This window comes from Chloroflexus sp. (assembly GCF_034431535.1).
In the GTDB taxonomy this organism is placed as follows: Bacteria; Chloroflexota; Chloroflexia; order Chloroflexales; family Chloroflexaceae; genus Chloroflexus.
Genome location: NZ_DAOUDC010000017.1, coordinates 115,344 through 173,014, shown reverse-complemented (window position 1 = coordinate 173,014; position 57,671 = coordinate 115,344). Strand labels below are relative to the sequence as shown.

Below are 57,671 nucleotides of genomic sequence, written 5' to 3'. Positions count from 1 at the left end.
ACGCGGCGCCGAGCAGCCACCGCTCTTCAAAGGTGTCGCGTGGAGAGTGCTGGGCACAGATTGGGTCGTTCGAGCAGAACATGCCGGTGCGCAAAGCGTAATCGAGGTGCTCTTCGAGCGAACGGGCTTGTTGCACGAGCCCTCCTAACGTGCCGCTGGCGTCGGGACTGCCGGTGTAGAGAAGGATGCCGTAGCGTTGCCCAGCAACATCGGCGTAGATCCGTTCGCGGATGGCGCTCATCGGGTAGCCGCAACGCAGCGCGAGCGATTGGATGAGCAGGTGCGAGAGGGTGTGCAGCAAGATGTACGGGCCGCCGGGGAAGGGACGTTTGCTGTGGCGGTGTACTTGCCATTGGGCATGGCCGCTGGCGAGCTCGTGCAGGCGGCTCTGCACGGCGGGCCGTTCGAGCCAGTGCGCCACGGCGGCGCTGGCGAGTTGGACGAAGATGCCTTCGCCGCGGTTTTCGACTGCCGGAAACCACTTTGGCTCGCGCGCCAACTGCGCCCGCTCGACCTCTTGCTCGTATTCGCCGTTGATGTCGGGCATGATGGCCTCGAAGCGGGTGAAACCGATCAGAGCCAGCACTTCGCGCAAGCGGTGCAATTGGTAGACGGCGGCGATGTTGTCGCTGAGTTTGCTCTTGCGCCAGACCCGATCGGGCAAGCGACGAACATGAAAGTCTTCGTTGAGCGGTACGTCGTCGCCGTAGCCTTCCGGCGCGGCGAGGATGGCATCAAGTTCCACCAGCTTGGGTGGTTTTTCCGGCGATCCGGCACCGCTCTTTTTGCGTTGGATGGCGGCGAAGATGTCTTCGTCGGTGAATGCCGCCAGCTTTTGGGCGACATCTGTCTTGCGTTTAAGGAGGCGTAAATCACCGATTTCTTCCACGATGTAGAGTTCGCCCCACAATTCTGCGACCACCGCATCAATCCCTTGCTCAGGTTCGGGGATCGAGAGTACGGCCAGCACTTGCGGGAAGTAGGCGTTCGAGGCAGTGCGGATGAGGAGGCGCAGCGGTTCGCCGCACTCTTCGTTGCTGTCGAGGCCGAGCCATGGCCGCCTTCCGCTGCACCAACCGAGCGGGTGCGCTGAGCGGTTCCTCGCTTCAATCATCGAACGCTCGGCGCCGCATTCGCAGCGCACTTTGAGATCGCTGAGATCGCCGCTCGTGCCGTGTTCGTCGAGCCAGAGTTGTTGCCGACAGTCGGTTTTGCCGCGATGGACGAACGTCCGCCAGTCGATGTCATCGACATGGCCTCGACTGCACGCGGCAATGAAGCGGGTGGCGACGACCGGCAGCTTGTTGTACCGGTTGCGCTCAAGCGCCTTGCGGGGCACGAGTCGCCGTGAGCGAATGCGGCTACTGCTTTGGTCATTTTCTTGGACGACGAACCATTCCGGGAAGCGGTAAACGCCAACGCCGAGCGGTTTGCCTCCCGGTGTGTCATCGGCTGCCGGCGGTGCGTAGAGACGCGGGTTGCTGATGCTGGTGATGTGTTGGATGATACGCGCGAGGCGCGGTTCGCTGATCTCTTCGAGTGCGCTCGTTGGCGGCCATACGTCAAGGCCGCCGATGATGGCAGCGTGGCGCGGCAGGTCGAAAAGCGCCCCCGGCCCGTAGGTCGTAAGTAGTTGTCCGCGCCGTAATTGTCCGTGTGCTTTGGTTGTCATAGGCGTTGTGGTTGGTTTGTGATATTGGTTGAACTGTTCCCCCACCCCGTGCCCTACCCACCGCTAGGGGCCCCTATCCCTCAACCGGTTGGTTGTTGAGGTCGCGCAGGTAGAGGTTTACCTCCGGTTCGACATCGCGTAACGATCGCCCGATCCGGAACTTGCGCTGCTCGTCGAAGTCGAAGTCTTTGGCGAGCGGATCGCGCAAGAACGGTTTGGCATTGCGGTTGTCTTCAAACGGTTGGTATTGCACTGAGATACCTTGGCTAGCGTACCCTTCAACGATCCGTTCCCATGCATCGAGCAGGTCACCGATCCGTTGCTGTACCGAGAGCAGCCGCTCGTTGAGATCGTCGTGGTCAAGGTCTTGCTGGCGTAAGCGGGCATGAAAGATCTCGATTAGGGGTTGTTCGAGGAGCTGGCGTACCTGTTTGATCTGCGCGACGCCGCTCGGCGGGGTAAGCCGCGGTTCGAGGTGGCGGGCCAACGCGACCAGCGCCCCGGCGAAGCCGCGGTCGAGGGCGCGGGCGGCGAAGGGAGTGACGCTGCCGGCTTCGACCGCGCGGTAGAAGGTTTCATGGTAGTGGCGGAACCGTTCGTAGTGCGAGCGGTCGCGGGGCCGGTGGATGTTGAGTAGGGTGACGACCAGCCCCGGTCGCTTGTCGTCACGCCCGACCCGGCTGGTGGCCTGAATGTATTCGGCGGTGAGCATCGGTTGGCCGATGACGACCATTAACCCAAGCCGCGGAATGTCGAGGCCGACTGAGATCATGTTGGTGGCGAGGGCGCAGTCGATGCGTCCGTCAGGTTGGGCGAAGGAGAGGCTAAGTTTACGGCGCGCTTCAGCGACTTGGGCCGTGCTGACCCGTGAGGTGAGTTCGAGCACTTCGCTGAAGCGTTCGCGGTTGGCGAAGAGACCGCGCGTTTCGCCAACCCGCTTGCGCTCGCCATAGCCTTTGATGGTGCTCTGCACCTCCTCTTCCAAAATGCGCCGCGCGCCGCCGAGTTCGCGCAGATTGTTGAAGTAGCCGAGCACGGTCATATACGGGTCAGCGGGGTTGGTCGGGTTGCGATCGCCGCCTGCGTCGAGATAGGCCCGTTGCGCCGCTCCCATCAGTGCCAGCCACGCTTTGCGCATCATCACTTTGGGGCTGCGCCCCTGCGCGGCGATGCCGATGTATTGGCGGGCCGGTGTGACACTGGCTGCGACGGTACGGGCAAAGAACGAGTCGCGCCGGTCGGGGCCGGGAGGCGGGAAGACGGCGGTTAGCGGGCGGCCAAACAGAGCTTGGATCTGGTCTTGGGCCCGCCGAACAGTAGCGGTGGAGACGATGATCTTGGGCCCGACCGGTTTGCCGTTGACTTCACGGGTGCAGAGCGCGTCAATGGCGGTTTCGTAGAGGCCGGCCAGCGTGCCGAGCGGGCCGGAGATCAGGTGCAGTTCGTCTTGGATGATCAGGTCGGGCGGCGCGAGCGGTTGGCTGAGCTGTTGGCCCCGCCCTAGCTCAGCCGGGCCATAGAAGCCGTCGTTATCGTAACGATTGACGCCGCCGAGCAAGACGCCGCTTAGCCCGATCCATGGCAGCGCAGCGAATTTATCGACGGTGGCGACGAGAAAGGCCGGCAAGCGCCGGTAGATCATCTCATCGACGGCGACGATGGGCAGCGCGTTGTCGCCGCTGAAGTCGCAGTCAAAGTTTGGGCAGACGACGCGCAGCGCGCTCGGATTGTCGGCGTTGGGCACGAGGGTGAACGAGGACGGCGTGAAGCTCATGCCGCACCATGGGCAGCTCTCAAGCGGGATGGGCGGCGAATTCCCGCGTGGATCGCTCTTGTACCGAGTGAGCAGCGACCGCGCCGTGTCGTCGCGTTTGTCGCCTTTTTTGCCGAGATGGTTTGGAGTCGCTCCTTTCCCCACCCACAGCCCGATCTCGAAGGGCCACGGGCCGTACCGTTTCGGCGCTTGTTGCCGTTCGAGTTCGAGGGCGCAGATCATGCCGGTAGCGCGCGAGAGCTGGTCGAGGGTGAGTAGGCGCAGGGTGTAGCGCATAATGACGCCGACGCCGGCCCCGGCGCTGCCGCCGTCGCCGCAGTGGCGGAGGCGGCGGAGCACTAGCGTGAAGGCGGCGAGACCGAGATAGGCTTCAGTTTTGCCGCCGCCGGTGGGGAAGAAGAGCAGATCAACCACGCCGCGGTCGGGATCGGTGGGATCGGCAATCCCCGGCAGATTGAGCAAGATGAAGGCAAGCTGGAAGGGCCGCCAGCGCGGGGGGTCGATTTTGTTGCGCTGGCGGAGGGCACGGGCAATGGCGCGATTGGCGACACAAAAGGCATCGAGCGCCAGCCTCGATTGGGCCAAGAGGTCGATGCCGCGTGCGATTCGTTTGGCGGCGTTGCGGGCATGCCGCACTAAAGCGCGCGCCGTCTCGCCACGCTTGCCAGCAAGGGAGGCGCTGCGCTGTTCTTGTTCATCCAGCCATTCGTGGTACGCCGTCACCAACGGGCGGAGGGCCTGCTCGGCAGCCGCGCCGTCAGCCAGCGCGCCGAGCGCGTCCATGCCTAGTTCCACATTCGGTACCGGCGCCGTCACCGTCTTCTCGACGGCGGCTTGCGGCAGCCACGCCGTGCGCACGACGGTGCATGCGCCATCAACCAATGCCCAATCAGCCGCCACCGCGTGTCCAACGGCGTATTCCGGCACATTGGCGTAGTGCAGATCGGCTACTAGCTCATCCCACTCGGCAGCACGCAGACCGCTCAGATTGGGGCGCGGCACAAACGGGCGCGCGCTGCGCACTTCGATCTCGGCCTGAAACGCATACATCGCGTCGAACGGGTCATAGTCAGCGGGACGGTTGTTGATCAGGTAGATCGTCACCGAGCGCGCGCCGGGGGGCAGGGGTTGTTCCGGCCCCGGCAAGACGATCGGGTGTTCAACCACCTGATACTGCAAGCCGCCCGAGTTGGGCACCATACGCGCTGGCGTTCGCCCTCCCTCCAGCTTGACCGTGACCGTCTCGGCGCGCGGCTCACGCTGCCACACCTGCTTCCCTGCCGCTTCCGGCGCGGTGACCAACCGGTAATCTCCCCAGCGGAAGGTGACGGCCAGCTCGCGGGTGGCGGCGTCAACCAGAAAGGTGAGGCCGATGGACGAAGGAAAGTTGCCTTTCCGCGCCGCCGGACGTTCATCGTTGGCTTCCGGCTCGACTCCGCTCGCGGCGGCAGCCACGGCGAAATCGTCGCCTTCGTCGGGATCGGCGGCGCGTTCGGCGGGGGTGCCCGACGGGATGAGGAAGCCGGTGAGATACCACGTGGATGGCCGGATATCGGCGGGCAATTGTTCGCGTTCGAGCGGGTGGTCCGCCGGCGGCCCGACGAGGTCGAGCTGTAAGGCTGTGATGAGCCGTTCGCGTACTTCGAGTGAGGTGAGCGTGTTTGTCATAACCACCTGCATGATGTTGGTTAGGGAATAGCCACGAAAAGACACAAGAGCCTCAAAAATTATTTGTCCATGGTTTATCTCGGCGTCCAGATATACTTTTTAATCTCAAACTTTGCCGCACCAACATTGATCAACAACCCATGCTCGATCCGAGTTGACTTCAAATACCCAAAAATAGATCGGCAAAATATTCGCCTAAAATTGTACCATCCTCGTCAAACGCCGCGATTGGATATTGTGACGTAACATCTAAGCCTAATGTCGTCAAGCGATGCACCAAGGCATTCACCTTTTCCAGATGGCCGGGGCTGTGGTATCGGTGAATAGCATACGCTGTTTCGCGCACGATGTCACAAAGTTGGTTGATGGTCTGCGCTGTCACGGTACTTCTCCTGTGATAAACGTAACGATTTTAGGAATAACCACGAAGAGACACAAAATTTTTTGTGTCTTTTTGCGGTTATTCTTCCTCCATCCCCCACTGCGGTGGGAATAGCCACGAAGCGACGCAAAAATTTTTCGTGTCTTTTGTGTCTCTTTACGGCTATCCCCCCTTCGCCCGCTGCGCATTGCGTTCCAGCAGGCGGGCAAGGATTTCATCGCGCACGGGGTCGGGCCAGCGGTAGCGGTACGGATTCTTGCGCCGGCTCCACGTCGCTTCGTCAATCTCGTAATCGAGCACGAATTCGCACGCCAGCGGCAGCAGATCGTCCCACCCATACGCCCGCAGCACCGCCGCATCCATCGCCGCGTGCAGCTCGCGCAACCGCACAATCGCCGGGTCATCTTCGTCGGGGTCGTGGAAGCGGTTGTAGAGCGCGGTCAAGCCCTCGTTGCGCTGCACCATCAGCCCCGCCCGATACTCGTAGTACGCCTTACCCGCCGCCTCCAGCGCCGCGTCTTTCTCCCACCCCGCCGGGAATGGGTAGGTCTCGAAGCAGTCGGAGGGGGTATAGCGTAACCAATCTTTGAGCGACGAGGCGAAGAACCGCGCCCACACCTCGTGCGGGCGGGCTTGCAGCGCGCAGAATGCCGCGTATGTCTCGAAGGGGAAGATGATGAGTGAGTCGGCATAGACCATCCGCGCCGGTAGAAAGGTCACAGCCAAGTGCTGGCTCACCCGCGAGAGTGCTAACACCCGCCTGAGCGGGGCGATGGCGGCGTTGAGTTCAGGTCGTGGATTAAAAAATTTCCACCATTCGAGCACCATTCGCGGATACTTCCGCGCATCTTTGGTGATCCGCTCCGGCTTGACCTTGCGCTCGACGATCGCCATCAGCTCCGGCCAGCACGCGCGGCACGCGGCCTCGGTGCGTTCGCCGAAGTTGATCACGTAGCGGTGGTGAGCATGGGTCGGACTGCTGTTCAGCTCTTCGCCGCCGATGTAGGGAAAAATCACCTCCCGGCAGGCTAGGTTGGCCGCGATCAGCCGCTCCATCTCGGCCAGCGGCGTCGCCACCCCCTTGGTGTCGGTGTCGTCGAAGGTGAACCCCATCCCCAAGATGATGCTGCCTTGGAAGCTCTTGCCCGCGTTCTCAGCCAGCCGGGCCGGGTCGTCGTGGCCGCCGCGGTGGAACAGGAAGGCCGTGATCTGCGCCGCCTCCCGCCTGTCGAGGTACTTCACGCCGTGGTACCGGCCCTTGACCAGATGCACCACGCTCACAATCACTGCCGCCTGCCCCGGCCACGGCACCCGCCGCCGCGCCGCGTAGATCTCGCCACCGTGAGTGCAGATCCAGCGCAACCCCGTCGCGCGGGTATCGCCTTGGGCGATAGTATTGGTGGCGATCAGCCCCAGCGCCCCACCCGCGCGCAGCAGGTCGAACGCCCGCCGGAAGAAGTGTGCTGCTAGGTCGGCACCTCCACTTGCACCAGCGTGGAGCTCTATTAGCCACTTCGAGTAGGTTTCGCCATAGGCTTCGCTCAGGTTTCGGCCTCCCAAAAACGGCGGGTTGCCCACGATCACGTCAAACCCGCCCCTGTCGCGCTGAAACACCTCCGGGAACTCGATCTCCCAGTGGAACGGAACGAGCGCCAGCTCGCCGTGCCGCCGCACCACCAGTTCGTGGCGCAGCGCCGCCAACCGCTCCTCGTCGAACACCGCCAGCGCGTACTCCTTCCGCCGCGCTTCGCGCTCTTTCGAGGTGCTGCCGGCAAAAAACGCCAGCGCAACTAGATCGCCGTACTCCCGCACCTGCGCCAGCTCGGCCTGCGCCTCGCGCCAGAGCGCGTGCAACGCCGCGTCGCTCAGCCGCCCGTCCGCCTGCCGGATCTGCGCCCGCAGCGCCGCCACCTTCGCCAGCCGCTGCCGGATCGCTTCCGTCTCCAGCGCCGCCTGCCGGCCTCCGGCCTGCCAGTGAAAGGCCTCGATCTGCGCCTGCCCCAGCCCCACCAGCGAATCGCCGTGGCGCAGCGCGTGATCGAGGAACGTGAACGGCTGCGTCTTCGCCAGCGTCGCCAGCCACAGCGACACCTTCGCCAAATCCACCGCTACCGGGTTCTTGTCCACCCCGTACAGGCAGCGCTGCGCCACCAGCCGCCGGGCCACGATCACCTCGTCTTCGTCCGCCGCCAGCGGCGGTCGCCCGCCATACACCCGCCACGCCGCCACCAGCGCCTCGCCCAACTGCCGGCAGGCCTCGACCAAAAACGCCCCCGACCCCATCGCCGGGTCGCACACCGCCAGCCCCAAAATCTGCTCCGGACGCGGCGGCGCGCCGTCCGCGCCGCGCAACCGCGCCAGCGCCGGCGCCAGCGTCGCGCGCATGATCGGCTCGCTCAGCGCCCGCGGCGTGTAGTGCGACCCCGACCGCCGCCGCTCGGCGCTCGGCTGCAACACCAGCGCCCCCGCCGGCGCAATGTCCGGTGTCGCCCGCTCGTCCACCACCGGGCGCAAGGCCGCGGGCAAATCGGCAAGGCTCCGCGCCGCCTTCACCCCCTCCAGCACCCCCTTCGGCAGCTCGCGCCCGGTCTGTTCGCGCAGCCAGTTGGCCCGCTCGCCCGGCGGACAGGTCAGCAGCGCGGCAAGGTCGAGCGGGGTGGGCGCGCCCCCCCGCTGCTCGGCCTTGATCGCCAACGTCGGCCCGGTCGCCACCGCCAGCCGGAAGCCCATCATCGTCTCGTACACCGCCCCAATCTGCTCGACATCGAGCGCCCGGTACGACAGCCGCTCGCCGTCTAAGATCAGCAGCTTCTCTAGCACCTGATAGATCGCCCCGTCGGGAATGCGCGGAACGACGATCCGCTGCCCCTGCTGGCGGACGCTGCCCAGCGGCCGGCCTTCGAGGAACGGGAAGCGGTCGGGGTCGAACAGCACCCCGGCCCGCCGCGGCAACCCCAGCTCCGGCGCGCCGTCGTGCAGCAGCCGGAACAGCGCCAGCAGCCGCGCCCACGCCCCGTAGCGGTGGTGCATCGTATCGGGGTACAGCGCGGCATCGGCCCGCAATTGCTCGTACAAGCTCGCCAGCGCGTAGTATTGCTCCCAGACCGCATCGGCGGGCAACAAGCCGCGCTCCTCGGCGTAGAGCAGGAAAATCAGGCGCAGCATCACCGTCAGCAAGCCGTGGTAGACCGCGTCGGGGTCGTCGCGCAGCACGTCGCGCAGCAGATCGCCATTGCGCTCGGCGTTGGCCGCCTGCAGCCCGCGCAACAGGGCATAGAGCGCGGCCAGCACCTGCTCGGCCAGCCGCTCGCTGACCGTATTCTGGTACTTGCGGCTCTCGGCCAGCAGCGCGGCGAGGCGTTGGGTGCGGGGCAAACTGAGCAGGCGCTGCTCGCTGAGCAACAGGCGCAGCGCCGCCACCAGCGGGCGTCCGGCGGTGAGGCGCAGATCGGCGACGCGGACATCGAACCAGCCGGAGCTCTCGCCGCGCGGGGCGGAGAGCAGGCGAATGGCATGGCCGTTGCAGAGCACCCCGGCGAGGACGCCGGTCTCGCGCAGCAAGCGTTCGAGCCGGCTGTGAGGCGACCACGCCAGCCGGCCCGCGCCGCGCCACGGGCGGTCGAGGTCAACGTCTGGCGGCACCAGCAGCACGAGCAGTTGCCACGGCGGCGCGCCGGGAGCGGGGTCGCGCTCGCGCACCGCTAGATCGGGGGTGAGCGTCTCGCCGTAATCGGGCAACGACACGGTCAGCTCCGGCGGGATGGGGGCGCCGTCCACGCCGGCATAGCCGCGCGACGACAGGCTCCAGCCGAGCACAGTGCGGGCAAACTGGCGGAAATCGGCGATGATCGAGCGGCCCGCCGCCGTATCCTCGCTGAGGCAGGAGAGCAGCAGGCGCTGGCCCTCGCTGTCGGAGCGGGGCAGAATGGCGCCGGCGCTGACCAGGGCCGGTGCCGAGACGACCAAGCCGGTGGGTTGGACAAAGCCCAACCATTCGAGATGGGCAAGGATGGCAGGATCGGTGGTTGGCATAGGTGATAGGTATGACTACAAGCCGCAAAGCGAGCAAAGGCACAAAGGATGTTTAACGCAAAGGCGCAGAGAACGCAAAGGGCGCGAAGGGTTTTTGGTTCTTACACTCAAAGCGTGCGCGCGCTGTATCCCATCAGGCATCACCACCTCGCCCACTTCCACCCCCCAACAAAACCCGCTGCGATCTTTGCGGAGCCGGATAGCCGTCCGACTCTCCTAGTTGGTTTCCGGCCACAAATAGACGAACCCCACTGGCTCAACCCGCTGCGCGCGCACCTCATAAAACTCGCGCACCCGCTGCGGCTCACTGATGATATCGCGCTCGAACGCCGCGAGCCGCTCGGCCCACACCCGCTGGTCGAGCTGCAACTGGCGTCGCTCTTCAGGGTTGAAGCCCAACGTCAACTGCTGCAACGCCGCGCGGCTCTGCTCAAACTGCTCGCGCACCCGGCGAGCCTGCTGCTCGATCGCCGTGCGCAGATCAGCCGCTTCGCGCTCGCCGCGCTGGCGCAACAGCGCAATCGCCTTCTCGGCAGCCTCAACGGCGCGGCGGTTCAGGTGCGGGGCCAAATCGGCCACGTCACTCGCCGCCGACTGCGCCAACCGCTGCTGCACCACCGCGCTCACTTCGGTATGGCGTTCCCGGCGGAGTGCCTCTTCCAACAACCCCAGCGCGCGCTCTTCGCCGTCGCGACCGTAAGGAGCCAGCGGGCCGGTGCGCTGAGTTGGCTCGATCCAGCGCGCCGCCACCGCGATAATCTCCTCGTGCAGCCGCTCAGCGCTCTGGCCAAACAACGCCAACCGGCCCAGCATCACCACCCGCGGTGCCGCATCGCTCACCCGCAACACGCAAGCCCGCGCCAGATGCTCGGTAAAGCCTTGAGCGCGAAACCGGGCCAGCAGCCGTTGCGCGATCCGGTGTTCGAGGTGCAAATGCACAAACTCATCGCTCAGCACGCCGGTATCGGCAAAGACAATCGGGCGGATCGGCGCCGCGCGCCGCCAATCACTCAGGCTCTGGTTGGCCGCGCGCGGCGCGCGCAAACTGTCGAGGATCGCGTTCCACGTTGGATCGGACGCCAGCCGCTCGTTGTGCGCCGGCACACGCCACACCTCCCGGCCACTCTCATCCACATCGCGTTGCAACGGCGGCGCGCCGATCATCTCCAGCGCGCTGTTCAACGCCTGCCGGAACGCCTCGGCATTGAAGTTCGTCCACCGCTGCGAGCGCTCCAGCAAGCTGCGGCAGCGCTCAATCTGCTCTTGCAAATCGCGTTCGCGCTCACGGGCCTGCTCCAGCTCCTCGGCGATGCTCTGGCGGCGGATCGCATCGAGATCGGTTTGTTCCAACTCGCGCACCAGCGCATCCACGTCGCGATGGCGAATCCCTTGGCGCAGCCGCCGCTCGATATCGTCATCAATCACCTTCGACAGACTGCCCAACTCGCGCTTGATCGTCTCGGTCTTGCGCACCAACACTTCCAGCACCCGATCCTCGGCCCGTTGCGGCAAGACAAAATAGTGGCACCGCACCACCGGCTCCGGTTGCAGCTTGCGGTCAATCCGGCCATTGCGCTGCTCGATCCGGCCGGGGTTCCACGGCAGATCGAAATGGAACAGATCGGCGCAATGGGCCTGAAAGTTCAAGCCTTCGCGCGCGGCGTCAGTCGCCAGCAAGATGCGCAGCGGATCGTGGGCCGGATCGGTGTTAAACCGGCGCTGAATCTCTTGGCGGCGAGTGCTGCTGGTCAAGCCATCAATCACCTCGATTCGCTCCTCGGCCCGGTCGGAGCCGGCAATCGCGCGCGACAACATCTCAAGCAGATAGCGCTTGGTGCCTTCGCGGTTTTCGGTGAAAATGATCACCCGCCGGTTGTTCCAGCGCGGCGGCGGGCCAGTCACCGGCTGGCCAAACGGCGGCAGATCGGGGCAGAGATTGGCCCGGATCCAATCGATCAGATAGCGCGTCTTGGCATCGAGCCGGTAGCGATGGGCCTCAGCGATCCGCTGCATCTCATCGAGCAGCTCCTGCTCGCGCCGGCGCAACTCGGCGACCTGCGCCGCCGGCGACAGCGCCGCTTCCGTCGCCGCCGTCACCGCCTCAATCGCCTGATCCTCAGCTTCCTGCAACTCAGCATCGCTCCACGCGCTCCGCTCATCGTCAGCGTCAGGCGCAACCGCCAGCAACTCCGCCTCTTCAGCCACCGCATCAAGCGCCGCTTGCCGCTCCCACTGCCGTTCGATCGTGACCCGATGCACCTTCAGACTGCGGGCAAACGCCTCGATCGACGACAGCAAGCGCTGTTGTAACCCCACCGTCAACAACGCAGCAGCGGTTTGGGCCTTGCGCGACGCCGTCGCAAACCGCTGCTCGCGCAGAGAGCGGTACTCATCGAGCAAGCGCGACAGCACCAACTCCGGCGCATCGTCCGGCAAGCCGCTCAGCTCGATCCGGATCACCTCGCGGCGCGGGAAGCCGCCCTGCACAGCGCGAATATCCTCTTTCAAACGACGCACCATCACCTGATCCAGCGCCTTCTTGCCGCGCACCTTCACGCCGCGAGTGAAGCGAATCGGATCGAGCAACTCGAGCAAGGTCGCAAAACTATTCGAGTGGCCGTTGTGCGGCGTTGCCGAGAGAAACAGCCGGTGCTCGAAGCGCCATGCCAGATCGCGCACAGCGCGGGTAAAGTCGGACTCAATCCCGTAGCGGTTGCCGGAAGCGGGAGCGGCGTGGTGCGCCTCATCGAGCACCAGCAAACTACCGGGCAAGAACGGGCCGAGCCACTCGCGCAGCGGGTCGGTGTAGGCCGGATCGATCAGCAAGCGGTGCGAAACCAAAAACCGGCTATGAGTGCGCCACGGGTTCACGCCAAAGCCGCGCTCGCGGCGCATACGGGCCACATACGCCCGATCGAGCAACACAAACGTCAAGCCAAACCGTTCTTCCAGTTCAGCCTGCCACTGCTCAAGCACCGACGGCGGCGCCGCGACCACAATCGTGCGCACCTTCTTGCGCAACAACAACTCGCGCATAATCAAACCGGCCTCAATCGTCTTGCCCAAGCCGGTATCATCGGCGATAAACAGATTCGCCCGCGGCAAGCGTAGCGCCTTGCGCAGCGGCTCCATCTGATACGCATCGATCCGGATGCCGGCGCGAAACGGGGCCTGAAAGAGATCGGGGTCGGTCGCGGTCACGCAATGCCAGCGCAGCGTATTGAGATAGGCGGCAAAGCGGGCCGGCGGGTCAAACCCGCGCGCCGCCAAATCACTCCACAGTGCATCTTGAACAATCTGGCGGTCAAGTTCATACTCCCACCACACCTCCAACGACTGGCCCTGCGCATCATCATCGGCGCAAGCCAACCGCACCCGGATCGACTGGCCGGGATCCGGCGGCGGAATCACCTCCTCAACCAGCCATAGGCGCGAACGCACCATCACCAACTGACCAACTTCGGGGGTCTGCCACGGCAGATCAAGCAGAGTCACACAAGCACTCCTCAGGTATCACCATGCCACGCGAACTGCTGGTATTGTACCAGAGGAATGTGACAAGTACGGTCACAGAGTCGCAGATTTCTCACATGGCATTGCGAGGGCGCGCAATGCGCGCAGCAAGCTCCCGCTGAGGTGCAAACCAATGGTGTGGAGGTATCCATCCCGCTGAAGCGGGAGATTGCTGCGCCGCCTCCGGCGGCTCGCAATGACAACCGGGGAGCGTGAATGTCATTGCGAGGGCGCGCCACACCCGCAGCAATCCCCTCCGTCAGCGAATGATATGTCTGCGTGACCGCCCCTCCCCCGCTGGGGGAGGGGTTGGGTGTTGGGGCATCATCACCGCGCGGCTCGCAATGACAATCGAGGAGCGGCGCTTTCCAAAAAACCTTTGCGCCCTCTGCGTCCTTCGCGCCCCTGCGTTAAGAGTCTCTGCGCCTTGGCTTGCTTTTTTGTACCGCCGAAGACACAGCGGGGGAAGAGCCTCGAAAAGACGCAAAAGGCACAAACAATAAAAAACCGCTGCGCTCTCTACGCCCTTCGCGCCTTTGCGTTTGAATCTCTGCACCTTTGCTCGCTTTGCGCCTCTTCATTCCAACAATAAACCCTCGCCGGTATGATCGGCGAGAGTGACAAACTGGAGCGGGCGACCGGACTCGAACCGGCGACATTCTGCTTGGAAGGCAGATGCTCTACCAACTGAGCTACGCCCGCACCGCCTTTACTGTAGCATATTCCTCATTCACCTGCAAGTAGCCGCACACTGCCAGGCCTGACACGCCCGGCAGTGCATAGCCTACAACGTCTCACCCACGCTAAGCTGCTCGAAGGTGGTTTCTTTCCACGCCAACCGGCCCTCTTCCTTATCCAACACCAACAAAATAGCGGTGATCAGATAAGGCGGCATACTGGCGTTAAAGTACGACCCCGCGCTAATGTTGACCAGCAAAAACAACGCCAGCGCCGCGCTTGGCCGCACTCCTTTGCCGGTCAACATACTGATCGCCACAATCACCTGCCCGATGGTCAAGATCCACGCAATCGGGCGATACAGCGGAATGGCGAAATGGCGCAAGTACGCTGCGCTAAAGCTGTTTTGGTCGATCTCCGACAGACGCTGCTCGAAATGCTGGCACATCACTGGCGTGGTAAGCCAACCCCGCGTAATCTTATGGTACGCGCCATAGGCAAACGTCGCGCCAAACGCATAGCGCAACAGCACAAGCCCAACTCGCGCCGCTTTCCACAACATGCTCGACCGATCCATCGGATGCCTCCTACGCATAGCAGTTGGTACAGAGATGCAAACGCTCTTCATGTGACCAGTAGATCGCGAAGCAGGCCGTATTCTGCTGGTATGTATGTACTGCCCGATCCTTCACGGCTCTACTCCCAACTCCCTGTTTCCTATCTTCCTCAAGTATAGCACTTTTTTGCAAAAATTGTATTTATATGTCATAGCAAAAAGCTAAATGTTTGATGAGAAAACGGTATTTCAGGCCGCCGATCCGGTATCATGTTCGATGGTATTACGCACAGATTCTGTACTACGAAGGATATACGATAATGAACATCCGGCAATTGGCGGTAGTGGCAGGGGCCGTGGTCGTGATTGCGCTGGGCCTGCTCGTCTTTTACGTCTTCCGCCCGCCCGAAGCGGCGAGCGGCCCGCTTGAGGCGGTGCCATTGGCGTTGCCGACGGCAGCGACGGCTGCCCAACCAACGGCTGCGACGGCAGCGACGGCTGCCCAACCAACGGCTGCGCCAACCTCACCAACCACAGCAACTGAACCGGCGTTGCAACTCTTTGTGATTGACCAGAGTCGCTCGGAAGCCCGTTTCTTGATCGATGAGGTGTTGCGCGGCCAACCTGTAACGGTCGTTGGCCGCGCCAATCAGGTGGCTGGTCAGATTGCGCTCGACCCGAATGTGCCATCGGCGGCCCAAGTCGGTGTGATCCAGATCAATGCCCGCACCTTCGCCACCGACAACGAGTTTCGCAATCGCGCCATCAAAAACGCCATCTTGCGCACCAACCAATTCGAGCTGATTACCTTCACCCCGCGCGTGATCACTGGTTTGCCAGAAAAGGTTACGATTGGCGTGCCCTTTGAGGTTATGATCGAAGGCGACCTCACCATTACCGATGTCACCCGCCCGGTGACGTTTACCGTCACGGTGACGCCGGTGAGTCCGACCGAGATCAGCGGGATAGCGAAGACTACCGTGCTCTACCGCGACTTTAACTTGATTATTCCCGACTCGCCATCGGTTGACACGGTGGCTGATGAGGTGCGGCTTGAACTCGAGTTTGTGGCGACCCTCGCGGGCTAATTGACGGAGGATCGGGCAATAGCTATAATGGCGCGAGTTTTGGCAGCGTAAGGTCAGGAGATAGCAATGAGCGTGCAGAGCACCCGTGGCCGCCGAGTCAAGGCAGCCAAACAGAACAGTTTACTCTATTTGTACATCGCGGTTGGCGTGGTGGCGGTCTTGGCCCTCACTGCGCTGATCGTCTTCCTCACCCGTAATCAGGGCGAAGTCAAAACGCCGACTGCGCCGGTCGGGCGCACGGCTGAAGGGTTCTATTACAAGGGCAACCCCGACGCACCGGTGAAGGTGATTGCGTTTGAAGACTACCAGTGCCCCGGCTGCGCGTTCTTTACCCGCAGCCTTGAGCCGATCCTCGAACGCGATTACATCAATACCGGTAAGGTGCAATTCATCTACCATGAACTGCCGCTGACCAACATTCACCCGAATGCGCTGCCGGCTGCCGAAGCCGCCCGCTGCGCCGGCGATCAAGGCAAGTTCTGGGAGATGCACAGCCAAATCTTCGCCAACCAGAGCATTTGGGCTCAACTCAGTTCACCGCTGAATACCTTTAGCGGCTACGCCGGCATCGTGGGCATCGACCGCGCCAAGTTCGATGCGTGTATACAGGCCGGCACCCATCGCGAAGCGATCTTGGCCGCAGCGCAATCGGCTGCCGAGCTCGGCGTGCAGGCCACGCCATCGTTTAGTGTTAATGGCCAGCTTGTCGATTCGAGCCGACTGTTTACCGCGATTGACGCTGCGCTGCGCGCCACTGGCCGCTGATGGGTCGCTACTCAGCGTTTGGCCGCGACGCGAAGGCGTTGTTCTTGGCTATTCCCTTCGCGACGGCGGCCTTGACGCGCCGCCGTCGCCGGCCTATAATGGGCCGGCTTTTCGACATGAGTGAGGAGCAGGGCAACCGTGCAAAACCGTAATCTTTCAGCGCTGATATTGATTATTGTCGTGACTGGGCTGGCGCTGGCCGTTAATTTTGCCCCCAACAACAATTTCTTGGGCCGCGATGTAAGCGTGCGCCTTGGCCTTGACTTGCAAGGCGGTATTCAAGTCTTGTTGCGCTCGGCTGATCCTGATGCCAACCCCGAACAGATTGCCACCGCCGCCGGGGTGATCGAGCAGCGCGTCAATGCCCTTGGCGTTGGCGAGACGGTGGTGCAGCGGGCCGGCAATGATCGCATCATCGTCGAGTTGCCCGGCATCGCTAACCCCGAACAGGCGATTGAGACGTTGCGCGGCACTGGCCGGCTTGAGTTTATCGATTCGCAGGGCCAATATTTGGCTGATGGCGCGATTGTGCGCACCTCAAACAGCCCCAACCCGCCGCAACTGCTCGAAAGCGGCACTGTCACCGATGTGAATAGCCTCGGCCCGATTTATCAGAGCATCACCGACGGCGCCGATCTCGATACTAGCGCCGTGCAGCCGACCTTCTCACAGGGAGGTACGCTCGGCAGCCGTCCGGCAGTCGCGTTCGCCTTCCGCGGCGAGTCGGCCCGTAGCTTGGCCTCGTTTACCGCCGCCAACGTTGGCCGCCCGATGTGTATCGTGCTTGACAATGTGGTGGTGAGCTGCCCGGTGATCAGTGCCGCGCTTACCGATGGCTCCGGGGTGATTGAGGTAACGACCGAGGCTGAACGCAATCAGATCTTTAATAAGCTGAAGTATGGCGCGTTGCCGGTGCCGTTGGTGATTGAGACCAGCCGTACCGTGACTGCGACCCTCGGCCAAGAGAGCGTATCTGCGAGTATTATCGCCGGTATTATCGGTTTGTCGGTGGTCGCGATCTTTATGATCCTCTTCTACCGCGGCCCCGGTCTGATCGCGACCATCGCACTCTTGATTTATACGGCCATCAGCTTCGCCATTTACCGCTTGATCCCGGTGACGCTGACTCTGCCGGGTATTGCCGGCTTTATCCTTTCAATCGGGTTGGCAGTCGATGCGAACGTGCTGATCTTTGCCCGCTTGCGCGAAGAGTACCGCCGGGGTCGTGATATTCGCAATGCACTAGAGTTGGGGTTTGTCGAGTCATGGCCGGCCATCCGCGATTCGAGCGTGTCTACTCTGATTACCAGCATTGTACTGTTTATGTTCGGCAACAGTTTCGGCGTCAGCTTAATCAAAGGGTTTGCGCTCACGCTTGGTCTCGGTATTGTGATCAGCCTCTTTACTGCCGTGATTGTGACCCGCACCTTCTTGCGCGTCGTGTTACCGCTGTTTAGCGATGAACGCGCATGGTGGTTCGGCGTCGATCGCCGCGAGACCGCACCGGCGGCGACGGCAGCTTCCTAGCGGGTGAGTAGGCGAAAGCGTGCAACGAATCGTATCCGTGACACTGGAGTAACGTCGCTATGGAACATCTCGTCCGCCGTCGCTATTGGTGGTTTGCTTTTTCACTCTTGGTTATTGTGCCCGGTCTGTATATGCTGTTTCTGCACCCGCTCATAACGACCGGGCGGTTTGCGATTGGCCTGCGACCGAGCATTGATTTCGCCGGCGGCGCGTTGTGGGAGTTGCGCTTTCCTGATACCACGCCGGAGTCATTGACGACCGACCGCATCGCGCAGGCGTTCGCCACCGGCGGATTTGAAGGCGCACAGGTGCAACTGAGCCCAACCACCATTGATGGCCGTCCCGTGGCGGCGGCGCTAGTGCGCACCCGCCCGCTCAGCGAGTCGGATCCGAATAGCGAGATCGAGGCGGTGATGAAGGCATTGACCGATGCCTTCGGCACTGTAACCCGCGAACGGCTTGAGAGTGTCGGCCCCACAGTCAGCGCCGAGTCGACCCGCAGCGCCGTGATCGCGGTGCTCGGCGCATCGCTGGTGATCTTGCTCTATCTGACGTGGGCCTTCCGCAAAGCGCCGCATCCGGTACGCTACGGTATCTGCGCGCTGATTTCGATGTTGCACGATGTATTGGTGGTGCTCGGCATCGCCGCTATCCTCGGCGTGGCGATCGGGCTTGAGGTTGATGCCCTCTTCCTGACCGCGCTGCTCACAACGCTGAGCTTCTCGGTTCACGATACGATTGTGGTCTTTGACCGCATTCGCGAGAATTTGCTCAATCGCCATCCCGCCGAGACGTTTGATGATATTGTCAATCATAGCCTCGTGCAGACGCTGCCGCGGTCGATCAATACTCAGTTGACGACCTTCTTTACCCTCACGGCGCTGTTGCTGTTCGGCGGCGACACCATCCGCAATTTTGTGTTGATGTTGCTGATCGGCCTGATCAGCGGCACCTATTCGTCGATCTTCAACGCTGCCCAGTTGTTGGTGGTGTGGGAGCATCGCGAGTGGCGGAATTGGTTTGGCCGTGGCCGCCGCGATGAAGCCGCCCAAGCGGTGTAACGTAAAGTCGCATGGAGAGCCGGACGGCTGTCCGGCTCCGCAACGGCGCAGAGATGTTTAACGAAACGGCGCGAAGATCGCAGAGGACGCGAAGTACTTGATAGGTGGAACACAAGCGCGCTTGTGCCCCATCCATCATCCACCCGCGGCGTCATCTGCGTCTTTGCGTCCTACGGCTCGACTTTCACCCCGCGCCAAAAGGCGATATACCCCGCAATCTGCTTCGCCGCTTCTTTCGGCACCGGATAGTACCACGCCGCATCACGGTTCACCGCCCCGTTCACCACCACATCGTAATAGCTGGCCGTACCCTTCCACGAACAGACCGTATGGGTCTGGCTATCGCGTAAATATTCGCGCTTCACCGCCTCAGGCGGAAAGTAGTGATTCCCCTCAACCACGATCGTCGCATCGCTCTCGGCGATCACCGCGCCATTCCAGATTGCCCGTGGCATCGTTTGCTCCTGTTTACTACGGATGGTCTTCTAAATAAGTCCCATTAATCGTATTATGCCTCACTTCGCGCAACCTTTTCCGATCTGGCGCGGTTTCTTATATAGAGATCGTTATATAGAGATCGTTGTTGAGAGCGCAATTACGTATGCACGACATCACCCGCTACTACCTTGGCTTTAACCTCGTACCCGGGATCGGCCCGCTCCGGCTCTCGCGCCTGATCGAGCAGTGCGGCTCGGTGGCAGCAGCGTGGCATGCCGATGAACCCGATATGATCGCCGCCGGGTTAGACGCGCGCAGTATGGCTGGCTTGCGCGCGGCCCGCCAGTCCATCGACCTCGACGCCGAGCTGGCCCGGTTGCGCGCCGCCGGAGTGATGCCGGTAGTGATCACCGATCCGATCTACCCGCCGCTGCTCCGCATGATCCCGGCTCCGCCGCCGCTGCTCTACGTGCGCGGCACGCTGACACCAGCCGATCAACGGGCAGTGGCCATCATCGGCACGCGCCAGCCGAGCACCTATGGCCGCGAAGCGACCCGCCGGCTGGCCCGCGACCTCGCCTCAGCCGGGATCACGATCGTCAGCGGGTTGGCGTTAGGCATCGATACCATCGCCCATACTGCCGCCCTTGAGGCCGGCGGACGCACGATTGCTGTGCTCGCGTGCGGTGTCGATCGCGTCTACCCCGAACGGAACCGCGCGCTGGCTGAGCGGCTCACCACCGCCGGCGCGCTGATCAGTGACTACCCGCTTGGCACGCCACCCACGCCGCTCAACTTTCCCCCGCGCAACCGGATTATCGCTGGCTTGAGTCTGGCCACACTGGTGGTCGAAGCTGGTGAACAGAGCGGCGCCCTCATTACCGTGCAGTTCGCGCTCGATCAAGGGCGAGATGTTATGGCCGTGCCGGGTTCCATCTTTAACCCGCTCAGCGCCGGCCCACACCGCCTCATCCACGAGGGAGCGGCGCTAGTCACCGATGCGAACGATGTCTTGGCGGCGCTTGGTCTCGATGGGCCGCACCGGACTAACGAGTCGCCGCTGGAGCTAGCCCTCACCGCCGAGGAAGAGGCGATCTACCGAGCCGTTGGAGCCGAACCGCAGCACATTGATGCCATTGGCCGCGCCGCCGGCCTGCCGGCAGCCGCCACCGCCGCCGCGTTGGCGTTGTTGGAACTGAAGGGAATCGTGCGCCAGGTTGCGCCATTCTACTACTCACGAGGCCGCTGAGCGGAGAGAGTGGGGAGGCGTGCCCGCCTGTCAGGGCAAGGGGGCGCATCCCCCGAAGCAATCTTCCGCGTCAGCGACAGCAATGCCTGAGCGCACTGCTCCCGTGCTCGCGGGGGCAGGAGCGAAAAGGTTGAATAGCCTCGAAAAAACGCAAAAGACACAAACACGATGGTTACATTTGCGTCTTTTGTGTCTCGTCGTGGCTATTCCGCCAACAAACCGCTGCGCCCCTTCGCGTCCTTTGCGTTAAGCACCTCGCGCCTTTGCGGAGCCGGACAGCCGTCCGGCTCTCCTGCGCCTTAAAAATCGAATGTGGCTTCAGGCCGGTCGGCAAAGGCATCGGCCAGCATCCGGCGGGTACGGGTCAGCAACGGCGGCAACCGGTTGGGGTCAAAAAAGCCGACATTAACATTCTCATGACCGGCTTGCTGCAACTCGCCGCCAACGATCCGGGCCGCAAAAAAGATCGCCAGAATCTGCGACTGATCGCCGTTGGGGTAACTCCACGCAAAATCGGGGCCGCTATAGATCCCGATCAGCTTAAATGGCTCTAAAATCAAGCCAGTCTCTTCATGGACTTCGCGCACCAATGCCCGCGCCGGCGACTCATCAAGGCTGATCGTTCCTCCCGGTACATCCCACAGCATCACATCGGCGCGCCGGCATAGCAATATCTGCCCCGCTTCATTGCGGACAAACCCGCTCGCGCGCACTTGCAGAATGCGTTGATGGCCAACGTAGCTGCGCAGCCAGCGTGTGTATTTAACGGTCATATCCGGCTCCTGTCGAGAACAGCCCCGACGATTGCAAAAATGAGCGAGTTTTCTGGCGCTTTGCTCAAGTTGACGGCTATTATAACACTTATCACTACAAAGAGATGGTTGCTGTCCAGTAAGCGCGAGACCGGTGATGAGGAAGAGGGTTGCACAAACCTACAACAATGACAGTCCTCCCTATTCCCTACTCCCTCCCTCATACCTGTCCCTTCAACCACGCCATCAAGGCTTGGCTCTGCGGGCGATCGCTCAGGCGAACCCAGCTTAACTGGCGCTGCACCACCAGATCGGGAATATTGAGGACTTCGAGCTTGCGGGCAATCACCTCAGCCTTAATCGTGACGCGCGATACCATGCTCAGACCCAACCCGGCGCTCACCGCCTGCTTCACCGCCTCGGTGCTGCCCAGCTCCATCACCGGACGGATCGTAACCCCGCGCGCCGCCAACGTCTGCTCCATCACCTCACGGGTGCCCGAACCGGGTTCACGCAAAATAAACGGCGCGCCGTTGAGTTCGGCGCAAGGCACATGGGCACGCCGGCTGAGCGGGTGATCGGGTGGGGCGATCACTACCAGCTCGTCGGTGCGCCATGGGATAACCTGAAGATGTTCCTGTGGCACGACCGGCCCCTCCACGTAAGCAATATCGATCCGGTAGGAGAATAAGTGCTCGAGCACCTGTTGGGTATTGCCAATATCGAGGAACAGCTCAATCCCCGGATATTGGCGGTGGTATGCACCCAGCAGCGGCGGCAGCAGATAGATGCCAATCGTACTGCTGGCCCCGATTGCCAGCCGGCCCCGTTGTAAGCCGCACACCTCTTTGAGCGCCTCGACCGCCAACCGTTCGTGGGCAAAGATCCGGCGGGCATGCTCGCCGAGGATCGCACCGGCTTCGGTGGGGGCCACCCCGCGCGCGCGCCGCTCAACGAGCACGGTATTAAGTTGCCGCTCAAGCTCTTGGACGGCCCGCGATACCGCCGATTGGCTCATGGTCAGCGCGTCGGCAGCGCGCGTAAAGCTGCCATGATCGAGCACGGCAACGTAGATCCGCAACAGGTGCAGGTTGAGGGTCACGTTCATGCCTCACAATTACGATGAGTGAATACGAACTGCTGCATTGTACCATGCACTGGGTGCAATGGTTGGCTGCAAGATGCTATGGAGTGCAGCAGTCAAACTGCCACCCTCCATACGGGATCGTCACCATGGTGTAGGCATACGCTCATTCGATACCTCTCATCGAAAACATCTGCTTGCTCGATGCATAAGTTTCTGTTACGATGTAATGCAGTCGCGATCTTTTTCTCATAGCCAGAAAGAGCTGGCCATGACAAACTACGGCTTCCTCATCGATCAGCGGAAGTGTATCGGCTGCCATGCGTGTAGCACGGCGTGCAAGTCGGAAAATGAGGTTCCACTCGGCGTCTACCGCACATGGGTCAAGTATGTCGAGACCGGTACGTTTCCTAACACCCGCCGCCACTTCCAAGTCACCCGCTGCAACCACTGCGCCAATCCGCCCTGTGTCCGCATTTGTCCCGTCACCGCGATGTACCAGCGCACCGACGGCATCGTTGAGTTCGATCCGAAGGTGTGCATCGGCTGCAAAGCCTGTATGCAGGCATGCCCCTACGACGCGATCTACATCGATCCGGAAACGCACAACGCAGCCAAGTGCCACTTCTGCGCCCATCGGATTGATCAGGGTCTCAAGCCGGCCTGCGAGATCGTTTGCCCCGAACAGGCAATCATCTCTGGCGATCTCGATGATCCAACCAGCTTGATCAGCCAGTTGATCGCCCGCGAGCCGGTATCGGTACGCAAGCCCGAACAGGGCACAGCGCCGAAGCTATTCTACATCGACGCCGATCAGACCACGTTGACGCCAACCGCTTCAACTACCAGCTCGACCTTTATGTGGGCCGATGTTGTGAGTGAGCAGTTGGTCGGCCATCACCACGGCAACGGCAATGGTCGGGTGAAAGCTACCCGCGAGGTCATCCCGCTCACCGCCGCTTCGGGTGCGACGATCCGCCCGCCGCGCGAGCAGGGGTTGGGGGTTGGTCAGAGCGCGTTGATGATGGGCGGGCGGGTGGCCGGCCACATGGTGCAGACGGCCTACAATGCCCAGCACAAGATTCCGTGGCATTGGCCGGTGCCGGCCTATCTGGTCACGAAGGGGATCGGGAGCGGCGTCTTTTTAGCGATTGCCGCCGCCGTCGGGTTGGGGTTGGCGCCGCTGGCCGCGCCGCTGCTGGCGACGGCGCTTTTTGTCAGCCTGCTCTTTATCGGTATTACCACCGGCTTGCTGGTCTTTGACCTTGATAAGCCGCACATGTTCTTGACCATTCTCACCCGTCCGCAGTGGCGCAGTTGGTTGACCCGCGGCGCGTTTATCCTGATCGGCTTTACCGGCGTGACCGGGTTGTGGTTCCTCGCCGAAGCCGGTGCGGCATTCAATCTGTGGCCGGAAACGGCCATCGTCGGGTTGCGCCCGCTCTTTGCGTGGCTCGGCATACCGCTGGCAGTGATGGCCGCGATCTACACCGCCTTCCTCTTCGCCCAAGCCGAAGGCCGCGACCTCTGGCAAAGCCCGCTCTTGCCGGCCCACCTGCTGGTGCAGGCGTTGATGGTTGGCGCGGGGACGCTGCTGCTCATGGCACCGTTGATGGCGATGCCGGCTGAATTCCTGACCCTGCTCGGCTGGCTGTTCGCCGGCGGCCTTGCGCTCGATCTCTTTATGTTGCTATTGGGCGAATTCGGTATTCCGCACGCCAGCGAAGTTGCGGCCCGCGCCGCTCACGACATTAGCCACGGTCACTATCGCCGCCACTTCTGGCAGGGTGCGATCGGGTTGGGCCACGTTGTGCCGATTGCCTTGATCGCGCTGGCCTTGTTCGCACCCGCTTTGGCTGCGCCGCTCTTGGCGGTGGCTGGGTTGGCTGCTATTGCTGGTCTGTACACCTTTGAATATGCTTTCGTTATGGCGCCGCAACACGTGCCGAACAGTTAGGAAAGGTGTGGTCATGGCGACGTCATTGCTTAACCGTTTGTTAGGAACGCTCAGCCAGAAACCGCAAGCGCGAGTCGAACCGTTGGCCCCGCCGGTCGACCGGTATGTCACCAGCGATAAGCCGGCAACTACGCCGGCCAGCACTGAGTTGCATGACTATCCGCCGGTCGAACGCTGGAATAACTGGACGGAGTACGATCCGAAACTGTGGCCACAGAAGGTGGCCCGCCGCTATACACTGGTGCCGACCATCTGCTTTAATTGCGAGAGCGCCTGCGGTCTGCTCGCGTATGTTGATGTCGAGACGCTCAAGATCAAGAAGTTTGAGGGCAATCCGCTCCATCCCGGCAGCCGGGGCCGTAACTGCGCCAAGGGGCCGGCGACGCTCAACCAAGTCTACGACCCTGACCGCATCCTCTACCCGCTGAAGCGGGCCGGTAAGCGCGGCGAAGGCAAGTGGGTGCGCGTCTCGTGGGACGAGGCGCTCAACGAGATTGCCGGGCGCATCCGCAAGGCAATTATCGAGAAGCGCCAGACTGAGGTTATCTATCACGTGGGCCGCCCCGGCCACGATGGGATTATGGAGTGGGTGTTGCCAGCGTGGGGGATCGACGGCCACAATTCGCACACCAATGTCTGTTCGTCAGGTGCGCGCTACGGGCAAGCGATGTGGATGGGGTACGACCGGCCTTCACCCGATCATGCCAATGCCCACGTGATCTTGCTGATCAGTTCGCACCTCGAAACCGGCCACTACTTCAACCCGCATGCCCAGCGCATTATGGAAGGCAAGATGGCCGGCGCCAAGCTGATTGTGCTTGATACCCGTCTCTCGAATACGGCCTCGCTGGCCGATGAGTGGCTCTCGCCGTGGCCGGGCAGCGAGACGGCGATCTTGTTGGCCATTGCCAACTATCTTATCCGCACCGGCCAGTATAACCGCGACTTTGTGCGCCGCTGGGTGAATTGGGATGCCTATCTGCGCGCCGAACATCCCGGCACGCCGGTTAGCTTCGAGCACTTCGAGATGAAGCTGCAAGAGTTGTACGCCCAGTACACCTTCGAGTTCGCCGCCCAAGAGAGCGGGGTGAGCGCCGAGCAGATCGAGCGAGTGGCGAAGATTATCGCCCGCTGCGAAGGCAAATTGGCTACTCATAGCTGGCGCAGCGCCACCAGCGCCAACCTCGGCGGCTGGATGATCGCCCGCTGCCTCTGGTTCCTCAATGTGCTCACCGGCTCGATCGGCGTCGAAGGCGGCACTTCGGCCAACGTCTGGGATAAGTGGATCCCGCGCCACCCCAATATGGCGCCGCACCCGAAGGTTTGGAACGAGTTGACGTGGCCGGAAGAGTACCCGCTCACCTTCTACGAGTTGAGCTATCTCTTGCCGCACCTCCTCAAAGAAAATCGCGGCAAGATTGACACCTACTTCACCCGCGTCTACAACCCGTTGTGGACGAACCCCGACGGTATGAGCTGGCTGGAAGTGCTGACCGACGAGAGCAAGATCGGTTTGCACGTCCATCTCTCGCCGACGTGGAGCGAGACCGGTTGGTTCGCCGACTACATCTTGCCGATGGGCCTCGGGGCCGAGCGCCACGATATGATGAGCCAAGAGACCCATGCCGGTTGCTGGATCGCGTTCCGCCAGCCGGTGTTGCGCGAAGCGATGCGGCGCTTGGGCAAGCCGGTCAAAGATACCCGCGAAGCTAACCCCGGCGAGGTGTGGGAAGAGACCGAGTTCTGGATCGAACTGTCGTGGCGGATTGACCCCGACGGCAGCCTTGGCATCCGCAAGACCTTTGAAAGCCCGTACCGGCCCGGCCAGAAGATTACGGTCGATGAGCTGTACGGCTGGATGTTCGAGAATCACGTGCCCGGTTTGCCCGAAGCGGCGGCGAAAGAGGGTCTGACCCCGCTGGAGTATATGCGGCGCTTCGGTGCGTTCGAGCTGCGCAAAGGCGCGATGCCGACCTTCGATAAACCGCCAAGCCCAAGCGAGTTGACCAACGCGACGATCGACCCCGACACCAAGATCGTCTATACCAAGACGCCGGCCCAGCCGTCGGCGAATATCACGCCGCTGCCCTACTTCGAGCCAGACCCGGAACGCGGGAGACCGATTGGGGTGCAGCTCGAAGACGGTACGATCGCGACCGGCTTCCTCACCCCGTCGCGCAAACTTGAGTTTTACTCGACGACGCTGCGCGATTGGGGGTGGCCCGAATACGCTATTCCGACCTACATCCACAGCCACGTTCACCCCAGCAAGGTGGATCGAAACAAGAACGAAGTCGTGCTGCTCTCGACCTTCCGCTTGCCAACGCTAATCCACACCCGCAGCGGCAACGCCAAGTGGCTGTACGAGATCAGCCACAAGAACCCGGTTTGGATCCACACCAGCGACGCCGAGCGGCTCGGGTTGCGCACCGGAGATCTGATCAAGGTCATCACCGAGATCGGCTACTTCGTCGATCGGGTCTGGGTGACGGAGGGCATCCGCCCCGGTGTGATCGCCTGTTCGCACCATCTGGGGCGCTGGCGGTTGCAAGAAGAAGGTGGCGGCAAGCTCTCGACCGCGCTGGTTGATCTCAAGCAAGAGGGCGAAGGCAAATGGCGGATGCGCCAAGTCCACGGCATCAAGCCCTACCAGAGCGAAGACCCCGATACGGCGCGGATCTGGTGGGAAGATGCCGGCGTCCATCAGAACCTAACCTTCTCGGTGCATCCTGACCCGATCAGCGGCATGCACTGCTGGCACCAGAAGGTGCGGATCGAGCTAGCCGGCCCGAATGACCGCTACGGCGACATTTTTGTCGATACCAAGCGGGCGCACGAAGTCTACCGCGAATGGCTGGCTATGGCCCGTCCAGCGTCGAAGGTCTCGCCCGACGGCTTGCGCCGGCCACACTGGCTGCTGCGCCCGTTCCGTCCGGCGCGTGAAGCGTACCTGTTGCCGAGGAAAAAGTCGTGACGGCGTATTCCGAATTGGTGGCCCGTCAGGCCTTAGCCAGCCTGATTGGCCGCCTGTTGCTCACGCCGCCTTCCGCCGAACTGTGGGCGGAGGCGGCGACATTGCCAGAACTGGCTGAGATGATGGGTGACGGGCGCGAGGCGCTCGCTGTCGCCTATGAATATCTGGTCGGGCGTAATGTCTACCCTTACGAGTCGCTCTACCGCGACGAAGAGCTGATGCTCAACACCGCCGCCGCCGAGCGAGTAGCGGCATTGTACGAGGCATGCGGTTTTGTCCCTGACCCTAACGTGGGCGCGCCTGACCATTTGGGGTTAGAATTGACCGTACTGACGCGCCTGATCGCAACCGAAGCCACCGCGCAGGCCCACGGCGACGCCGCGCTGCGCAGTTGGGCGCGGCGACAGGCAGCGACGTTGCTGCGCCAGCACCTCGCCGGTTGGGCGCCGATTTGGGTACGCACAGTGCAACGCATTCCGGCCCATCCTTTTTATCAGACGGTGGCTGGTTTAGTGGTGGAATTGATCGGCAGCGAACTTGAGCGGCTGGCCGGCGAGCCGGTCGCCGTACAAGAGTACATACCCCTGCAACCGGCCCCCCCCCACGATGAAGAGACCGATCTGAGCGCGCTGATCCGCCATCTGATCACGCCGGTCAAAGCCGGCTTCTTCCTCAGCCGGGCCGACTGCTCGGCGCTGGCGCGGCAACTCGGTTTCGCCATCCCGATCGGCGACCGCTTTAGCATGGCGCGTACCCTGTTCGAGACTGCCGGCCAGTTCGATCAGGTCGAAGGGTTGATTAGCGCTCTTCAAAATATTATGTCAAGCGAAGCCGCAGAGCTGCGCCGGCTGATTGCCGCCCAACCGGTATGGGAACCGGCCTTGCAACCGTGGCTCGCGCGGTTGGCCGACAGTCGCTGGTTGGCTGTGAGTTAAGGTTGGCTACCCCACCCTATGCCCCTCCCCCGCTGGGTGAGGGGAAGGTGAATAGCCACCAAGAGCCACAAACGACCCAAATTCCCCAAATTATCATTGCGAGCCGAGCGGTAGGGGCAGAACACGGCTCTGCCCACCGCGAGGCGAAGCAATCTCCCGCGTGGACGAGAGGGATCCACTCAGGCATGTGCTGCACTGACGGAGGATTGCTTCGGGCGCTGCGCGCCCTCGCAATGACAGCACGCCTCGCCTCGTTCCCCGCCGCGTCCTCCGCGTCCACTGCGGTAAACCTCGTGCCCTCACCCCCGGCCCCTTTCCCATTAGCGGATGGTGCCTCCACCCCGTGCCCCTCTCCCGCTGGGCGAGGGGTTGAGCGCCAAGCCGCAAAGCAAGCAAAGGCGCAGAGGAGTCAAACGCAAAGGCACAAAGAGTGCAGAGGTCGCAAAGGTTTTGGGGCAGATCTGCTCTCGGCATGTCATGGCGAGACGAGCGGTGATAGCGCCCTCTCTCCGTGCCCCTCAACCCGCTGGGGGGGAAGGTGAATAGCCGCAAAGAGACACAAATGCAACCTTTTTTGAGCCTTTTGTGTGTTTTCGTGGCGATTGCGTCCCTCACACCTACTCCATCCACCGCCGTTGCAACGCCGCCAACACCCCCCGCGCCTCAAGGCGGGCAAGGGCGCGGTTGATCTCGGCTTCGAGCTGGAAGGCGGCGGCGGGCATAGCCAGCACATAAGGCTCGTAGGTCAGCGCAGCAGCGATGCGCAGATCGCCGCCGGCCAGCGCACCCAACGCAGCCACGTGATCGAGGATGGCGGCATCGATCGCGCCGGTGCGCAGGGCGCGGGCCAGCGATGCCGCTTCTTCAGCCTCGACGAGCGTCACCGGGGTGGTCGAGGCCAAGCGGCGCGCCAAGGCATCGCCTTCGCTGCCCAACACCACGCCAAGGCGGCGATCTCGCAGATCGGCCAAGCCGACAATTGGGCTAGCGGCTGGCGCAACCAGCATCAACCCGCCATCAAAGTAGGGTTGGGAAAAGCGGGCGCGGTAGCCCTGTTCGGGAGCGTAGGGCAGGGCCGAGGCGATCAGATCGGCTTGCCGGCTGGTCAACTGATCGTAGAGCGCATCAAAGCCGCTCCGCACAAACACTGCCTCGACCCCCAACTCGGCAGCCAACGCTTGCACAAGTTCGATGTCAAAACCGGTCAGTACCCCGTACTGGTCTTCGACAAACGGGCGGTAGCCGGGATCGACCGCGACCCGCAGCACACCGCGTTCACGCACACCGGCATACACCGGATCGATCGGGGCAGCGCCGGTCTGCACATTCCACACCAGCCATACATAGACTGCCACCGTCACCAGCGCCATCCCATCAAGCCAACGGCGCCAGTGGCGCAGCATCGCGACCTTACCCATACCCAACGCCTCCCATTGGGAATTGCGCATTGCGTATGCGCCGCAAAGCGCCTCCATCTGCTCCATTCGGAGCCGGCACAAATTTATGAGAGCATTCTCATCTTCGCGCCTTGACCGCTCATCTAACCATCGGTATACTTCATATAACAGCATCACAACGATCATAACACGTAGTGTCTTCCCTCGTCCGAATCGTCAGCGCAGCAGCGCACAGCCGTCATGTCAATTCTGGAATGGGAGTCGCGCATGGCAATTGAGCCCTACCGCCCAACCCCTGATTCAACCGCCACGAATCGCGAGCAGGAGCTTGAGAAGAAGATTGCAAAACTCTTTGAGCGCTGGAATTGGAAGTTATTCCGCTTCTTGCGCTTGATGCTTTTTCTCGGCATTGGCATCTGGTTAGCCACCAACCTGCTTCCCGGCATTTTCAACATTATTATCACCGGCGAAATCGGTAATCTAATCCTCCAGATCATTCCGGTCGCCGTGTACCTCTTCTTCTTCATCGGCTTCCAGTTCTGGCTGATGTACTTCTTTATGGCCCGCACCCGCATCTACTGGGTCAAGCCGGGTGAAACCGGCGTTAGCTTCAAAGACTACCGCGGCAACCCAGAGGTGTTGGAAGCAGCGCGCCGAGTGGTGACGCTGCTCAAAGGCGCGAAAGAGTTCAAGCAGATGGGTGGCGAAGTCACCCGCGGCATCTTGCTGATCGGCCCTCCCGGCACCGGCAAGAGCTACCTTGCCCAAGCGATCTCCACCGAAGCCGGGGTACCGTTTGGCTACCTCAGCGCGCCATCATTACTCTCGGCGTGGATGGGGATGGGTAACATCAAGGTGATGAACCTCTACCGCAAGGCCCGCCGCTTCGCCCGCGAGTACGGCGCGTGCATCCTGTTCATTGATGAAATTGACGCGATCGGGATGGCGCGCAGCTCGAACCTGATGGGTACCGGCGCTGCTGGCGCAGGGATGAGCAATCGCGAGAATGTGGTGATGGGTGTCGGCGGCATGATGGGTGGCGGCAGCAGCTTGCTCAACGAGTTGCTGTTGCAGATGGATCCGCCGCCGCAAGATCAAACGTGGTGGGGCAAGTTGCTGCGTCTCGTCGGGTTGCGCCGCGGTAAGGCCGAGATGCCACCAGTGTTGACGATGGCTGCTACCAACCTTGCCGAGACGCTCGACGCCGCGCTGTTGCGGCCCGGTCGCTTTGACCGCAAGATCGCGGTTGAGCCGCCCGACGCCGATGGCCGCCGCGAGGTGATTGAGTACTACCTGAGCAAGGTTAAGCACGAACCGATGCCGATTGACCGGATGGTCGCCGACACTATCGGTTATACACCGGTGGCGATCAAGTACGTGATCAACGAAGCCACCATCCATGCCCACTTCGATGGCCGCGCTGCGATCAACTACTGGGACTTCACCCAAGCGCGTGAGATCCACGAATGGGGTCTGAAGCAGCCGATCCGCAGCATGTCATACGAGGAGCGCCGGCGGATCGCGTACCACGAAGCCGGCCATGCCTACGCCGCCGTCAAGCTGCTCAAGAAAGAGCGCCTGACCAAGGTGACGATTGTGCGCCACGGCAATGCGCTCGGCTTTGCGGCGTGGAAGCCGGAAGAGGAGATTCACACCCGCACCCGTGAAGAGCTGCTCGACCGGATCAAGATCGCGCTGGCCAGCCGCGCTGCCGAAGAGCTCTTCCTCGGCACGCAGATGAGCGGCGTTACCAGCGACTTGCAGAGCGCAACCGGCATCGCGGCGATGATGGTTGGTGCGTATGGAATGGACAACAGCTTCTTCTCGTACCTGCTCTTTGGGATGCAAGGCTTGTCGGCGCCGGATGTCAAGCCGCGGGTCGAGGCAATCTTGCAAGAGCAGTACCGGATCGTCAAGCAGATGCTTGAGCAAAACCGGATGGCGGTGATTGCGATCGCTGAGGCGTTGATCTTGCGCAACGAGCTGACTGATCTTGATGTGAATGAGATTCTGGCCCGGGTTGAGGCCGAACACCCCTACTTGTCGCCGAACGAGAAGCCAGAACGGCCAGCCTTTGGCTTTGCCGCAGCGCTAACGCGCTCGAACACCACACTGGTGCGCCGCCGCCGTGAACCAGTAGTGCTCCCGGCTCCCAGCCGGCCAGCGCCTGAGATCACCATCATCGATGCCCAGCGTCGGGATGCGGTGGATGGTGCGACATCGCCGTAGGAGCGTGACGAAGCTAGGATAAGGGTGAGGAGTGTAAGGGTGGGTTTCAAACCCGCCCTTATCTTATATCCCGGCATCCTATCTGATACTGCCCCGACTAGACCGTGTATAATCAACCCCGATAGAGTGCGATAGCAGATACCTGAGGAGTGCCATGACCGAGACATCCCTCACCACGCATGATCTCTTGCGCCAACGGTACGGCGATGCCATACCCGAACGGATCATCAGCAACGCCGCGATCGATCTGCTGCTCAGCCACCGCTCGGTGCGCTCGTACAGCAACGAACCGCTGCCGGAAGGCACGCTCGAAATCATGATCGCGGCGGCGCAATCGGCGGCCACTTCATCGAACCTGCAAACGTGGAGCGTGGTAGCAGTGACCGACCCGGAACGGAAAGAGCGGTTAGCGACGCTGGCCGGTAACCAAAACCACATCCGGCGCGCACCGCTCTTCTTAGTCTGGCTCGCCGATCTCAACCGGATCGCGCAGGCGGCGGAAGCGCGCCAGATGCCGCACGACGGCTTAGACTACCTCGAAATGTGGCTGGTCGGCGTGATTGATGCCGCGCTCGCAGCGCAAAATGCGGTGATCGCCGCCGAATCGCTCGGCCTTGGTACCGTCTACATTGGCGCCATCCGCAACCACCCGCTCGATGTCGCTGCCGAACTGCGCCTGCCGCCGATGGTGATGCCGGTGTTCGGCATGTGCGTTGGCAAACCCAACCCCGACCGGCCAGCAGCGATCAAGCCTCGCCTGCCGCAGGCTGCCGTCTTGCATCGCGAAGTGTACCAGCCTGAGCAAGTGCCGCCGGCGGTTGAGCACTACAACGCGACGATGATCGCCTTCTACGCCACACAACGGATGAACGTCGAAGGCGACTGGGTCGATCACTCGGCCAAGCGCGTCGCCGGGCCACAGAGCCTGTCAGGACGCGATGTGTTGCGCGATGTCTTGCACCAGCTCGGCTTTCGGTTGAAATAACACAACCTCGCTCACGATCATTTCACGCTCCCGTTGCACAATACCTTGTGTAGCGGGAGATATGTTATACTACACAGAGATTTGGATAGATTTGCGAGATTCCTGACACTTGCGAGCACAGTGTATAACTAACAGTATAGAAGGTGGAGTGACGCACTCTTCAGAAGTAAGAGTGTAGGTGTTTTGTGGCATAGGTTCGGTTGCGATGTTAGTGACAATTTGAACGAACGTTGACAATTGGTGCTTGCGCCGGTATAGGCAGTCTCATGTCATTGCGAGGGGGCGCAGCCCCCGAAACAATCTCCTGCTCTCGCGGGAGGAGTGCATGCAGGCATGCTTCCCGTGCTCGCGGGAGATTGCTTCGCCGCCTGCGGTGGCTCGTAAGGACACGCGGGGGAGCGGCGACTCGCAAGGATATGCGGGGAGTGGATAAACGAACGATGAGCGACAAAGAACCGCCAACCTATCTTTCGCTATCGGCGGCCAGCCAGTTGTTAGGGGTGCATGCCTCGACCCTGCGGCGGTGGGCCGATGAAGGGGCAGTACCGGTGTACATCACTCCCGGCGGACACCGCCGTTTTGCCCGCGCTGATATTCTGGCGCTGGCGGCGCGGCGACCGCTGCCGGCGCAATCGCTCAGCAGCGTGCTGGCTAGCAAAGCGCTGGCCCAGACCCGCAGCGAGCTGGCCAACCCTTCGACAGCGCCGGCGTGGATGATGGCGATGAGCGAACACGAACGGCTGGCATGGCGGCGAGTCGGCCAGCAGTTGATGGGCGTGGTGCTTCGTTATGTAAGTTCACACGATGAGCATAGTCCATTGCTGGAAGAAGCGCGGGCCATCGGCTGGAAATACGCCCGGCTGGCTCGCGCTGCTGGCTTGCCGCTAACGGACGCGATTGCCGCTGCGCTCTTCTTTCGCGATTCGCTGGTTGAGGCGGCAATGGATCTCCCTGAGGAAGCCCACGTGCGTCCGGCCGAGAGCGCCCGGCTCTTGCGCCGGATCAGCCGGGTGGCGAATGAAGTGCAACTGGCAGTCGTTGCCGGTTATGAAGCAGAGGAGTGAACCGTGGATGCGAAAGAACAACGCTTGAATGTGCCACGCACCCTGAAACTGGGCACCTTTCACATCGGTTCATCGTTCATCGATCTGTTGACGTCGGGTGTTTTGAATCGGGTGTTGATTACCGATTTAGCACTGGCTGCCACACCGGTCGCGCTGTTATCGGCGCTGCGCTACTTGTTAGCGCCGCTTAGCATCTGGGCCGGTTATCGCTCAGACTTGCGCCCGCCCGGCACGTTGCGCCGGCTGCCCTTTATCTGGGGCGGACGGTTGCCGATGCTGTTATCGTTACCGATCTTGCCATTCGTGACCGGATTGTTAGCGGTTGATCCCTCATCGCTCTTGGGGTGGGGGCTTGCACTGTTTGCCTTTCTCATCTACGGCGTTGGCACCCTTATTTCGGGGACCACTTACCTCAGCTTGGTACGTGATAGCGCCCCGCCGGCCCGCCGTGGGCAAGCGCTAGCGATTGTGCAGGTCTTTTTGGTGATCAGCTTCCCGGTGGCGGGGGTGATTTACGGACGCCTGATGCCAGTATACGATCAAGCCAGTTTCTGGCGGTTGGTGCTGATCGGCATGACCGTTGCGTTTGCGTTTATTGCGTTTGCGCTGTGGCGGGCGGAACGTCCGGCGGAAGCCCCGGTGGACGCCGATCCAACCCCGCCGGAGCCGTTCTTGCCGCTCTTGCGCCAGATATGGTCGGATCCGCGGGCGCGCTGGTTCTTCCTCTTCCTTGCGCTCGGCGCAGTGAGCGCCTTCGCCCAAGACGCGGTGCTCGAACCGTTCGGCGGTGATGTGTTTGGGTTGGATAACGGTCAGACCACGCGCTTCAATGCCTATTGGGGGGTTGGCGTGGTGATCAGTCTGTTGGGAACGGTCTACTTCACCCGCCACCGCGCCACGCACGAGCAGACCAGCGTGGCGATGGTGGGGTTGGCCTTCACCGCACTGCCGCTATTCTTGCTCGGTATGATCGCGATCACCGAATGGCAAGCGTTGCTCATTCCGGTGCTGTTCATGTTTGGTTTGGGCTTCGGCGTTTACACGGTCGGCGCGGTGTCGCTGCTGGCCGCGATGACCACCGAACGGCACGCAGCAGCGTACCTTGGTCTCTGGTCAATGACGCAACTGCTCTTCCGCGGTCTCGGCATCTTTGCCGGCGGCGCGGTGCGTGATGTTGCGCTCTGGGTCAGCGGGTCGTATACTATCGCCTATGCGAGCGTGTTTATGCTCGAAGCGATTGGTTTGGTCGCATGCATCCTGATCTTGCAGCGGGTCGACGTACCCGGCTTCGTGCGCAGCGAGAGCCGGCCATTAGGGGCGACGGCAACGTTGGCCGCAGCAGATGGGTAATTGAACCTGTGGATGGGTAGCGTGGGGCCGGTTTGAAACCGGCCCCACTGATGCCCACCGCTAACGTACCAACACTATGCGCATTGCACACTTCTGGATGACCCTGTTCGCGGTGGTCTTGATCGGTTGCGGCAGCGCCGCCCCGCTCACCCCGACCCGTTCGCCCGTCGAAGTCCGGCAAACGCAGATTGCCCTCCAAGACTTGCCCACCGTACCGCCGGCGCCAACCGAATTGGCCCGGCCTACGAAAACGCCCCGGCCAGCGATCAATCTGGTGGAGCTGCTCAATCTGAGCGATAATGATCCGCGCGCGCTCGGCGATCCCAAGGCGCCGGTGCTCATGATCGAATTCACCGACTATGAATGCCCCTTCTGCGCCCGCTTCGTCAGCGAGACGCGCCCGCGCATTATCAGCGAGTTTGTCGAGACTGGGATCGTGCGCTTAGTGGTGCGCGACTTTCCACTGACTTCGATCCATGCTTCGGCAGTCTTGGCGGCGAGCGTGACCCACTGTGCGGCAGCGCAAGATCGGTTCTGGCCGGTGTATGAGATGCTGTTCCAAACCCATGGAGTGGAGTGGGGCGGGGTGCCGAAGCGCGATCGGGCCACGTTGATTGAGCTGGCCGGCAACCTTAACGTCGACACGGCGCAGCTCACTGCCTGTCTCGACGACCCGGCGACCGAAGCGGCGGTGCTGGCCGAGCTAGAGGCAGCCTCGGGCTTGGGCATTAATTCAACGCCCAATTTCCTTGTCAATGGCCAATTGGTGCGGGGTGCGTTGCCGTTTGAGAGTTTTGCCAGTTTGATTCGACAGTTGGCCGGACGGTAGTAGGGCATAGCGGCGCCATCCCCTACTACCCTATGGGTTACCGTTCGCGCGCTACCCGCAACGCGCCGGCTAATGCCACGATCATCACGCCTAACACGGCGAGCTGGCCGGCAATATCAGGCAGCGTTGCGCCGCGTTGGACGATAGCAAGCACCGGATCGATCATGTAAAAAGTCGGGAAGAACTGCGCGATCCATTGCGGGATCATCGGGAACAGCGCGATCAGCGCCGGTGCGTAGAGCAGCAATCCTAACCCCTTGACGGTGGCGAACAGCGAGTTGATGTCGCTGACCAGCACGCCGAGCAGAATGCCGAACTCGGCGGACAACACCGCACCGAGGAAGAGCACCAGCAACACCAGCCAGATCTGGCTGCTCCACGCACCGTTGAGAGCCAACACTACCAGCGCCATCACCGTGCTCAGCGCCACGCCGAGCACCCCCTTGGCGACATAGATCTCGGCGCGGGTCGCCGGAGTCACCAGCAGCGCGTGCAAGGTGCGGCACTGCTTCTCGCTGACCAGCGATGAGGCCGGCAGCATCAACGCACCGAACACCACTGTCATCAAGACTAGCAGCGGCAACAAGCGCTGCTGCCATGTAAACTCATTGTTTGCGCCGAGCATCGTGGTCGCAATAGTGACGGGAGGTTCGTGACCGGCCAGCTCGCGCAACCAATCGGCAATGGCGGTACCGATCAAGACTCGATCGCGTAGCAAACTCTCACCCCACACATACACGGTCAGGCTGCCGTTTTGCCCGTTCAACACGCGCTGATCAAAATCCGCTGATACCAGTAATCCCACATCCACCGCCCCATTGGCCGTCGCATCACGCAATTCGGCCTCGCTCGCGTAGCGACGCACGACCAACCCCGGCATCACTTCGGCCAGTTGGGTCAGGTGAGAAGCGCCGGGATCGACAATGCCCAAACGCGGCTTGCCGCTAAAGAATGTGCCAAAGATCAGGCCCAACGCCAGACTCAAACCGAGCGGCACCACAATGGTAAAGATGAAGATAAAGTTCTTTGGCCCCTGCACCGCCTCGCGGTAGAGCAGGGCAAGGATCCGGCGCAGACTCATGCGAACCTCCGTTGCAAAATGGCCATGCCCAGCGCCAGCAAGAGCAGAGCCGAAGCGGCGAGCGGCAGCAGATTGCCGCCCACCTCGGCCCAGCCTGCGCCAAAGTTGAGCGAGCGGTAGATCGTGTCAACCAGATAGTGGGTAGGGATGAGCCGCACCCAATCGGCGGCCAAACCGGGGATCAGGACGGTAAAGGTGGGCAGGGCCATAATCAACAGCGCCAGCATGCCCCACCCCATCACCGACATCAGATCGCGACCAAGCGACGCGATGAGAAAAGCGACGCCGGTCATCAACACCGAGCCGATCAGCAGCGCGGTGAGATTGAGCAAGGGGGCCTGCACCAAGCCGCCAGTGACTGCAAGCAACATCACGGCTTGCGCAAATGCAAAGAGCGAACCAAACAGACTCTTGGCGACAAACAGGCCACGCATTGTCAGCGGCGTCACCAAGAGCGCGCGGATCGTCCCCTGCTCCACTTCGGCGGCGATCAGACTAGCCAACCCAAGACACTCAACCATCAGCACCAGCACCGCAAAGAGCGGCAGCATTCGCTGGCGAGGCGCGATCTGCGCACCGGCCAGATCGGGGCCAAGGATCACCTCACTGATTGTCACCGGCAACTCTTGGCCGGCGAGGTTGAAGCTCAGCTCACGGGCAGCCGCTTCGTAGACGCTAACAAAATCGGGCGTCACCTCCGGCGCCAACAGCAACTCGATTGTTGGACGGGCGCCTTGGCGAAGCTGGTCAAACAGATCTGGCGGAAAGGCAAACCCGACCGTCACCTCGCTGGCAGCCACAGCGGCGCGCAGATCGGCGGCGGAAGCGAACTGCTTCACCACCACCGCATCATCATCGAGCGCCGTGGCCAGCGCCGGCGGCATTTCGGGAATGGCCAACCCCACCTTCAGGGTCTCATCAACCGTGGCCGGCAACAGGAAATAGATGACTGCATACGCTACTAAACCGAGCACCGTCACTAAGGCAAACAAGCGATTGGCGAAATAGAGCCGGGCATCTTTCTGGATCAAGGCCCAGATCGCAGCAGCGTTCATAGGTGGATCCTATCGCTCGGAGATTGCTGCGGGCACGTTGCACCCGCGCAATGACACGATGGTTAAGCCAAACCGCGACCGGTCAGACGAATAAAAATATCCTCCAGCGTCGCCTCTTCGCTATGGAGCGTCACTACTTGTTGATGAGCGAGCAAATCGGCGATTTCAGCCGGCGTTTCGGGTCGGTCGAGAATAATCTCGCGGGGGAACAACTTCCCATCGGAACCAACCACCTCAACGCGCACCATGCGCTTGCCATACTGCTGCTTGAGATTATGCGGCGTATCGAGGGCCACAATCTTACCACTATTGATAAAGGCGACTCGATTGCACAGACGATCAGCTTCGTACATGTCGTGGGTGGTGAGAAAAATCGTCGCGCCGCGCTGCTGCTCTTCGAGAATAACGCACCGGATCGCCTCGGCAGAGGTCGGGTCAAGCCCCTCGGTCGGCTCATCGAGAAAGAGAATGTCGGGACGATTGACCAGAGCGCGGGCAATCATCAGCCGCTGCTTCATACCTTTGGAATAGCGACCGACCAGATCGGCGCCGCGACCATCGAGGCCGACCCGGCGCAGCAACGCATTGATATCAACATCGCGCACGCTAAACAGCTTGGCAAATAGGCGCAAATTATCAATGCCGCTCAACTCCTCGTAGAGATTAGGCTGCTCGAAGCAGACGCCAATGCGGGCCTGCACCTGCTTGGGATGGCGAGCCACATCAATCCCCAGCAACAACGCACGCCCGCTAGCCGGACGGAGCTGACCGGTTAGCATCTTGACCGTCGTGGACTTGCCGGCGCCATTCGGGCCAAGAAAACCAAGAATCTCGCCGGGGGCGACGGTAAAGCTGATGTGATCGACCGCGAGCAGATCGCCGTAGCGATAGGTCAACTCTTCAGCGACGATAGCAGGTTCAGGCATAACAACCTCGAGCAAGACAAGAACCGCCAGCGCGATACTGGCGGCCCGTGCGGTTACACAATCATTATAATCCCGTTGCGGCAGACTGCAAGATGAATGTCAGGCAGTTTTAGGTGCAACTGTCGCAACCGAAGGAAGCTATGGAATGCGGCAGTGAGACTGCCGCATTCCATAGAGGGTACACGCTAGGACAATGCGGCAGTAGAACTGCCGCACGCCATAAGCGTAGAGCGACTGTACGGAACAAAAAAATTATGTCAATAAATACAACCATGCTATACTACCCATACCACGCTATAGAGTACGCAAGCGGTAGACCGTTTCCCAAGCACACCACTACGTAGAGAGCGTCATGAGCACCGTACTGACCAGCTTTAGCCACCGCTTCATCTCACCATCCGACCCGCCAGCCGCGACACCCACCCTCTTGCTCTTGCACGGCACCGGCGGCAACGAACACGATCTCATCCCGATTGGGCGCGAACTGATACCGCACGCCGCGCTGCTCAGCCCACGGGGGCGCGTGCTGGAACGGGGCATGCCACGCTTCTTTCGCCGCTTCGCCGAGGGTGTCTTTGATATTGACGACATCAAACGACAGGCAGCAGCGCTCAACGAATTTCTCGACGCCGCAGCGATAGCATACAGCTTTGACCGGCAGCGGGTCATTGCCGTTGGCTATTCGAACGGCGCCAACATCGCCGCCGCGCTCCTCTTGCTCCACAGGGCCGTTCTGGCCGGAGCCGTGTTGTTGCGGCCAATGACGCCACTGGTGACTCATCCGCTACCTGATCTGGCAGGCATGCCGGTGCTGGTAGTGACGGGGAAGTATGACGGGTTAGTGACAACCGCGGAGACTGAACGGCTCGCGGGTCTTTTGCAAACCGCCGGGGCAACCGTCACCCTTGCGATGCTCGAACAAGGCCATCAACTAAGCCAAGAGGACATCCGCATCACGCGGGAGTAGTTGCAGGCGGGGCACGTTGCGGTTGGCTGAGCGATCTGACAGAGCGATAGAGACGTAACGACATCCAAAACCCCGCCGGAGCCAACTCTGGCGGGGCTCTTATGGCGAAAGACAGGCAAGAACTCCCTAGCAATCGGGTTCGGCGCAGCGTACGATCGAACCATTCAAGCGCCTCGTGTCATCTGGCGCGTTTGCGAAAGGAGCATCCCATGCGACGACGACGCAAACCTACCGCAAACGTCGGGATCAGCAACATCCTGATTGGCGCCGTCCTTACATGCGGCATTATTGGCATCATTGGCGCACGTATAAACGCCACAGCAAGCAACAACAGCCAACCCACCGCGCGGCCATCGCCAACAATGGTTCGCACCCAAACGGCGACTCAGCCAGCGGTTGCCACACCCACCTCAATACCCGCATCACCCACAGCCACACCAACCCCGGCGCTTGTATCAACCACTGCAGCGCAACCATCACCGCAACCATTAGCATCGCCAGCGCCATCGCCAACGGGAACAGGGCCAACCATCCTTGTGGCCTGCCTTGAAGGATTGGCGTGGGAACCGACCACGCTTGTGCGGGTGATCGACGGCGACACCATTGACGTAAGGATCAACGGCAACACAGAGCGCGTCCGGTACATTGGCATCAACACCCCTGAGCGCGATCAACCGGGGTACAGCGAGGCGATTCAAGCCAACCGCCGCCTCGTCGAGAGCGATCAACTCTGGCTCGCGCGCGACGCGACGAAATCATCAACGAAGCGCACCATGCGCGCGCCGTGGGCGGTCACCGCGACATCGAACGGGTGGAGGTAGATGTTGGCCAGCAGCGGCGAGAGCGGGCCGCCTTGGAGCGTGCTGCACCGCACGCACTGCGCACCAACACGCCCAACCTAGCCACGCCGCGCGCCGGAAAGCCCGGCGTACCGTCGATTTGCACAATCAGCCATTCGGCTAGGCGAGCAGGCTGTATGCGAGGATGAGAAAGATCGCGCTGGCTCCTCCTTACCCAAGAGCTTCGTATCAACAGCGCCGGTGTGCGGCGGAAGATGTAAGGCGCTATACCTTGAGAATAGCAAAATATATGTTCACAAATGTAAAAAATTTACAAGACTTTTGGACGAGTTTTCAACCTCGCTCAACGGAATACCCCTTGCCAACACGGCTACACTCTCTGCTATAATGAAAGGTATGAGCGAACAGATCACTCTTGCTGAGATTGCGCGGCTGCCGACCGCCTACCACGTCGCGCATATCCGTATCGAACCGAATATCATCCTCGCCCCGATGGCCGGCGTGACCGACAGCATCTTCCGCCGGATGATTCTGCGCCTCGGCGGCTGCGGCTTGGTCAGCACCGAAATGACCAATGCGGCCAGCGTCAGCCCCAAGGCCTTGCGCCGCCACCAACTGCTCGACTATTTGCCGGAAGAGCGCCCGCTAACGATGCAGATTTCGGGCAACGATCCCGATCTAGTCGCCAACGCGGCCCACATCGTCGAGCATTTAGGCGCCGACATTATTGACATCAACTGTGGCTGTCCATCGCCCAAAGTGACCGGCGGCGGCCACGGTTCGGCGTTGCTGCGCGATCTGCCGAAGATGGAACGGCTGTTGCGCGCGGTGCGCGCGGCGGTGCAGATTCCGGTGACGCTGAAATTCCGTGCCGGGTGGGATGAGCAGAGCCTGAATTATATCGAAGCGGCGCAACGCGCCGAAGCTGCCGGCGTTTCGGCGTTGGCGCTGCACCCGCGCACCCGCGAGCAGGGGTACAAAGGACAAGCCGACTGGTCACGGGTTGCCGAAGTCAAACGTGCCGTCTCGACCCCGGTGATCGGGAGCGGTGATGTGACGACGGCGGTTGATGCGCTGATCCGGTTGCGTGACAGCGGCGCTGATGGGGTGATGATCGGGCGTGGCGCGATCGCTAATCCGTGGATCTTTCGCCAGATCGCCGATCTGCGCCGCGGGGTCGCGCCGTTTGCGCCGGCGCCGGCTGACAAGCGCAACTTATTGATCGAATACATGGACATCTGCGTCGAGGAGTTGCCGGAACGGTTGGCTCTGAACAAGATCAAGCAGTTGATCGGCCAGTTCTATGTTGGCTTGCCCGGCAGCAACCACCTGCGCGTGGCGGTGCATACGGCTGCCAGCCTTGCTGCTGCCCGTGAGGCGATTGAGCGGTTTTTTGCGCCCTACCTCGAAACTGATGCCGCTGTGCCTGAAATAGCGATAGCGGCTGATTAATGCGCCAGCCCTCAGCCATGACAAGCGCCGTTGCGGCTGAGGGTCTTGGCGTCGGAATAGCAACCTGCGATGCACGACGGGTATTTGTTTACGCTAGGCATTTGCGGCAGCGCCGATGAAGATGATCCGGCGCCAGAGGTGTTGAGCGCGCTGCTCGGCCAATTGCCGCCGGTGAAGCGGGCCGCGTTTCTCGGCCCGTTGCCTCCCGGCCAACCCGACGCGCTGCTGGCCGATATTGTGGTCGATATGCGCGACGCCGAGTTGATCGTGATCGTCACGCCGGCGACGGTGCCGCAACTGCCGGCCCGCCTCAACAATCTGCTGCGCGCCGCCTATGCCGCCGATCTGGCCGGACGCTACGCCGCGTTAGTCGCCGTCGGGCCGCACGCCGCCGCCGTGCTCAATGAATTGCGGGCCGCGGTTGCAACATGCGGTTTTACGATCGCCGGTGCAGTTGCGCTAGCCGCAGACACGCCGTTGCCACACGCCGCCATCCAAGCGGCGTACAAGGCAGCGCGCGCAACGCTGGCACCGCATGCGCTCCTATAGTACAGGCAGAGCGCTGCGCTGCCCCAAGAGCAGCGCTCTGCCCTATGCCGTCCATCTTTACAGCAAAGCCACTATGGTCACGCCTCGCATCCCAGCTAACAAAATCTGGATCGCCGACGAAGCCATCTACTATCTGTTAGCGCGTCCGGCGCTCAAACGCAGCTTTGATCACATCTGGTTCGCCCAATACGGCCCACGCCCTGATCCGCAGCATGGCCCCTACATCTTCTACCTGAACCATTCGGCGTGGTGGGATGGGTATATGATGATGCTCATTCACCGCGCGATTATGCGGCGGGCATTTGACAGCTATCTCATGATGGAAGAGCGGCAACTGCGTGCGTATCGCTTCTTTACATGGTGCGGCGCTTTCTCGATCGAGCGCCGCGATCCCGCCGAATCGCAGCGCGCGCAGATCTATGCCGCGAACCTGTTGCGCGAGCGACGCGATCGGGCACTCTACATCTTCCCGCAAGGCCGGATCGAAGCCAACGACTACCGCCCGCTGACCATCTACCCCGGCATTGCCCGCATCGCCGCGCTCGCCGGCGATGTCACCCTTTGCCCAATCGCCCTACGCTACGAATTCCTCGGCCAGCAATGGCCGCATGCCTTTGTGCAAATCGGCCCGTCTCACCCACCGGCCAGCCGCGACGATATTGAAGCGATCCGGGCCGATGTCGCCGCGCGGCTGACAGCGGCAGTTGACACCCTCCGCGCCGATGTGATCGAGCAGCGGCTAGGCCGGTTCCAGCCGCTGCTCAGCGGACGGTGGGGGATTGACCGCACGTGGGATACGATCAAGGGTTGGTTTCGGCGACGCGACGCAGACGGCGGGCCAGCCGCGGCAGCAGCCAATCGCCTGCGAGCACGAGCATAATCAAGCCGCCGATCAGGGCCGGCAACACTTGGCCGCGGGCAAGGTTAACGACCACGAACATCGTGAGGTTGGTTAAATACAACACTGGCGGCAGCCACGGCATTAAGTGCTGCGGCGCATGGCTGCATTGCGCCGCTTGCCGGCGCAACGCCAGCAACACCCACGACAAGAGCAAGCTCGTCACCCACCACGCCACAAAGTTGGACGCCGGAATGCCATAGTAGAAACCGGTCTCATCACTCGTCCAAACCCAGTAGCGATTGATGTAGACGGCGAACGGCTCAATTGTTACGTCAAGCAACAACGCAAACGACGCCGCGGTCAAGACGCGGGTCGGATGAAGCTGGTGATCATCTACCGGACGGCCATCACGATTGAGGATTCGCTCGGCGACGCCAACCGCCGCCACGACAATCAACAGCCATGCAAAGGGGATAGCCAGCGGCACCACGCCGAAGATTTGCGGTTGCAGCACATCGGTGTACGAATAGCTCCCGAACGGAAAGCCGGTGGTTGCACCAATGTGCTCAACCGCCCACGAAATAACTAGAATCAAGCCGGCTGCCAGCGCCCCCCACCAGCGATAGCGCACGGTCAGCCACAAACCCATCAACGCGCCTTGCAAAATCAGCAAGGCGCCACCCATCCACGTGCCCCACACCGGCACTCGATCCAGCGCGACTAAGACAATGGCGAACGGATAGATAAAGAGGTAGACGGCGAGCAGAAGAACAACGCTGCGACGTAAATGTGACAACAAAGATTGATCAGAAAGCATAGAGTAATATATTCCTGACAGACGGGTCATACCATTCGGCAGCCCCTATAGTTGATTATAGATTCGCTTTCATGGCCTGTCAAAGCCCATCAACGACCTAACTAGATCATCACGATCGCCAGCAGCAAATTGACAAAACTGTTATGGCAACAACCGCAAATATGTGCTACACTAATAATAGGAATAAAGTACTATTACCGCCGGCGCCGCCTCTACAGCTCATATCTTGCAATGGCGCAGGATCAGCGACATGGGGGGGGTGACCAATGACACACGCGCAAGCCAATGGCCATCTAGTACGCATTCTCCTTGTAGAGGATGACAATAATATTGGGCGCATTATCGAATTTGCCATGCGGGGGCTTGGCATTCCCTACGAATTCGTGTCGGTACTCAGCGCGGAAGAGGCTCTCGAACGCTGGAAAGAGCAGCCGTTCGATTTACTGATCACCGACTACAACCTGCGCGGCCTGAGCGGCGTGCGCCTGATCAAGGAGCTGCATGCCCAAGGGTATTACCCGCTAACGCTGATCGTCACCGCCTATGACTCGTCTGAGGTACGGAATGCAGCCGCTGAAGCGGCGGTCGATAGCTACATGACCAAGCCCTTCTTCATCGACGAATTGATCGAGCGGATCAAGCAACTGCTCCCCTCGGTCCACATCGTCCACGAGCGCATGATCAACGGGTATTGAACCAATTATCGCAGGTAACACGCAAGCAGCTTTAGACCAGCGTGCGGCAGACGCCTGCCGCACGCTGTATTTCAGCCGGTCAAGCTAATCCAGCACCGCCGGCGTGCGATGCAACGGCAGCAAACCGGCGGCCTGTTCCGGCGACGGCAACGCCGATTCAGCCGGTTTATCGGAAGCGGCCAACAGCAACGCCCCCCGTGCGTGCAGGTCTTGCCCGAGCCGGAAGATCTCGCTACTGAGGGCCAGCCGGCCATCGGCCATCCGCGCTGCGGTTGTCACCAATTCGGCGCGGCGGAATTGGGTAAACGGCGTCGGATCGCCAGCCTCGATCCGTTCGATCAATTGCTTGCGCAGTGCCTGCAACTCAACCGGCACCTGTTGCGCTGCAATCAACAATTCGAGCAGCGTCGGCGACAAGCCGGCGGCCAATTGCACCTCAATCGCTGGCAAATCAAACACCTCGACCGTGGCAAACAGGGCCAACGCCACCGTGTAGTCTTGATTGTCGAGGGTCAGCCGGTGCCATTCCCGCCGGCACAATTCGGCATAATTCCGGCGAAACAAGCTGCGATCAAACTGGTCACCCAACAACTCGGTGGCGACCATCAAGGCCGCCTCGGCCCGCGCATCGTCGATCGCGCCATCTGACCGCCCGCGCGGGCCGAGGAGAGTCTTATCAATATCGATCAAGACGGCGGTTTGGGCCCAATCCACCCCACGCGCCGCCAGTTCCGCCGCCCATTGCTGCACCAAGGCCCAGCGGGTCGCCGTCGCGATTGCATCGTTCCACTCAAGAGTTGCCGGCGCTACCGGACGGTCAACGCCGATGAAGCCATACGCGGTGATCTCGCCCAAACTTTGCAAATGGACGGTCAAAAGCCGATCATTCTCGGTATCGCCAATCACAGCCACGGTCGTGAGCGGCGGGCCGTTGCGCAACGCTTGCGCCGCGCGGGCCAGCGCCAGAATCACGCGCGCGTATGCCACATCACGCTTACGCGGCGTCACATTGGCCGGCAAGCCCAACACCGTGCGCAACGTAGCCAAGCCGGGCAGAGCGGGATCGCACGGCTGCAAATCGCGATAGATCACATAATCGCCAGTGAGGTCGGCAATCGTTGCCCGCACATTCATAACCACCCCTGCGCATGCATCAGTTCGGCATTCAGAATCGACGCGCCCGCCGCACCCCGGATCGTATTGTGGCTGAGGGCAATCAGCTTGATGTCAAACAGCGAACAAGGGCGGATGCGGCCAACGACCGTGGCCATGCCCCGGACAGCGTCGCGATCGCGGCGCGGTTGCGGACGATCGGGTTCATCACGCACAATGATCGGCTGTTCAGGCGCTGTAGGCAAGTGCAGCTCTTGCGGCAAGCCGCGGAACTGGCGCAAGACGGCTGCCACTTCATCGGGGGTCGCCTTTTGTTCGAGTTCGATCGACAGGCAGACCAGATGGCCTTCGAGTACCGGCACCCGATTGCAATGCGCCGAAGTAGCAAAACTCGCCAGCACAATCGCATCATCACGCAACTGGCCGAGCATCTTTTGCGGTTCAATTTCGAGCTTTGGCTCCTCGCCACCGATAAACGGGATCACATTATCGACAATATCGTAGCTCGGCACCCCCGGATAGCCCGCGCCTGAGAGGGCCTGCATACTGACCAGCAGCATGCGGCGCACGCCAAAGGTATCGAGCAGCGGACGCAACACCATCGTCGCCGGGGTTGACGTGCAGTTGGGGTTGGTCACAATCGCGCCTGACCAGCCGCGCCGGCGCCGCTGCACCGGGATGAGGTGCAGATGGTCGGGGTTGACTTCGGGGATCACCAGCGGCACATCGGGTTCCATCCGGTGGTTGGAAGCGTTGGAACAGACAATATGGCCGGCGGCGGCCAACCGCTGTTCAATCGGCCCGGCGACATTGCTGGGCAAGGCCGAGAAGACCAGTTGCGCCGGCAGATCAGCATCGGCATCGAGCACCGTCAGATCGGCTACCGCTGCCGGCATCGGCGTATCGAGCACCCACCGGCAAACCTCACGATATTTCTTGCCGGCGCTGCGCTCGCTACCGGTCAACGCCACCACCTCAAAGAGCGGATGCCCCTCGAGCAATTGAAGAAAGCGCTGGCCCACCGCGCCGGTGGCGCCCAGCACTGCAACCGGGATCGTAGCCATCCGAAACCTCCTGTCACTAGAACTCAGTCGCCTTCATTATACTCAAAGACGAACGGTTGCATAAACAACTACTAATGGTTATTATTCGACCACGTTTGTTGTGAAAAAAGCCGGTAAAAGAGTAGCATTTCGACCCACGATGGTGTATAATCTCTGTGAGATCTGAAACATTATTCATCTCCACCTCACTATTTGCGCTCCTCCCACGACGCAGGAGTCGTTATTTCTTCCCTAAGTAACGGTGATCACTGTTGATCACACAGGAAGGAGCAGCACTATGATCGATCCGCACGTCCAACGATTGTTAGAGCACGTGCTCGATACACCAACTAAGCTGCATTTGCTCCTCATGTTTCATGAAAACCCTCGCTGCGAGCTATCGGCAGCCGCCATCGCCGAACGGCTCTTCCGCGATATCTGGAGCGTGCAACAGGCCCTTGATGAACTGGCCGCATCTGGATTTTTATCCGTAACCAACACGATGGGCGGCCAGCCGATCTACCGCTACACACCGCCACCCGAATGGCACGAAGCGATCCGACGTTTGGTGCGCAGCTATAACGATCCGCTCGAACGCGACCTGATCCAGCGCACCATTCGCGATCTCGCTGCGTTCGCCTCGTTCCGGCGCAGCGAATTGGAACGGTTTGAGTTTGCCTGACGTTCCCGTGCGGCGACAAGGCCGTTCCGGCGCGGGTGTATCCCGCGCCGTTGCTATGCTAACACAGATCTAACACAGCCTGTCTTGACGCTGGCGACAATGCTCTCTACAATCAAAAACAGACCCATGTGGCGGCAGATTCTGCGGCGCGAGGCAGGTGTATGAAGGACTATTATCAGGTGCTTGGCGTAAGTCGTTCGGCCAGCGACGAAGAGATTAAGCAAGCCTACCGGCGGCTGGCGCGCCAGTACCATCCCGATGTGAATCGGGGCGATCCGCAGGCCGAAGCCCGGTTTAAAGAGATTAACGAAGCCTATCAGGTGCTATCCGATAAAGAGCAGCGCGCCAAGTATGATCGGTTCGGCAGCGATTTTCGCCGCTATGAACAAGCCGGCTACGGCGGGTTTGATTACGGCAACGCTACCGATGTCGCCGATCTGTTTGAAACCCTCTTCGGATCCCGGCGTCCTCCCGGTGGCGGGTTCAACGTCAGGCTTGACGGCCAAGATGTCGAGCAGAACGTCGAGCTGACGCTCGAAGAGGCTTACCATGGTACACAACGCTCGTTGCAGTTTTCCAACCCTAACGGCACCCCACGCACCATTACCGTCAAAATCCCTCCCGGCATCGATACCGGCAAGCGGGTGCGCGTTCCCGGCGAAGGCGCACCCGGCCTGAACGGCGGTCGCCGTGGCGACCTGTATCTCGTGGTCACGGTCAAGCCGCATCCCCGCTTTGAACGCAAAGGCAACGATCTGTACACCACCGCGCCGGTGAGTATGTACACGTTACTACTGGGCGGACAAATCCAGATCCCGTTGCTCTCAGGCAAAACGCTGAAGCTGGCCATTCCCCCGCCAACGCAGAATGGGAGGGTGTTTCGCATTGCCGAACAGGGTATGCCGCTGATGGGCAGCCCGCGGTACGGCGACTTGTACGTCACTGTAAGCGCCGTTTTGCCGACCCATCTTTCCCCCCAAGCCCGCCAGTTGCTTGAAGAGTTGCAGCGGCTCACCGGAAACCCGGTGGAACAGAAATGACCCGGCTCGCCGGCAGATTTGGTACTTTCGCACAAAACCGCTTGACACGCTTGCCCAAAGTGCGGTATAGTACTTGGTAATAATCCACGATAACAGTGCTGTTTAGCCGTACCGGGCGGTACAGCAGTCACACTCAATGATCGAGTGTGGCTCTTTCCTGTATCTTCCATCTTTATTATTTGTAAATCAAACCGGATTGGCTTTGTTGCCAAGATATGATCGCCGTAACCGTGCGGCGGTATCACTATCTCTACCGTAAATTGCAAACGCGAGAGCGCGCTCGCCCTTCTCTCTCATCGCCGAGGAGCAGCGAGTGCGCTTTTGTCTTTTTCTGTATTTGGCATCCGTCTACTTAGTGAAGAGCAAGGAACGAGCAATGTACCTTCCTGCGCGAGACCCAGCCCGACTTTACGATCCGCGCTTTGAGCACGATGCCTGCGGCATCGGTTTTGTGGCCCGCGTTAACGGTCGGGAGAGTCACGATATTCTTGAGCTAGCCCTTACTGCGTTGAGCCGCCTTGAACATCGCGGCGCAGTGGCTGATGATGCACGCACCGGTGATGGCGCTGGCGTGCTGACTCAATTGCCGCGCCGACTCCTACGCCGTGAGCTAGCCGCCACCGGCATCACCGTCGCTGAGACCGATCTCGCGCTTGGCATGCTCTTCTTACCCGCTGATCCCGCCCAGTGCGACGCTGCATGCGCGCTGATCGAGCAGGCGCTGGCCGAACATCAGTTGCCGTTGCTGCGCTGGCGCGAGGTGCCGGTCGATCCCGACGTGCTCGGCGAGCGCGCGCGCAAGGCGATGCCGGCGATCCGGCAGGTGATCGTTGGCCGCCCGCAAGGGCTGAATGATCGCGCCTTCGAGCGCACAATTTTTCTGGCCCGCAAGGCGATGGAGAAGTATTTCCGCCGCGCCGGTCTGCCGGCCTATATCCCCTCCTTCTCGTCGCGTACGGTCGTCTACAAAGGATTGTTGCTCGGCTCCCATCTGGCCGATTTCTACCTCGACCTGCGCGATCCCGATTTCACCACCGCGCTGACCGTCTATCACCAGCGCTACAGCACCAACACCTTCCCGACGTGGGATCGCGCCCAGCCCTTCCGCATGCTCTCGCATAACGGCGAGATCAATACCCTGCAAGGCAATGTGAACTGGATGCGCGCCCGCGAGCAGGCGATTACGCTACCCGACGATTTCTTGCCCAGCGGTGCGCCGCCGATGAGCGAACTGCTCCCGGTGATTGACGAGAGCGGTTCTGACTCGGCCATGCTGGACAATACGCTGGAGCTGCTGGTGATGGCCGGGCGCGATATTCGCCATGCGACGGCGATGCTGGTGCCGGAAGCGTGGGAAAAGGTGCAGGATATTGATCCCACCCTGCGCGCCTTCTACCAGTACCATTCGTGTCTGATCGAGCCGTGGGATGGCCCAGCGGCGCTGGCCTTCTCAGATGGCGTAATCGTCGGTACGTCGCTCGATCGCAACGGCTTGCGCCCGGCACGCTATATCGTGACCGATGACGGCTTGGTCGTATCAGGTTCGGAAGTCGGCGCCGTGCCGATTGCCGAAACGCGGATTGTCTGTAAAGGCAAGCTCGGCCCCGGCCAGATGCTGGCCGTTGATACCGCTGCCGGGAAGATCTACACCGATAGCGAGGTCAAGTCGCTGCTGGCTACGCGCCAACCCTACACCGAATGGCTGAACGAGCATTTGTGTTATCTCCCCGCTGAGTTACCCCCTGTCGCCACCGATGAGCCGGAAGACCTGCAACTGTTGCAGATGGCGTTTGGCTATACCTCCGAAGAGCTGAACGTGATCCTCAAGCCCATGGGGATGACCGGCCATGAACCGGTCGGCTCGATGGGCGACGATACGCCGATCCCGCCGCTCTCGCAGTGGGAATTAGGCCGGCCACTGTTCCACTTCTTCAAGCAGCGCTTCGCCGAAGTGACCAATCCGCCAATTGACCCGTTGCGCGAAGAGCTGGTGATGTCGCTCAGCGTCGGCATTGGCCGCCGCCGCTCGATCTTGCTCGAGACACCAGAGCATGCCCACCTGCTGCAACTGACGTCGCCAATCCTGACCGATGCCCAGTTGCAAGCGATTCGGGCCCAAACCGATCCGCTGCTGCGTTCGGAGACGATCAGCCTGCTCTTCCCAGCCCGCCAGATTACGAGCGAGAATCTACTCAAGGCGCTCGACCGGATCGGTGACAAAGCGGCGCAAGCGGTGCGCGAGGGAGCGGCTATCGTGATCTTGAGCGATCGCGGGGTTGATGCCGATCACACCGCATTGCCCATCTTGCTCGCCACTGGCACCGTTCACCATCACCTGATCCGCACCGGTTTGCGCTCACGGGTGAGCTTGCTGGTCGAGACGGGTGAAGCGCGGGAAGTACATCATATTGCCGCCTTGATCGGCTATGGCGCTGAGGCGATTAACCCCTATCTGGCGCTGGCTAGCGTGCGCCGGATTGCGGTCGAGCGCGAGGCGGTGCGCCAACGGGCCGAGCATAGCCTCGACCACGAGCAGAGTGATGCGCGCGCCCATTCGCTCGCGCTGGAAGCCGAAGAGCACTTTATCCACGCGCTCGAAAAGGGTTTGTTGAAAATTATGTCAAAGATGGGTATCTCGACCCTCGACAGCTACTGCGGCGCGCAGATCTTCGAGGCGGTCGGGTTGGCCCAAGAGGTGATCGAGCGCTGCTTTACCGGTACACCGTCACGGGTCGGCGGCATTTCGTTCAATCGCATTGCCCGCGATCTAGCCGCCCGCCACGCCCGCGCCTTCCAAACCGGACGGGTGACGTTGCCGCACCCCGGCTTTTACAAGTTTAAGAAAGATGGCGAATACCACGCCTTCAGTCCGGCGGTCGTGCATGCGCTCCACAAAGCGGTACGCAACCCGCACGCCCTGAATGGCGACAGCACCGGGCCGGAGCTGAGCAGCGAGGGTTATGCCACCTACCGCGCTTATGCCGAACTGGTCAATAACCGGCCACCAGTCGAGCCGCGCGATCTGCTGGGGTTTGTGCCGGCTGGCCCGCCCGTGCCGCTTGATGAGGTAGAACCGATCGAGTCGATTGTGAAGCGGTTTTCGACTGCAGCGATGAGCCACGGCTCGACCAGCTCGGAAGCACACGAGACGCTGTCGATCGCGATGAACCGCCTAGGTGGCATGGCCAACAGCGGCGAAGGTGGTGAAGCGCCGGAGCGCTACCACGACGAGCGCAACTCGCGGATCAAGCAGGTAGCATCGGGCCGGTTTGGCGTCACGCCGGCCTACCTCGCCAGCGCCAGCGAGTTGCAGATCAAGATGGCGCAAGGGGCCAAGCCCGGCGAGGGTGGTCAGTTGCCCGGCCATAAGGTCAACGAAGAGATCGCGCGCATCCGCCATACCGTGCCCGGCGTCGCCCTGATCAGCCCGCCGCCGCACCACGACATCTACAGCATCGAGGATTTGGCCCAGTTGATCTATGACCTCAAGCAGGTGAATCCGAATGCGCGCGTTTCGGTCAAGTTGGTGGCAACTGCCGGCGTCGGTACGGTGGCCGCCGGGGTGGCCAAAGGCTATGCCGATACCATCTTGCTCAGCGGCCATTCCGGCGGCACCGGCGCTTCACCGCTGAGTAGCATCAAGAACGCCGGTATACCGTGGGAGCTTGGCTTGGCGGAAACGCAGCAGACACTGATCCTCAACGGGTTGCGCGAGCGGGTGCGGCTGCGCGCCGACGGCGGTCTCAAGACGGGGCGTGATGTGGTGATGGCGGCCTTGCTCGGCGCAGACGAGTTCTCGTTCGGCACCGCCGCGCTGGTAGCTGAGGGTTGTATTATGGCCCGCGCCTGCCACAACAACACCTGTCCGGTCGGGATTGCCACCCAGCGCGGCGATCTGCGGGCCAAGTTCCCCGGCAAGCCAGAGATGGTGATGGCCTTCTTCCGCTACTTGGCCCAAGAGGTGCGCGAGATTCTCGCCAGCCTCGGCCTGCGCTCGATTGATGAAGCGGTTGGGCGCACCGATTTGCTGCGTCAGCGTCACACCGGGGTTGAAACCGCCGACCTGCTCGATATGACGCCGGTGTTGGGTGCGGCCAGCTTGATCGGGCGCGGCCCGATCCGCCACGGCGGCAAGCTCAATGCGCTGCCGCCGGAAGAGAGCCTTAACGACCGAATGATGCGCGATGCAGCCAGCGCGCTCGAAGGCAGCGGCCCGGTACGCTTGCAGTACCAGATCAACAACTGCGACCGTTCGGTCGGCGCGCGCTTGGCCGGCGCGATCGGCCATCTGTACGGCGACAAAGGCTTGCCGCCCAATACGATTACGATCACGTTCTATGGCCACGCCGGCCAAAGCTTCGGCGTCTTCAATGCGCCGGGGGTAACGCTGCGCCTGATTGGCGACGCGAACGATTATGTCGGCAAGGGGATGGCCGGCGGCTTGATCACCATCGCCCCGCTGCCAGACGCGCAATATGTCTGGCACGAAAATGTGATCGCCGGCAATACATTGCTGTACGGCGCCACCGGCGGCGAACTGTACGCGGCGGGACGGGTCGGCGAACGCTTTGCGGTGCGCAATTCCGGCGCAACGGCAGTGGTGGAAGGGATCGGCGATCACGGATGCGAATATATGACCGGCGGCACGGTGGTGGTGCTCGGCCCGACCGGACGCAACTTCGGCGCCGGTATGACGGGTGGTGTGGCCTATGTGCTTGACGAACACGGCACGTTTGCCCAACGCTACAACCCGCAGTTGGTTGAACTGCGCCCGCTCAGTGATCGCGATGAGATGCGGTTACGCGACCTCATTCGCCGTCACGTCGAGCTGACCAAGAGCCCGCACGGCAGCGAGATTCTGGCCCGATGGGATCGTTATCGCAATCTGTTCCTCACCGTACGGCCCCGCGATGCAGTGGCCCAACTCGAAGCCGCCGCCGAAGGCACCGAAGAGCCGGCCAAAGCGCACGCGGCCTAACCGGCGTACAACACCGGCAGACGGGACAGAGTTACTGTCCCGTCTGTCAGGTTTCTATCAGCTTGCAGACTAGCCGGGTCGTGGTAAGATAAGGCGCTGCATCATAACAGCATCGGGTAACTATCACCTTGCCCGATGCAATCGTATCATCGTTTCGTGATTAGCAACGGAGAAGAGCCAAGTATGCTCTGGGTCAGCCTGATAGCACTGATGGTTCTGATTGCAGCTTCACCGGGGATTATGCTCTACTTTGAACATCGGCAGGCCAGCGCCAGCCAGTTTGAGCAAGCCGGAGACACACCCTCGTATCAGCACGATGCTTCTTAAGACGCCACGTCAAGCGACAACTCATCCACGTTCGGCACGGCTGGGCAGGCACACAGGCTTGCACATGATAGAACACCCACCGGTACAAGAGAGGCAACCTCCAATCACACGCCAGCGGTTGTACTACCAACGCCGCTGGACGATGGTTGGTTTGTTGTTGGTGGATCAAGCGCTGATCTTCGCCGGTTTTGCGCTGGCCTACATCTTGCGTTATCAAGTGAGCTGGCCGCCACCATTCGACCGGATCATCGCTGAAGTAGCGATTGAAAATCAAGTGCCGTTCAGCCCATTTTTACCCATCGTCTTCATGCTGCAACTGCTGCTAGGGGTGCGCTTCATCATACACGGCTTCTACCGCTCAAGCCGGCGGATGACGTTGCTCGATGAAGCTGAGGCCATCGCTGGCAGCGTGATCACGATGATCGCGCTGGTCATGGTGGTGGTCTTTCTCTACCGGCCATTCTTTTATTCACGGCTCATCTTTGCGTTTGCGGTCATTACCATTATTGGGTTGCTCTTGAGTTGGCGGCTCTTGCTGATCGGAATTCGGCATTGGTTCTGGTCACGCGGTTTAGGCCGCGAACGAGTGTTGGTAGTAGGAGGCACCGGGTTGGGCCAATTGGTGATGCACGCGCTGACCGCATCACCGGGGGTCGGTTATACTCTTGCCGGCTATCTGAGCGAGCAACCGATCATCGCCGCCAATCGCGCGCGGGTGTTTCAACATCTTGGCAATCTCGACGATCTCGAGCAGGTCATCGAACAACAACAGATCCAGCAGGTCATCATTGCTTTGCCGTTTTGGAACTACGATCGCTTACCCGAACTCGCCGCGCGTTGCCAACAATTAGGGGTTGAGTATCAAATTGCGCCGGATATTTATCAACTAAACTTTGATCGGGTTGATATTATGCATCTGAGTGGCGTGCCGCTGCTGCAACCCAAAGAGATTCAGTTGCACGGCTTGAATCTGGCGCTCAAGCGCACCTTTGATTTAGCAGCAGTATTGTTGAGTCTACCGCTCACGCTGCCGCTGGCCGCAATTATGGCCTTCTTGATCTGGATCGATTCGGGCCGCCCGATCATCTTCCGCCAACAACGAGTCGGCAAGCATGGCCGCCTATTCACCTGCTACAAATTCCGCACGATGGTACCCGACGCCGAACAGCGCCGGCAAGAGCTCTTGGCGCACAATGAAGCCGACGGGCCGCTGTTCAAGATTCGCGACGACCCGCGCGTGACGCGGGTGGGGCGTTGGTTACGGCGCACCAGCCTCGACGAGTTGCCACAATTGTGGAATGTGTTGCGCGGCGAAATGAGTTTGATCGGCCCGCGTCCGGCATTGCCCGAAGAGGTCGCCCGCTACGAGCCATGGCACCATCGCCGGCTGGAAGTGCAACCCGGGTTGGCATGCTTGCCACAGGCGCTGGGGCGGAGCGAAATCTCGTTTGATGAGCAGGTTCGGCTCGATATTTATTACGCCGAGAACTGGTCATTGAGCCTTGATCTGCGCATCCTCATGATGGTCATTCCGGCGATTTTGTCTGGTCGCGGCGCGTGGTGATGCAGTTCCCGATGATGGCACAACGAGATTGGTCACACTGGCTGTGGCTCGCGGTTGCGATCGCGACCGGCGCCAGCTTAGCCGTCATGCCGCCATTGCTGGCGGTGAGTTGGCTGCTAGGGCTGGTTGCGTTGGGGCTTGCAGCTAGCGATCCGGTCTGGCCAGTGGCGCTGGCCGTCCTCTCGGTGCCCTTTCAACAATTAGTGCTGCTACCCGGCGGTATGAGCGTCACCCAGTTCTGCTTTGGGTTGGTGGCATTGAGCCTGTTGTGGCGCGCGCGCCAGCGTTGGCCAACGCTAAGGATCACCGGCATAACCTTAGCGATCTTCATTTGGACGCTGGCGCTCGCCGCTGCCCTCACCCCATTGAGCCGCAGCGAGGGCTTGAAAGAGACGTTACGTTGGGGGACGGTACTGCTCATCTACCTTGCCGCAGTATGGGCCTTGCAAGACCCCGCCCGCGCACAATGGCGGCGGGCCGTGCTCGTGGCCTGTTTGCTGGCCGCGCCGGCGATCACCGGCCTGATCGGTATTGGTCAATATCTGACCGGCATCGGCCCGGAAAGCTTTGCGATTGGTGGCGGGCGAGTGCGCGCGTATGGCAGCATCGGCCAGCCCAATTCGTTTGCCGGCTACCTGAATCAAGCATGGCCGTTGGCTACCGGGATGGGTTTGGCCCTGATCGAAACGCGGCGCTGGCGCACGTACCACTGGTGGCTGATCCTCGGCGCGATTGCGCTTGCTGAGGCAAGTTTGCTCGGCGGGTTGCTGGCCAGTTTCTCGCGCGGCGGCTGGATCGGGGCGTTGGCCGGGGTATTGGCGTTAGGCATCGCGTTTGCCGGACAGTACGGACGCCGGACAGCAGGACGCCTCGTCGCGGTGGCGCTGATCGGCGGCATTGGGGGTCTCTTGCTGCTCAATAGCGGCTTGGCGCCGGCGTCATTCAGCAATCGTGTCAGCTCCATCCTCGAAAACCTGCGCCCCTTCGACGCCCGCGGCGTCGAAATCACGCCAGCCAATTTCGCCGTGGTCGAGCGCATGGCCCACCTGCAAGCGGCGTGGCACATGATGCAAGAGCACCCGTTGTTCGGGGTGGGGCCGGGCAATTTCAGCATCGCCTACGAACGGCTGGTCTACAGCGGGCAAACCCCAACGTGGATCAAACCGTGGTATGATTCGCGTGGCCATGCCCACAACTACTACCTCCACATTGCGGCGGAAAGCGGACTGATTGGCGCGCTCGCCTATCTCGTTTGGCTCGGCAGTGTCTGGTATAGTGCTATCGGCGCTATCCGGCGGGCGCGTGATTGGCTAACGCGCGGGATCGCGCTCGGCGGGATAGGGGTCATTGGGGCGCTAAGCGGTCACAATCTCTTTGAAAATCTGCACGTCTTGAATACGGGAGTACAGCTTGGCGCTGTGATTGCGCTGCTGGCAACCATCGCCGCTGAGCCTGCTTCTCAGCCGATTGATAAAGAGGACGTATGACGTATCTTGTCACCGGCGCAGCCGGATTTATTGGCAGCCATCTGATCGACCACCTGCTGGCGCGCGGCGAACAGGTGATCGGTCTTGACAATCTGGTTGATTACTATAGTCCGGCCCGCAAGCGCCGCAATCTGGCGCAGGCATTGCAACACCCGGGGTTCACCTTCATCGAGGGCGATATTCGGGACAGTGAGACGGTAGCCACGATCTTTGCCCGCTACCAGCCGCGCTATGTCGCCCATCTTGCCGCAATGCCCGGCCCCCGGCCATCGATTGCCAATCCGTTGTTATACGA

At 61.3% G+C, this 57,671-nt stretch carries 43 protein-coding genes and 1 tRNA gene (2 of these 44 cut by a window edge); 25 read left to right on the top strand and 19 right to left on the bottom strand.

Translation table 11 applies throughout. The annotated features are described in order from the left end of the window. The 7 genes from U9R61_RS04980 to U9R61_RS04950 form a co-directional block, all read right to left on the bottom strand. Window positions 1–1,672, bottom strand: the 5' portion of a protein-coding gene (locus tag U9R61_RS04980; RefSeq protein ID WP_322487717.1) for a DUF1998 domain-containing protein. Its footprint begins 119 nt before the window's first position; only the first 1,672 of its 1,791 coding nucleotides appear in the window; its start codon is at window positions 1,670–1,672; its stop codon lies off the left edge, out of view. 73 nt (window positions 1,673–1,745) lie between these two features. Next, window positions 1,746–5,114 carry a DISARM system helicase DrmA gene (gene drmA, locus U9R61_RS04975; RefSeq protein ID WP_322487716.1) on the bottom strand — a complete coding sequence of 1,123 codons (3,369 nt, stop codon included), beginning with the start codon at window positions 5,112–5,114 and terminating at the stop codon, window positions 1,746–1,748. A gap of 160 nt (window positions 5,115–5,274) precedes the next feature. Next, window positions 5,275–5,496, bottom strand: coding sequence for a GxxExxY protein (locus U9R61_RS04970; RefSeq protein ID WP_322487715.1), 222 nt, complete (start codon window positions 5,494–5,496; stop codon window positions 5,275–5,277). Window positions 5,497–5,658: 162 nt separating this feature from the next. Next, window positions 5,659–9,528 (bottom strand): Eco57I restriction-modification methylase domain-containing protein, encoded by a 3,870-nt coding sequence (locus U9R61_RS04965; protein WP_322487714.1) that lies wholly within the window; start codon window positions 9,526–9,528, stop codon window positions 5,659–5,661. A 216-nt stretch (window positions 9,529–9,744) separates the two neighbouring features. Further along, window positions 9,745–13,023, bottom strand: coding sequence for a DISARM system SNF2-like helicase DrmD (drmD, locus tag U9R61_RS04960; protein ID WP_322487713.1), 3,279 nt, complete (start codon window positions 13,021–13,023; stop codon window positions 9,745–9,747). Window positions 13,024–13,667: 644 nt separating this feature from the next. Then, window positions 13,668–13,743 (bottom strand) — tRNA-Gly (locus tag U9R61_RS04955). 82 nt (window positions 13,744–13,825) lie between these two features. Then, window positions 13,826–14,296 carry a DoxX family membrane protein gene (locus tag U9R61_RS04950; RefSeq protein ID WP_322487712.1) on the bottom strand — a complete coding sequence of 157 codons (471 nt, stop codon included), beginning with the start codon at window positions 14,294–14,296 and terminating at the stop codon, window positions 13,826–13,828. Between the two features lie 299 nt (window positions 14,297–14,595). Between U9R61_RS04950 and U9R61_RS04945 the strand changes: the two genes are divergently transcribed. From U9R61_RS04945 to secF, 4 genes are all read left to right on the top strand, one after another. Continuing rightward, on the top strand, window positions 14,596–15,363 hold the full coding sequence (locus tag U9R61_RS04945) for a YceI family protein (RefSeq protein ID WP_322487711.1): 768 nt from the start codon (window positions 14,596–14,598) through the stop codon (window positions 15,361–15,363). Window positions 15,364–15,429: 66 nt separating this feature from the next. After that, entirely contained in the window at window positions 15,430–16,128 is a 699-nt protein-coding gene (locus tag U9R61_RS04940) for a DsbA family protein (RefSeq protein ID WP_322487710.1), read from the top strand. A 138-nt stretch (window positions 16,129–16,266) separates the two neighbouring features. After that, window positions 16,267–17,655 (top strand): protein translocase subunit SecD, encoded by a 1,389-nt coding sequence (secD, locus tag U9R61_RS04935; RefSeq protein ID WP_322487709.1) that lies wholly within the window; start codon window positions 16,267–16,269, stop codon window positions 17,653–17,655. Window positions 17,656–17,714: 59 nt separating this feature from the next. Continuing rightward, entirely contained in the window at window positions 17,715–18,716 is a 1,002-nt protein-coding gene (gene secF / locus U9R61_RS04930) for a protein translocase subunit SecF (protein WP_322487708.1), read from the top strand. Window positions 18,717–18,886: 170 nt separating this feature from the next. Here the strand turns inward: secF and U9R61_RS04925 are convergent, their stop codons facing one another. Continuing rightward, a complete protein-coding gene (locus tag U9R61_RS04925) occupies window positions 18,887–19,171 on the bottom strand; it encodes a DUF427 domain-containing protein (RefSeq protein WP_322487707.1) in 285 nt (94 codons plus the stop codon). Between the two features lie 146 nt (window positions 19,172–19,317). Here U9R61_RS04925 and dprA point away from each other — a divergent pair, with 146 nt between their 5' ends. Beyond that, window positions 19,318–20,403 (top strand): DNA-processing protein DprA, encoded by a 1,086-nt coding sequence (dprA, locus tag U9R61_RS04920; RefSeq protein ID WP_322487706.1) that lies wholly within the window; start codon window positions 19,318–19,320, stop codon window positions 20,401–20,403. 299 nt (window positions 20,404–20,702) lie between these two features. Here dprA and U9R61_RS04915 read toward each other — a convergent pair whose 3' ends face one another. Further along, the gene (locus U9R61_RS04915; RefSeq protein ID WP_322487705.1) at window positions 20,703–21,176 is read right to left on the bottom strand and encodes an NUDIX domain-containing protein; all 474 of its coding nucleotides are present in this window, start codon (window positions 21,174–21,176) and stop codon (window positions 20,703–20,705) included. Window positions 21,177–21,375: 199 nt separating this feature from the next. Beyond that, entirely contained in the window at window positions 21,376–22,263 is an 888-nt protein-coding gene (locus tag U9R61_RS04910; protein ID WP_322487704.1) for a LysR family transcriptional regulator, read from the bottom strand. 247 nt (window positions 22,264–22,510) lie between these two features. Here U9R61_RS04910 and nrfD point away from each other — a divergent pair, with 247 nt between their 5' ends. Genes nrfD through U9R61_RS04895 form a run of 3 tightly spaced genes read left to right on the top strand, consistent with a single transcriptional unit; the run spans window position 22,511 to window position 28,105 of the window. Then, window positions 22,511–24,196 carry an NrfD/PsrC family molybdoenzyme membrane anchor subunit gene (gene nrfD, locus U9R61_RS04905; RefSeq protein ID WP_322487703.1) on the top strand — a complete coding sequence of 562 codons (1,686 nt, stop codon included), beginning with the start codon at window positions 22,511–22,513 and terminating at the stop codon, window positions 24,194–24,196. A 13-nt stretch (window positions 24,197–24,209) separates the two neighbouring features. Further along, entirely contained in the window at window positions 24,210–27,170 is a 2,961-nt protein-coding gene (locus tag U9R61_RS04900) for a molybdopterin-dependent oxidoreductase (RefSeq protein WP_322487702.1), read from the top strand. Continuing rightward, the gene (locus tag U9R61_RS04895) at window positions 27,167–28,105 is read left to right on the top strand and encodes a molecular chaperone TorD family protein (RefSeq protein ID WP_322487701.1); all 939 of its coding nucleotides are present in this window, start codon (window positions 27,167–27,169) and stop codon (window positions 28,103–28,105) included. Before U9R61_RS04900 ends, U9R61_RS04895 begins: the two co-directional genes overlap by 4 nt. A 617-nt stretch (window positions 28,106–28,722) precedes the next feature. Here U9R61_RS04895 and U9R61_RS04890 read toward each other — a convergent pair. Beyond that, window positions 28,723–29,553 (bottom strand): ABC transporter substrate-binding protein, encoded by an 831-nt coding sequence (locus U9R61_RS04890; protein WP_322487700.1) that lies wholly within the window; start codon window positions 29,551–29,553, stop codon window positions 28,723–28,725. Between the two features lie 216 nt (window positions 29,554–29,769). Here U9R61_RS04890 and U9R61_RS04885 point away from each other — a divergent pair, with 216 nt between their 5' ends. The 5 genes from U9R61_RS04885 to U9R61_RS04865 all read left to right on the top strand — a co-directional run bounded on the left by U9R61_RS04885 (window position 29,770) and on the right by U9R61_RS04865 (window position 35,959). Beyond that, window positions 29,770–31,731 carry an AAA family ATPase gene (locus U9R61_RS04885; protein ID WP_322487699.1) on the top strand — a complete coding sequence of 654 codons (1,962 nt, stop codon included), beginning with the start codon at window positions 29,770–29,772 and terminating at the stop codon, window positions 31,729–31,731. Window positions 31,732–31,885: 154 nt separating this feature from the next. After that, complete coding sequence (locus U9R61_RS04880) at window positions 31,886–32,716, top strand: NADPH-dependent oxidoreductase (RefSeq protein WP_322487698.1); 831 nt, start codon at window positions 31,886–31,888, stop codon at window positions 32,714–32,716. A 440-nt stretch (window positions 32,717–33,156) separates the two neighbouring features. After that, window positions 33,157–33,780 carry a helix-turn-helix domain-containing protein gene (locus U9R61_RS04875; protein WP_322487697.1) on the top strand — a complete coding sequence of 208 codons (624 nt, stop codon included), beginning with the start codon at window positions 33,157–33,159 and terminating at the stop codon, window positions 33,778–33,780. Between the two features lie 3 nt (window positions 33,781–33,783). Further along, window positions 33,784–35,130: a BCD family MFS transporter gene (locus tag U9R61_RS04870; RefSeq protein WP_322487696.1), complete on the top strand. Its 1,347-nt coding sequence runs from the start codon at window positions 33,784–33,786 to the stop codon at window positions 35,128–35,130. 76 nt (window positions 35,131–35,206) lie between these two features. Next, window positions 35,207–35,959, top strand: coding sequence for a DsbA family protein (locus tag U9R61_RS04865; RefSeq protein WP_322487695.1), 753 nt, complete (start codon window positions 35,207–35,209; stop codon window positions 35,957–35,959). Window positions 35,960–35,996: 37 nt separating this feature from the next. Here U9R61_RS04865 and U9R61_RS04860 read toward each other — a convergent pair whose 3' ends face one another. From U9R61_RS04860 to U9R61_RS04850, 3 genes are all read right to left on the bottom strand, one after another. Further along, window positions 35,997–37,040 (bottom strand): ABC transporter permease, encoded by a 1,044-nt coding sequence (locus U9R61_RS04860; RefSeq protein WP_322487694.1) that lies wholly within the window; start codon window positions 37,038–37,040, stop codon window positions 35,997–35,999. Beyond that, window positions 37,037–38,095, bottom strand: coding sequence for an ABC transporter permease (locus tag U9R61_RS04855; RefSeq protein WP_322487693.1), 1,059 nt, complete (start codon window positions 38,093–38,095; stop codon window positions 37,037–37,039). Before U9R61_RS04855 ends, U9R61_RS04860 begins: the two co-directional genes overlap by 4 nt. A 62-nt stretch (window positions 38,096–38,157) precedes the next feature. Next, window positions 38,158–39,021, bottom strand: coding sequence for an ABC transporter ATP-binding protein (locus U9R61_RS04850; RefSeq protein ID WP_322487692.1), 864 nt, complete (start codon window positions 39,019–39,021; stop codon window positions 38,158–38,160). Between the two features lie 352 nt (window positions 39,022–39,373). On the opposite strand from U9R61_RS04850, the gene U9R61_RS04845 reads away from it, so the two are divergent. Continuing rightward, a complete protein-coding gene (locus tag U9R61_RS04845) occupies window positions 39,374–39,988 on the top strand; it encodes an alpha/beta hydrolase (protein WP_322487691.1) in 615 nt (204 codons plus the stop codon). A gap of 294 nt (window positions 39,989–40,282) precedes the next feature. On the opposite strand, the gene U9R61_RS04840 is transcribed toward U9R61_RS04845, so the two are convergent. Both U9R61_RS04840 and U9R61_RS04835 read right to left on the bottom strand, forming a co-directional pair. Continuing rightward, the gene (locus U9R61_RS04840; RefSeq protein WP_322487690.1) at window positions 40,283–40,516 is read right to left on the bottom strand and encodes a hypothetical protein; all 234 of its coding nucleotides are present in this window, start codon (window positions 40,514–40,516) and stop codon (window positions 40,283–40,285) included. A gap of 196 nt (window positions 40,517–40,712) precedes the next feature. Next, window positions 40,713–40,862, bottom strand: a complete 150-nt coding sequence (locus tag U9R61_RS04835) for a hypothetical protein (RefSeq protein WP_322487689.1) — start codon at window positions 40,860–40,862, stop codon at window positions 40,713–40,715. A 322-nt stretch (window positions 40,863–41,184) separates the two neighbouring features. Here U9R61_RS04835 and dusB point away from each other — a divergent pair, with 322 nt between their 5' ends. From dusB to U9R61_RS04820, 3 genes are all read left to right on the top strand, one after another. Then, window positions 41,185–42,240 carry a tRNA dihydrouridine synthase DusB gene (gene dusB, locus U9R61_RS04830; RefSeq protein ID WP_322487688.1) on the top strand — a complete coding sequence of 352 codons (1,056 nt, stop codon included), beginning with the start codon at window positions 41,185–41,187 and terminating at the stop codon, window positions 42,238–42,240. A 69-nt stretch (window positions 42,241–42,309) separates the two neighbouring features. After that, window positions 42,310–42,789, top strand: coding sequence for an NAD(P)H-dependent oxidoreductase (locus U9R61_RS04825; protein WP_322487687.1), 480 nt, complete (start codon window positions 42,310–42,312; stop codon window positions 42,787–42,789). A gap of 73 nt (window positions 42,790–42,862) precedes the next feature. Further along, entirely contained in the window at window positions 42,863–43,669 is an 807-nt protein-coding gene (locus U9R61_RS04820; protein WP_322487686.1) for a lysophospholipid acyltransferase family protein, read from the top strand. On the opposite strand, the gene U9R61_RS04815 is transcribed toward U9R61_RS04820, so the two are convergent. Next, the gene (locus U9R61_RS04815) at window positions 43,590–44,447 is read right to left on the bottom strand and encodes a carotenoid biosynthesis protein (protein WP_322487685.1); all 858 of its coding nucleotides are present in this window, start codon (window positions 44,445–44,447) and stop codon (window positions 43,590–43,592) included. The genes U9R61_RS04820 and U9R61_RS04815 overlap by 80 nt on opposite strands. A gap of 266 nt (window positions 44,448–44,713) precedes the next feature. Between U9R61_RS04815 and U9R61_RS04810 the strand changes: the two genes are divergently transcribed. Beyond that, the gene (locus U9R61_RS04810) at window positions 44,714–45,142 is read left to right on the top strand and encodes a response regulator (protein WP_322487684.1); all 429 of its coding nucleotides are present in this window, start codon (window positions 44,714–44,716) and stop codon (window positions 45,140–45,142) included. Window positions 45,143–45,226: 84 nt separating this feature from the next. Here U9R61_RS04810 and U9R61_RS04805 read toward each other — a convergent pair whose 3' ends face one another. After that, window positions 45,227–46,276, bottom strand: a complete 1,050-nt coding sequence (locus U9R61_RS04805) for a hypothetical protein (protein ID WP_322487683.1) — start codon at window positions 46,274–46,276, stop codon at window positions 45,227–45,229. Beyond that, window positions 46,273–47,319, bottom strand: coding sequence for an aspartate-semialdehyde dehydrogenase (asd, locus tag U9R61_RS04800; protein WP_322487682.1), 1,047 nt, complete (start codon window positions 47,317–47,319; stop codon window positions 46,273–46,275). The genes U9R61_RS04805 and asd overlap by 4 nt, the downstream gene beginning before the upstream one ends. Before the next feature lie 277 nt (window positions 47,320–47,596). On the opposite strand from asd, the gene U9R61_RS04795 reads away from it, so the two are divergent. The 7 genes from U9R61_RS04795 to U9R61_RS04765 form a co-directional block, all read left to right on the top strand. Further along, window positions 47,597–47,980, top strand: a complete 384-nt coding sequence (locus U9R61_RS04795; RefSeq protein ID WP_322487681.1) for a hypothetical protein — start codon at window positions 47,597–47,599, stop codon at window positions 47,978–47,980. Window positions 47,981–48,141: 161 nt separating this feature from the next. Next, window positions 48,142–49,020, top strand: a complete 879-nt coding sequence (locus U9R61_RS04790) for a J domain-containing protein (protein WP_322487680.1) — start codon at window positions 48,142–48,144, stop codon at window positions 49,018–49,020. 376 nt (window positions 49,021–49,396) lie between these two features. Beyond that, window positions 49,397–53,998 (top strand): glutamate synthase large subunit, encoded by a 4,602-nt coding sequence (gltB, locus tag U9R61_RS04785; RefSeq protein WP_322487679.1) that lies wholly within the window; start codon window positions 49,397–49,399, stop codon window positions 53,996–53,998. 183 nt (window positions 53,999–54,181) lie between these two features. Beyond that, complete coding sequence (locus U9R61_RS04780) at window positions 54,182–54,325, top strand: hypothetical protein (RefSeq protein ID WP_322487678.1); 144 nt, start codon at window positions 54,182–54,184, stop codon at window positions 54,323–54,325. 64 nt (window positions 54,326–54,389) lie between these two features. Further along, entirely contained in the window at window positions 54,390–55,889 is a 1,500-nt protein-coding gene (locus U9R61_RS04775; protein WP_322487677.1) for a sugar transferase, read from the top strand. Window positions 55,890–55,900: 11 nt separating this feature from the next. Beyond that, window positions 55,901–57,376 carry an O-antigen ligase family protein gene (locus tag U9R61_RS04770; protein WP_322487676.1) on the top strand — a complete coding sequence of 492 codons (1,476 nt, stop codon included), beginning with the start codon at window positions 55,901–55,903 and terminating at the stop codon, window positions 57,374–57,376. Then, window positions 57,373–57,671, top strand: partial view of a GDP-mannose 4,6-dehydratase gene (locus tag U9R61_RS04765; protein WP_322487675.1) — the 5' end (the start) only. The gene runs 658 nt beyond the window's last position; only the first 299 of its 957 coding nucleotides appear in the window; the start codon lies at window positions 57,373–57,375; its stop codon lies beyond the right edge, outside the window. Before U9R61_RS04770 ends, U9R61_RS04765 begins: the two co-directional genes overlap by 4 nt.

Excerpts from the sequence above, each read along its gene's own strand:
- drmA (WP_322487716.1), bottom strand. The coding sequence starts at position 5,114 with ATGACAAACACGCTCACCTCACTCGAAGTACGCGAACGGCTCATCACA.
- U9R61_RS04965 (WP_322487714.1), bottom strand. The coding sequence starts at position 9,528 with ATGCCAACCACCGATCCTGCCATCCTTGCCCATCTCGAATGGTTGGGC.
- U9R61_RS04950 (WP_322487712.1), bottom strand. The coding sequence starts at position 14,296 with ATGGATCGGTCGAGCATGTTGTGGAAAGCGGCGCGAGTTGGGCTTGTG.
- U9R61_RS04945 (WP_322487711.1), top strand. The coding sequence starts at position 14,596 with ATGAACATCCGGCAATTGGCGGTAGTGGCAGGGGCCGTGGTCGTGATT.
- U9R61_RS04940 (WP_322487710.1), top strand. The coding sequence starts at position 15,430 with ATGAGCGTGCAGAGCACCCGTGGCCGCCGAGTCAAGGCAGCCAAACAG.
- secF (WP_322487708.1), top strand. The coding sequence starts at position 17,715 with ATGGAACATCTCGTCCGCCGTCGCTATTGGTGGTTTGCTTTTTCACTC.
- U9R61_RS04925 (WP_322487707.1), bottom strand. The coding sequence starts at position 19,171 with ATGCCACGGGCAATCTGGAATGGCGCGGTGATCGCCGAGAGCGATGCG.
- dprA (WP_322487706.1), top strand. The coding sequence starts at position 19,318 with ATGCACGACATCACCCGCTACTACCTTGGCTTTAACCTCGTACCCGGG.
- U9R61_RS04915 (WP_322487705.1), bottom strand. The coding sequence starts at position 21,176 with ATGACCGTTAAATACACACGCTGGCTGCGCAGCTACGTTGGCCATCAA.
- U9R61_RS04910 (WP_322487704.1), bottom strand. The coding sequence starts at position 22,263 with ATGAACGTGACCCTCAACCTGCACCTGTTGCGGATCTACGTTGCCGTG.
- nrfD (WP_322487703.1), top strand. The coding sequence starts at position 22,511 with ATGACAAACTACGGCTTCCTCATCGATCAGCGGAAGTGTATCGGCTGC.
- U9R61_RS04900 (WP_322487702.1), top strand. The coding sequence starts at position 24,210 with ATGGCGACGTCATTGCTTAACCGTTTGTTAGGAACGCTCAGCCAGAAA.
- U9R61_RS04890 (WP_322487700.1), bottom strand. The coding sequence starts at position 29,553 with ATGCGCAATTCCCAATGGGAGGCGTTGGGTATGGGTAAGGTCGCGATG.
- U9R61_RS04885 (WP_322487699.1), top strand. The coding sequence starts at position 29,770 with ATGGCAATTGAGCCCTACCGCCCAACCCCTGATTCAACCGCCACGAAT.
- U9R61_RS04880 (WP_322487698.1), top strand. The coding sequence starts at position 31,886 with ATGACCGAGACATCCCTCACCACGCATGATCTCTTGCGCCAACGGTAC.
- U9R61_RS04875 (WP_322487697.1), top strand. The coding sequence starts at position 33,157 with ATGAGCGACAAAGAACCGCCAACCTATCTTTCGCTATCGGCGGCCAGC.
- U9R61_RS04865 (WP_322487695.1), top strand. The coding sequence starts at position 35,207 with ATGCGCATTGCACACTTCTGGATGACCCTGTTCGCGGTGGTCTTGATC.
- U9R61_RS04860 (WP_322487694.1), bottom strand. The coding sequence starts at position 37,040 with ATGAGTCTGCGCCGGATCCTTGCCCTGCTCTACCGCGAGGCGGTGCAG.
- U9R61_RS04855 (WP_322487693.1), bottom strand. The coding sequence starts at position 38,095 with ATGAACGCTGCTGCGATCTGGGCCTTGATCCAGAAAGATGCCCGGCTC.
- U9R61_RS04850 (WP_322487692.1), bottom strand. The coding sequence starts at position 39,021 with ATGCCTGAACCTGCTATCGTCGCTGAAGAGTTGACCTATCGCTACGGC.
- U9R61_RS04845 (WP_322487691.1), top strand. The coding sequence starts at position 39,374 with ATGAGCACCGTACTGACCAGCTTTAGCCACCGCTTCATCTCACCATCC.
- dusB (WP_322487688.1), top strand. The coding sequence starts at position 41,185 with ATGAGCGAACAGATCACTCTTGCTGAGATTGCGCGGCTGCCGACCGCC.
- U9R61_RS04825 (WP_322487687.1), top strand. The coding sequence starts at position 42,310 with ATGCACGACGGGTATTTGTTTACGCTAGGCATTTGCGGCAGCGCCGAT.
- U9R61_RS04820 (WP_322487686.1), top strand. The coding sequence starts at position 42,863 with ATGGTCACGCCTCGCATCCCAGCTAACAAAATCTGGATCGCCGACGAA.
- U9R61_RS04815 (WP_322487685.1), bottom strand. The coding sequence starts at position 44,447 with ATGCTTTCTGATCAATCTTTGTTGTCACATTTACGTCGCAGCGTTGTT.
- U9R61_RS04810 (WP_322487684.1), top strand. The coding sequence starts at position 44,714 with ATGACACACGCGCAAGCCAATGGCCATCTAGTACGCATTCTCCTTGTA.
- U9R61_RS04805 (WP_322487683.1), bottom strand. The coding sequence starts at position 46,276 with ATGAATGTGCGGGCAACGATTGCCGACCTCACTGGCGATTATGTGATC.
- asd (WP_322487682.1), bottom strand. The coding sequence starts at position 47,319 with ATGGCTACGATCCCGGTTGCAGTGCTGGGCGCCACCGGCGCGGTGGGC.
- U9R61_RS04795 (WP_322487681.1), top strand. The coding sequence starts at position 47,597 with ATGATCGATCCGCACGTCCAACGATTGTTAGAGCACGTGCTCGATACA.
- U9R61_RS04790 (WP_322487680.1), top strand. The coding sequence starts at position 48,142 with ATGAAGGACTATTATCAGGTGCTTGGCGTAAGTCGTTCGGCCAGCGAC.
- gltB (WP_322487679.1), top strand. The coding sequence starts at position 49,397 with ATGTACCTTCCTGCGCGAGACCCAGCCCGACTTTACGATCCGCGCTTT.
- U9R61_RS04780 (WP_322487678.1), top strand. The coding sequence starts at position 54,182 with ATGCTCTGGGTCAGCCTGATAGCACTGATGGTTCTGATTGCAGCTTCA.
- U9R61_RS04775 (WP_322487677.1), top strand. The coding sequence starts at position 54,390 with ATGATAGAACACCCACCGGTACAAGAGAGGCAACCTCCAATCACACGC.
- U9R61_RS04770 (WP_322487676.1), top strand. The coding sequence starts at position 55,901 with ATGATGGCACAACGAGATTGGTCACACTGGCTGTGGCTCGCGGTTGCG.